At 28.5% G+C, this 57,671-nt stretch carries 67 protein-coding genes and 1 other annotated feature (1 of these 68 running past the window's edge); of the genes, 2 read left to right on the forward strand and 65 right to left on the reverse strand.

The genetic code is table 11. The annotated features are described in order from the left end of the window. Positions 1 to 250: 250 nt before the first annotated feature. The 35 genes from WJW32_RS05160 to WJW32_RS05325 all read right to left on the reverse strand — a co-directional run bounded on the left by WJW32_RS05160 (position 251) and on the right by WJW32_RS05325 (position 25,380). Complete coding sequence (locus WJW32_RS05160; protein ID WP_340255976.1) at positions 251 to 1,045, reverse strand: hypothetical protein; 795 nt, start codon at positions 1,043 to 1,045, stop codon at positions 251 to 253. A 146-nt stretch (positions 1,046 to 1,191) separates the two neighbouring features. Further along, positions 1,192 to 1,410 carry a recombinase family protein gene (locus WJW32_RS14900; protein WP_445330214.1) on the reverse strand — a complete coding sequence of 73 codons (219 nt, stop codon included), beginning with the start codon at positions 1,408 to 1,410 and terminating at the stop codon, positions 1,192 to 1,194. Between the two features lie 44 nt (positions 1,411 to 1,454). Further along, positions 1,455 to 1,598, reverse strand: a complete 144-nt coding sequence (locus tag WJW32_RS05165) for a hypothetical protein (protein ID WP_340255979.1) — start codon at positions 1,596 to 1,598, stop codon at positions 1,455 to 1,457. 272 nt (positions 1,599 to 1,870) lie between these two features. After that, on the reverse strand, positions 1,871 to 2,026 hold the full coding sequence (locus WJW32_RS05170; protein WP_340255982.1) for a hypothetical protein: 156 nt from the start codon (positions 2,024 to 2,026) through the stop codon (positions 1,871 to 1,873). A gap of 311 nt (positions 2,027 to 2,337) precedes the next feature. Beyond that, a complete protein-coding gene (locus WJW32_RS05175; RefSeq protein WP_340255985.1) occupies positions 2,338 to 2,769 on the reverse strand; it encodes a hypothetical protein in 432 nt (143 codons plus the stop codon). Next, positions 2,759 to 3,196 (reverse strand): YbjN domain-containing protein, encoded by a 438-nt coding sequence (locus tag WJW32_RS05180; protein ID WP_340255988.1) that lies wholly within the window; start codon positions 3,194 to 3,196, stop codon positions 2,759 to 2,761. The genes WJW32_RS05175 and WJW32_RS05180 overlap by 11 nt, the downstream gene beginning before the upstream one ends. Before the next feature lie 19 nt (positions 3,197 to 3,215). Next, the gene (locus WJW32_RS05185; RefSeq protein ID WP_340255991.1) at positions 3,216 to 3,449 is read right to left on the reverse strand and encodes a hypothetical protein; all 234 of its coding nucleotides are present in this window, start codon (positions 3,447 to 3,449) and stop codon (positions 3,216 to 3,218) included. 71 nt (positions 3,450 to 3,520) lie between these two features. Beyond that, entirely contained in the window at positions 3,521 to 3,868 is a 348-nt protein-coding gene (locus WJW32_RS05190) for a hypothetical protein (protein ID WP_340255994.1), read from the reverse strand. Positions 3,869 to 4,222: 354 nt separating this feature from the next. Next, positions 4,223 to 4,879: a magnesium chelatase domain-containing protein gene (locus WJW32_RS05195; RefSeq protein ID WP_340255997.1), complete on the reverse strand. Its 657-nt coding sequence runs from the start codon at positions 4,877 to 4,879 to the stop codon at positions 4,223 to 4,225. 13 nt (positions 4,880 to 4,892) lie between these two features. Next, the gene (locus tag WJW32_RS05200; RefSeq protein WP_340256000.1) at positions 4,893 to 5,246 is read right to left on the reverse strand and encodes a YraN family protein; all 354 of its coding nucleotides are present in this window, start codon (positions 5,244 to 5,246) and stop codon (positions 4,893 to 4,895) included. Between the two features lie 68 nt (positions 5,247 to 5,314). After that, entirely contained in the window at positions 5,315 to 5,587 is a 273-nt protein-coding gene (locus WJW32_RS05205; RefSeq protein ID WP_340256003.1) for an EscU/YscU/HrcU family type III secretion system export apparatus switch protein, read from the reverse strand. A 4-nt stretch (positions 5,588 to 5,591) separates the two neighbouring features. Further along, positions 5,592 to 7,037: a hypothetical protein gene (locus tag WJW32_RS05210; RefSeq protein ID WP_340256006.1), complete on the reverse strand. Its 1,446-nt coding sequence runs from the start codon at positions 7,035 to 7,037 to the stop codon at positions 5,592 to 5,594. Between the two features lie 12 nt (positions 7,038 to 7,049). Next, positions 7,050 to 7,808, reverse strand: coding sequence for a ribonuclease HII (locus tag WJW32_RS05215; RefSeq protein ID WP_340256362.1), 759 nt, complete (start codon positions 7,806 to 7,808; stop codon positions 7,050 to 7,052). Positions 7,809 to 7,936: 128 nt separating this feature from the next. After that, positions 7,937 to 8,815, reverse strand: coding sequence for a ribosome biogenesis GTPase YlqF (gene ylqF, locus WJW32_RS05220; RefSeq protein WP_445330211.1), 879 nt, complete (start codon positions 8,813 to 8,815; stop codon positions 7,937 to 7,939). Positions 8,816 to 8,885: 70 nt separating this feature from the next. After that, positions 8,886 to 9,227, reverse strand: coding sequence for a 50S ribosomal protein L19 (gene rplS / locus WJW32_RS05225; protein ID WP_340256009.1), 342 nt, complete (start codon positions 9,225 to 9,227; stop codon positions 8,886 to 8,888). A gap of 110 nt (positions 9,228 to 9,337) precedes the next feature. Then, positions 9,338 to 10,063 (reverse strand): tRNA (guanosine(37)-N1)-methyltransferase TrmD, encoded by a 726-nt coding sequence (trmD, locus tag WJW32_RS05230; RefSeq protein ID WP_340256012.1) that lies wholly within the window; start codon positions 10,061 to 10,063, stop codon positions 9,338 to 9,340. Next, positions 10,063 to 10,566: a ribosome maturation factor RimM gene (gene rimM, locus WJW32_RS05235; protein WP_340256015.1), complete on the reverse strand. Its 504-nt coding sequence runs from the start codon at positions 10,564 to 10,566 to the stop codon at positions 10,063 to 10,065. The genes trmD and rimM overlap by 1 nt, the downstream gene beginning before the upstream one ends. Positions 10,567 to 10,775: 209 nt before the next feature. Continuing rightward, the gene (locus WJW32_RS05240; protein ID WP_248483677.1) at positions 10,776 to 11,006 is read right to left on the reverse strand and encodes a KH domain-containing protein; all 231 of its coding nucleotides are present in this window, start codon (positions 11,004 to 11,006) and stop codon (positions 10,776 to 10,778) included. Between the two features lie 27 nt (positions 11,007 to 11,033). Next, on the reverse strand, positions 11,034 to 11,279 hold the full coding sequence (rpsP, locus tag WJW32_RS05245; RefSeq protein ID WP_340256025.1) for a 30S ribosomal protein S16: 246 nt from the start codon (positions 11,277 to 11,279) through the stop codon (positions 11,034 to 11,036). Between the two features lie 21 nt (positions 11,280 to 11,300). Further along, complete coding sequence (gene ffh, locus WJW32_RS05250; RefSeq protein WP_340256028.1) at positions 11,301 to 12,656, reverse strand: signal recognition particle protein; 1,356 nt, start codon at positions 12,654 to 12,656, stop codon at positions 11,301 to 11,303. Further along, positions 12,653 to 13,021, reverse strand: a complete 369-nt coding sequence (ylxM, locus tag WJW32_RS05255; RefSeq protein ID WP_277730890.1) for a YlxM family DNA-binding protein — start codon at positions 13,019 to 13,021, stop codon at positions 12,653 to 12,655. The genes ffh and ylxM overlap by 4 nt, the downstream gene beginning before the upstream one ends. Positions 13,022 to 13,111: 90 nt before the next feature. Then, positions 13,112 to 14,323, reverse strand: a complete 1,212-nt coding sequence (ftsY, locus tag WJW32_RS05260) for a signal recognition particle-docking protein FtsY (protein WP_340256032.1) — start codon at positions 14,321 to 14,323, stop codon at positions 13,112 to 13,114. Between the two features lie 10 nt (positions 14,324 to 14,333). Next, complete coding sequence (gene smc / locus WJW32_RS05265; RefSeq protein WP_340256035.1) at positions 14,334 to 17,894, reverse strand: chromosome segregation protein SMC; 3,561 nt, start codon at positions 17,892 to 17,894, stop codon at positions 14,334 to 14,336. Between the two features lie 14 nt (positions 17,895 to 17,908). Then, a complete protein-coding gene (locus WJW32_RS05270; protein ID WP_340256038.1) occupies positions 17,909 to 18,976 on the reverse strand; it encodes an elongator complex protein 3 in 1,068 nt (355 codons plus the stop codon). Beyond that, positions 18,976 to 19,686 (reverse strand): ribonuclease III, encoded by a 711-nt coding sequence (gene rnc, locus WJW32_RS05275; protein WP_340256041.1) that lies wholly within the window; start codon positions 19,684 to 19,686, stop codon positions 18,976 to 18,978. Before rnc ends, WJW32_RS05270 begins: the two co-directional genes overlap by 1 nt. 131 nt (positions 19,687 to 19,817) lie before the next feature. Then, a complete protein-coding gene (locus WJW32_RS05280) occupies positions 19,818 to 20,252 on the reverse strand; it encodes a CD1247 N-terminal domain-containing protein (RefSeq protein ID WP_277730895.1) in 435 nt (144 codons plus the stop codon). 66 nt (positions 20,253 to 20,318) lie between these two features. Further along, entirely contained in the window at positions 20,319 to 20,876 is a 558-nt protein-coding gene (efp, locus tag WJW32_RS05285; RefSeq protein ID WP_340256045.1) for an elongation factor P, read from the reverse strand. A gap of 25 nt (positions 20,877 to 20,901) precedes the next feature. After that, positions 20,902 to 21,966 carry a M24 family metallopeptidase gene (locus WJW32_RS05290; RefSeq protein WP_340256048.1) on the reverse strand — a complete coding sequence of 355 codons (1,065 nt, stop codon included), beginning with the start codon at positions 21,964 to 21,966 and terminating at the stop codon, positions 20,902 to 20,904. Next, positions 21,966 to 22,409 carry a type II 3-dehydroquinate dehydratase gene (aroQ, locus tag WJW32_RS05295; protein WP_340256051.1) on the reverse strand — a complete coding sequence of 148 codons (444 nt, stop codon included), beginning with the start codon at positions 22,407 to 22,409 and terminating at the stop codon, positions 21,966 to 21,968. Before aroQ ends, WJW32_RS05290 begins: the two co-directional genes overlap by 1 nt. Positions 22,410 to 22,585: 176 nt before the next feature. After that, complete coding sequence (locus tag WJW32_RS05300) at positions 22,586 to 23,098, reverse strand: shikimate kinase (protein ID WP_340256054.1); 513 nt, start codon at positions 23,096 to 23,098, stop codon at positions 22,586 to 22,588. A 1-nt stretch (position 23,099) separates the two neighbouring features. After that, positions 23,100 to 23,375 carry a late competence development ComFB family protein gene (locus WJW32_RS05305; protein ID WP_340256057.1) on the reverse strand — a complete coding sequence of 92 codons (276 nt, stop codon included), beginning with the start codon at positions 23,373 to 23,375 and terminating at the stop codon, positions 23,100 to 23,102. A gap of 15 nt (positions 23,376 to 23,390) precedes the next feature. Next, positions 23,391 to 23,894: a PilW family protein gene (locus WJW32_RS05310; RefSeq protein WP_340256060.1), complete on the reverse strand. Its 504-nt coding sequence runs from the start codon at positions 23,892 to 23,894 to the stop codon at positions 23,391 to 23,393. Continuing rightward, entirely contained in the window at positions 23,884 to 24,309 is a 426-nt protein-coding gene (locus WJW32_RS05315) for a hypothetical protein (protein ID WP_340256063.1), read from the reverse strand. Before WJW32_RS05315 ends, WJW32_RS05310 begins: the two co-directional genes overlap by 11 nt. Positions 24,310 to 24,333: 24 nt before the next feature. Then, entirely contained in the window at positions 24,334 to 25,020 is a 687-nt protein-coding gene (locus WJW32_RS05320) for a hypothetical protein (RefSeq protein WP_340256065.1), read from the reverse strand. A gap of 3 nt (positions 25,021 to 25,023) precedes the next feature. Continuing rightward, positions 25,024 to 25,380: a type II secretion system protein gene (locus WJW32_RS05325; RefSeq protein ID WP_340256068.1), complete on the reverse strand. Its 357-nt coding sequence runs from the start codon at positions 25,378 to 25,380 to the stop codon at positions 25,024 to 25,026. A gap of 214 nt (positions 25,381 to 25,594) precedes the next feature. Here WJW32_RS05325 and WJW32_RS05330 point away from each other — a divergent pair, with 214 nt between their 5' ends. Then, on the forward strand, positions 25,595 to 25,999 hold the full coding sequence (locus WJW32_RS05330) for a VOC family protein (RefSeq protein WP_340256071.1): 405 nt from the start codon (positions 25,595 to 25,597) through the stop codon (positions 25,997 to 25,999). A gap of 219 nt (positions 26,000 to 26,218) precedes the next feature. Here the strand turns inward: WJW32_RS05330 and aroE are convergent, their stop codons facing one another. From aroE to WJW32_RS05405, 15 genes are all read right to left on the reverse strand, one after another. Further along, a complete protein-coding gene (aroE, locus tag WJW32_RS05335; protein WP_340256074.1) occupies positions 26,219 to 27,064 on the reverse strand; it encodes a shikimate dehydrogenase in 846 nt (281 codons plus the stop codon). Between the two features lie 32 nt (positions 27,065 to 27,096). After that, entirely contained in the window at positions 27,097 to 27,615 is a 519-nt protein-coding gene (locus WJW32_RS05340) for a tryptophan transporter (RefSeq protein ID WP_340256077.1), read from the reverse strand. Between the two features lie 123 nt (positions 27,616 to 27,738). Next, positions 27,739 to 27,998, reverse strand: a binding site (T-box leader). Positions 27,999 to 28,075: 77 nt separating this feature from the next. Continuing rightward, the gene (locus WJW32_RS05345) at positions 28,076 to 29,251 is read right to left on the reverse strand and encodes an NAD(P)-dependent malic enzyme (RefSeq protein ID WP_340256080.1); all 1,176 of its coding nucleotides are present in this window, start codon (positions 29,249 to 29,251) and stop codon (positions 28,076 to 28,078) included. Positions 29,252 to 29,260: 9 nt separating this feature from the next. Next, positions 29,261 to 29,821 (reverse strand): Fe-S-containing hydro-lyase, encoded by a 561-nt coding sequence (locus tag WJW32_RS05350; protein WP_445330212.1) that lies wholly within the window; start codon positions 29,819 to 29,821, stop codon positions 29,261 to 29,263. Between the two features lie 9 nt (positions 29,822 to 29,830). After that, on the reverse strand, positions 29,831 to 30,673 hold the full coding sequence (locus WJW32_RS05355; protein ID WP_340256083.1) for a fumarate hydratase: 843 nt from the start codon (positions 30,671 to 30,673) through the stop codon (positions 29,831 to 29,833). Between the two features lie 124 nt (positions 30,674 to 30,797). Next, complete coding sequence (locus WJW32_RS05360; RefSeq protein WP_340256085.1) at positions 30,798 to 31,013, reverse strand: hypothetical protein; 216 nt, start codon at positions 31,011 to 31,013, stop codon at positions 30,798 to 30,800. Between the two features lies 1 nt (position 31,014). Then, on the reverse strand, positions 31,015 to 32,169 hold the full coding sequence (locus tag WJW32_RS05365; RefSeq protein ID WP_340256088.1) for a Ger(x)C family spore germination protein: 1,155 nt from the start codon (positions 32,167 to 32,169) through the stop codon (positions 31,015 to 31,017). Between the two features lie 18 nt (positions 32,170 to 32,187). Further along, complete coding sequence (locus WJW32_RS05370; protein WP_340256091.1) at positions 32,188 to 33,696, reverse strand: spore germination protein; 1,509 nt, start codon at positions 33,694 to 33,696, stop codon at positions 32,188 to 32,190. A 121-nt stretch (positions 33,697 to 33,817) separates the two neighbouring features. Next, positions 33,818 to 34,453, reverse strand: a complete 636-nt coding sequence (locus WJW32_RS05375) for a nitroreductase family protein (protein ID WP_340256094.1) — start codon at positions 34,451 to 34,453, stop codon at positions 33,818 to 33,820. A 93-nt stretch (positions 34,454 to 34,546) separates the two neighbouring features. Continuing rightward, a complete protein-coding gene (locus WJW32_RS05380) occupies positions 34,547 to 34,987 on the reverse strand; it encodes a MarR family winged helix-turn-helix transcriptional regulator (RefSeq protein WP_340256097.1) in 441 nt (146 codons plus the stop codon). 123 nt (positions 34,988 to 35,110) lie between these two features. Then, complete coding sequence (locus WJW32_RS05385; RefSeq protein ID WP_340256099.1) at positions 35,111 to 35,359, reverse strand: sigma-70 family RNA polymerase sigma factor; 249 nt, start codon at positions 35,357 to 35,359, stop codon at positions 35,111 to 35,113. A gap of 118 nt (positions 35,360 to 35,477) precedes the next feature. Then, the gene (locus WJW32_RS05390; RefSeq protein WP_340256102.1) at positions 35,478 to 39,686 is read right to left on the reverse strand and encodes an acyl-CoA dehydratase activase-related protein; all 4,209 of its coding nucleotides are present in this window, start codon (positions 39,684 to 39,686) and stop codon (positions 35,478 to 35,480) included. Between the two features lie 79 nt (positions 39,687 to 39,765). Continuing rightward, positions 39,766 to 39,933 carry a hypothetical protein gene (locus tag WJW32_RS05395; RefSeq protein ID WP_340256105.1) on the reverse strand — a complete coding sequence of 56 codons (168 nt, stop codon included), beginning with the start codon at positions 39,931 to 39,933 and terminating at the stop codon, positions 39,766 to 39,768. Between the two features lie 93 nt (positions 39,934 to 40,026). Next, a complete protein-coding gene (locus WJW32_RS05400; protein WP_340256108.1) occupies positions 40,027 to 40,863 on the reverse strand; it encodes a YjjW family glycine radical enzyme activase in 837 nt (278 codons plus the stop codon). Continuing rightward, positions 40,856 to 42,349: a YjjI family glycine radical enzyme gene (locus WJW32_RS05405; RefSeq protein ID WP_340256111.1), complete on the reverse strand. Its 1,494-nt coding sequence runs from the start codon at positions 42,347 to 42,349 to the stop codon at positions 40,856 to 40,858. The genes WJW32_RS05400 and WJW32_RS05405 overlap by 8 nt, the downstream gene beginning before the upstream one ends. 316 nt (positions 42,350 to 42,665) lie before the next feature. Between WJW32_RS05405 and WJW32_RS05410 the strand changes: the two genes are divergently transcribed. Continuing rightward, positions 42,666 to 44,192, forward strand: a complete 1,527-nt coding sequence (locus WJW32_RS05410; protein WP_340256114.1) for a recombinase family protein — start codon at positions 42,666 to 42,668, stop codon at positions 44,190 to 44,192. 29 nt (positions 44,193 to 44,221) lie between these two features. Here the strand turns inward: WJW32_RS05410 and WJW32_RS05415 are convergent, their stop codons facing one another. The 15 genes from WJW32_RS05415 to WJW32_RS05485 form a co-directional block, all read right to left on the reverse strand. Further along, entirely contained in the window at positions 44,222 to 44,479 is a 258-nt protein-coding gene (locus tag WJW32_RS05415; RefSeq protein WP_340256117.1) for a YkuS family protein, read from the reverse strand. Between the two features lie 18 nt (positions 44,480 to 44,497). Next, entirely contained in the window at positions 44,498 to 44,899 is a 402-nt protein-coding gene (locus WJW32_RS05420; RefSeq protein WP_445330213.1) for a sigma-70 family RNA polymerase sigma factor, read from the reverse strand. A 44-nt stretch (positions 44,900 to 44,943) separates the two neighbouring features. Next, on the reverse strand, positions 44,944 to 46,614 hold the full coding sequence (locus tag WJW32_RS05425) for a peptidoglycan D,D-transpeptidase FtsI family protein (protein ID WP_340256123.1): 1,671 nt from the start codon (positions 46,612 to 46,614) through the stop codon (positions 44,944 to 44,946). A 57-nt stretch (positions 46,615 to 46,671) separates the two neighbouring features. Next, the gene (gene udk, locus WJW32_RS05430; RefSeq protein ID WP_340256125.1) at positions 46,672 to 47,316 is read right to left on the reverse strand and encodes a uridine kinase; all 645 of its coding nucleotides are present in this window, start codon (positions 47,314 to 47,316) and stop codon (positions 46,672 to 46,674) included. Beyond that, positions 47,306 to 48,541, reverse strand: coding sequence for a peptidase U32 family protein (locus WJW32_RS05435; RefSeq protein WP_340256128.1), 1,236 nt, complete (start codon positions 48,539 to 48,541; stop codon positions 47,306 to 47,308). The genes udk and WJW32_RS05435 overlap by 11 nt, the downstream gene beginning before the upstream one ends. 114 nt (positions 48,542 to 48,655) lie before the next feature. Next, positions 48,656 to 49,309: an O-methyltransferase gene (locus WJW32_RS05440; protein WP_340256131.1), complete on the reverse strand. Its 654-nt coding sequence runs from the start codon at positions 49,307 to 49,309 to the stop codon at positions 48,656 to 48,658. A 45-nt stretch (positions 49,310 to 49,354) separates the two neighbouring features. Further along, entirely contained in the window at positions 49,355 to 50,365 is a 1,011-nt protein-coding gene (gene mltG / locus WJW32_RS05445; RefSeq protein ID WP_340256134.1) for an endolytic transglycosylase MltG, read from the reverse strand. A gap of 222 nt (positions 50,366 to 50,587) precedes the next feature. Next, a complete protein-coding gene (locus tag WJW32_RS05450) occupies positions 50,588 to 51,913 on the reverse strand; it encodes a pyrimidine-nucleoside phosphorylase (protein WP_340256137.1) in 1,326 nt (441 codons plus the stop codon). A gap of 130 nt (positions 51,914 to 52,043) precedes the next feature. After that, positions 52,044 to 52,865, reverse strand: coding sequence for a purine-nucleoside phosphorylase (locus WJW32_RS05455; RefSeq protein ID WP_340256140.1), 822 nt, complete (start codon positions 52,863 to 52,865; stop codon positions 52,044 to 52,046). A 14-nt stretch (positions 52,866 to 52,879) separates the two neighbouring features. Then, positions 52,880 to 54,052 carry a phosphopentomutase gene (locus tag WJW32_RS05460; RefSeq protein WP_340256143.1) on the reverse strand — a complete coding sequence of 391 codons (1,173 nt, stop codon included), beginning with the start codon at positions 54,050 to 54,052 and terminating at the stop codon, positions 52,880 to 52,882. Between the two features lie 114 nt (positions 54,053 to 54,166). After that, the gene (locus WJW32_RS05465) at positions 54,167 to 55,048 is read right to left on the reverse strand and encodes a tyrosine-type recombinase/integrase (protein WP_340256146.1); all 882 of its coding nucleotides are present in this window, start codon (positions 55,046 to 55,048) and stop codon (positions 54,167 to 54,169) included. Between the two features lie 15 nt (positions 55,049 to 55,063). After that, on the reverse strand, positions 55,064 to 55,681 hold the full coding sequence (locus tag WJW32_RS05470; protein ID WP_340256149.1) for a hypothetical protein: 618 nt from the start codon (positions 55,679 to 55,681) through the stop codon (positions 55,064 to 55,066). A 67-nt stretch (positions 55,682 to 55,748) separates the two neighbouring features. Continuing rightward, on the reverse strand, positions 55,749 to 56,279 hold the full coding sequence (locus WJW32_RS05475) for an NUDIX hydrolase (RefSeq protein ID WP_340256152.1): 531 nt from the start codon (positions 56,277 to 56,279) through the stop codon (positions 55,749 to 55,751). A 3-nt stretch (positions 56,280 to 56,282) separates the two neighbouring features. Then, on the reverse strand, positions 56,283 to 57,350 hold the full coding sequence (locus WJW32_RS05480) for a DUF3866 family protein (protein ID WP_340256155.1): 1,068 nt from the start codon (positions 57,348 to 57,350) through the stop codon (positions 56,283 to 56,285). 12 nt (positions 57,351 to 57,362) lie between these two features. Continuing rightward, positions 57,363 to 57,671, reverse strand: the end of a protein-coding gene (locus tag WJW32_RS05485; RefSeq protein ID WP_340256158.1) for a glycosyl transferase. 492 nt of this gene lie beyond the right edge of the window; only the last 309 of its 801 coding nucleotides appear in the window; its start codon lies beyond the right edge, outside the window; it ends in the stop codon at positions 57,363 to 57,365.

Here is a 57,671-nt window from a genome sequence, read left to right on the forward strand (position 1 = left end):
TAATCATAATTACCTCCTTGGTCTTAGAGATAATTATATCTTATTGCTCTGAATTATACATTCTTAAAAGATCAAGTTCTTACATACCTATTGTATCGTTTATAACTCTATACGATTTAGATTTAATATATTAATAATTTACACTGTATAGTTTCTATATATACCAATAAATACCTTGTTATTAATATATATTTATAAAAAAATAATAGATATAACTATCTACTATTTTTAGTGATTTTAAAATATTCAATTATAACTCAATAAGGGCAAATAAATTATCATATTTAGCAATTAATCTTCTTATATCTTGTTTATCATTAATATCATGATTATCTAAATCTTTAATCATTTTTTCTATGGATACATCTATAAAATTATAATCGATAAATATAGTTTTCATGTAATTATTACTTTTTAAATTCTTGGTTTTACAAGTCTTTATTGTAATCCTACTAAATATTTTTTTCAATTTACTATTTGTTAATCCATCTAAATTAATCTCATTTATATAGCATATCCATTGTTTGTATTTTTGTTTTATTTCTTCTACCTTCTTCTCATAATGAATTATTTTATCTAATTCGTTTCTTATATCATCTAATTGCTCTTTATGTTTTTCATTCAATCTATGATATTGTTCTTCATGCATTTTCCCTTCAATATATATACTAAAACATTTATCCACGGTATCGTCTAATTCAAGTTCTTGTTTTTTTATCGTATTTACTCTTTCCTCACTAATATCATAACTATGATAAATACTCAAATAAATTTCTAATAAGCATTTCATATCAGTATTTTTAAGTTTTAAAATCATTTCCTTTATTTTATCTATCATATTATCTTTAATTACCATATTTCTATGCTCACATCTATTTACACCATACATATCATTTATAGCACAAGCCCATTCATATCCTAATTGATTTGATGTACCATCTTTTCTCACATAAGCTTTTCTTTTTCTTCTTTTTAATGAATTTTCACAATACAATAAGGTGGATAATAAGTGTTTGTTACTATGTATTGTGGAATTTTTACTCATTTTTCTTCTTTTAATCTTCTCTAATTGTACATTATTAATGATTTTTAATTTTTCATTTTCATATATATTCCATTCTTCTTTAGGCTTTGCTTTTACTGTACCTCTATTAATATCATCGCTTTCTTTTTTATGTGTTATTATTTTTCCTATATATATTTTTTATTTTCTAATATTCTTGATATTTGTGCTCGACTCCATTTAATCCCTTTTTTTGTTGGAATTTCCTTATCATTTAAATATCTTGCAATTTTTCCGATTCCGCAACCTTCATTATAGTACAATCTATAGATTAACTGTACAATTTTTGCCTCTTTTTCATTGATTTTTAAATACTTATTCTCTACATCATAACCATAAGGTGCAATTGTAGTCCAACCCCCATATTTATGAAGGCTTCTTAAGCAACGCTTTACTGCCTGTGATTTACAATAATAAGTCTTTCTTTTATATGTTCTTTATTCATCAAATCAAAATATTGAAATTTCTCCTTCTCACTTTCTATATCTTCTAGATTTAATTCATCCTTTCTGTACTTGGTTATTTGATCTATCATATATTTTAATGAACCTTTATAATAGGTAATACGTTTAGGATAGGCTGTACCTATTTTCTTTTCCCAATCTTTTTTTATAAATTTATTAATTGTATCTCCTGGTTTTGCTGTAATTATTAAATGTGTATGAGCTTCTACTTTTATATTTAAATTAATAGCATTTGAATTTTTTGTAAATATATTTCTAAATATAGGTTTTGGTCTCCCTCCTTTAGATTTTGTAGTATATTGTTTTATACATAAATTACCACCACGCTCTGATATACCAATTTTTAAGTTATATGACCAGCTATTTTTTCTCCCCCTGCTTTTTTCAATCTCTTTATAAATAAGTTAACTTGCTTAATCATCTCTTCTAAAGTTATTCTTTTATGACCTTTCAATGTAATAAAATAATCCTTACATTCTCTTTTACTGATATCAACCACTCCTTAGTTCTTTAAAATTATTTCTATCATTTGGTTTATCTATTATATTTTTACTTCTTTTATTGCTTTCTGTTTTTCCTTATATGTCATATTTTCAAATCTTAAATTAAACCCTAATCATCCCTCACGGTCTTCTGTTAAATTCATATCTACGTTTTTATACCTCATTCCTCTAATGAATTTATTTATTAACATATAATGAAATTTATCGATTATTTAAGTAATTTTTTTAAATTCTATAAATATAAAAGCCAACCGCAGGAATATTCCTTACAGTTGGCTTTAACTTAATGTATTTTTTACATTTTTATTTAAAAATAATTATAATTCTTTTTAGCTAGAATATAAACGAACCCCTCATCCTCTATAGACAAAACTAACGCTATTGTTGTTAAAATATCATTCATAAATGTATTGCCTATAAAGATTATATATATAGCTCCTATAAAAATTAAGATAACTATAACTATATTAAAACGTTTCTTAAACTTTATCATATGTTTATTAGCTTTGATATGATGTCCATTTCTTTGTTTTCCAATTTTATTATGTACTTTTTCCATCTTTTTATATGCTTTTATATATATATTTATTATTACAAACACTAGAGCAATAACATTTATAGATGATAGAACTTTATTAGTTATATCTGTATTCTTCGTTATGAATTCTAAATATATTCTAATAATAATTAACGCAACCATAATCAGCATCGCAAGACATACTCTCTTTTTATTCTCCAACCATTTCACCTACGTTTACAACATTCTCTTCAATACACTTTTCAACTAATTCTCGTACAGAAGATAGCATGTTTGATATATAATCATGCATTTGGTTGATATTTAAGTTAAAAGTCTCTCCTTCAAGAGAAATTCCATTATAATAATATAATTCGTTGTCTTCATCTATATAAAAAGTTCCATATACATTATCTGTATTTAATTCATTTATAATCTCCAGTAATTTTACCTTTATATCTGCTTTAATACCCATTATGCAATAAGTATATATTCCCATAACTTCATCATTATTATCAATGTTTATTCTAAATGGAAAATTAACTTCATCATCAAATGTTAGATTACATAAGTAATTTATATGATGATTATTATGTTTTTTCTCATATTTAATTTTTAGCTCATCAAGTATATTTTCAATGAAATACATTTATTACACCCCTATATAATTACGAATTTAAGAATCCTTTTAAATTTTGTATGTTTTCTATATTTTTATCATCAAATACAACTATTTCAGCCATTCTAGGCTGAATTTTTATTAGCATATCATCATTTTTTAAAAAATATAATTTCGCTGCTGCTTTCTTTTTGCTTAGTCCAAATGTCAAAGCAAGATTTTCTATAAATTTATCATAAAATCCAAATCTAAATTTTGGTTTTATACATATTGATCTATACATAATATTATTCCTCCAACAGCAACTGTATTTTTTAATCTATTATTTTTATACCTAAAATTTATTTAATAAATTTAATCTTCTTGTGAAAAATAATCTTCCTTTAATTGATATTCAGGCATGAGATCTCTATAATACTCATCTATATTATAAAATGACTGCACATTATTACCAGTTAAACAACCCTTCTTATGATTTTCACAAAACTCTTTATAATCATCCTTTTCTTTTTCATTTCCTTCAATATCAATAATTTTCCCTAAACTTTCAATATATCCTTTTGGAACTGTTCTATTAAATTCCTCAACAAGTTCTTCTCCAACAGCATCACGTTTATCTTGTAGAGACCCAATTTTAGCTTCATACTTTACAAACTTTTTTCTTTTTTTCTCATAGCTTTTACTAAATAATCCACCAGACATATCATACCTCACATTATTTAAAGTGTTAGTACTTATTTTTGTCTTAATTATACATAAATTTTCTTCATATGTCAACTTTTGTATAATAATGTAAAGTTTATAAGTTCATTGGAATTTAGTATTTTCTATAATAGATTTTATATTGTAAGTCACATATAATTACCTTTTATATAAGTATATTATTAATGTTATTCTTTAAATGACACAAATACAAAAAAGTAAATAAATATTTTTACTTTATAATTCTATTTTTATTATAAAACTCCTTTTTATACTCTAATTATTTACTTTTATTTAAGTTTTTATCTACAATATGTTTAATTATAATATATGAAAACAAAGCTTGATTATGTATTATAATTTAAACATGTTATGATTTCCTGCTGCTGCTATTTCCATGGCTCTTTTAACAAAATAGTTTCCTTTTATATCTGAAAAATCCAATCTATACTTCTCCTTTTTAATCAGGTTTCCTTCCTTAACATATCTTTTAATCTCTGTATTGCCAATCAAAAAATCTATAACCTGTCTCAGATTATCTACAGGATATATCTCAACTCCATCTATATAAGATGCTTCCTTTAAATTCTGAGATGGCAAAAACACTCTCTTAATATTGTTAGATTTTGCATTTATTATTATAGGTAATATGCCTCTAACTTTTTTCAATTTTCCATCAAGAGCTAGTTCTCCTAAAAATAAAGTTTGGCTCATATAATCTTCATTTGATTCATATAAGCTGTTTAGTATTCCAACTGCCATAGCAAGATCAAAATAAGGTCCTTCCTTTCTTATATCCGCAGGTGATAGATTAATAACTATCCTAGAATTCAAAAAATCATATCCCGAATTAAGTATTGCAGACTTTATTCTCTCCTTAGCCTCCTTAATAGATGTATCAGGAAGACCTATTATATTAAATACCGGTAACCCCTTGGTTATATCCACCTCAACATCTACTATAAATCCATCTATTCCTATTAAACAAGCACTCTTTATCTTACAAAACACATAAACACCACCCTTAGTTAGCACAAAACGCATTCTCTATATGATTGATATTATTGTTTCTTAAATACACCTCTATAACATCAAAACCTATATCCATATTACTTATATTCTTATACTTAATATATTGAGTCGCAGTAGATATTATCTTCTTCTGCTTTTTATAATTTACAGCCTCACATGGATATCCATATCTAATAGAATTTCTTGATTTAACCTCTACAAACAAAAGCTTATTACCTTTAAAAGCTATCAAATCTATCTCACCAATTTTCGTTCTATAGTTTTTCTCAAGTATATGAAAGTTATTTTTTATCAAATAATTGCAGGCGATCTTTTCTCCTAAACTTCCTTTTTCCTTGTTATTCATAATTTCCTCCACATAAAAATACCCATAATCTTTTATTTAGATTATGGGTATTAAAAGTTAAATTTATACTATTTAATTTTAGAATCTATGTCAGATATGAATATCAAAATTTCTGCAACAGCCTCATAAAGCTCTTGTGGTATTTCTTGTCCTAATTCTAAGTATTCCAGCTGTTTTGCAAGTTTTTCATCCTTGTATATAGGTATATTATTTTCTTTAGCGGTTTCTAATATCTTATCTGCAACCTTACCCTTTCCCTTACCTATAAGTTTTGGAGCATCATCTTTATCTATATTATATTTTAATGCTGTAGCTATTTTTATTCCCTTATTTAAATTCATATCATCACACCCACATATTAAAATTAGAAAACTTATTGTTGATATACTCAATATTGTTTAATATTGGCTCGTTCTCAGTTTTTATCTTGTAGTTTATATTTATATTATTTATTCCTATACTCTTTAGTACACCTATTAACTTTTTCTCATTTTTCACAAACATATCCTTTGTTTTTTCATCTTTCAATCCAAAGACTATATTCAAATCCTCATTATAGTAGTTTAACATAGTATCTATTCTGTTTAAATTATGAGTATCTAAGGATATAAGTATGCTTATAGATTTTTTATTATTTTTTTTATCCTTTGTTTGTTCAGATAAAAGTATTTCAGCTAAGTTTTTGTACTCTTTGTATTCAAAAGGAATTTGAAAATACATGTATTCATTTGATATATCATTTAAAAGTTCAAGCTTTTGATTTACCTCATGAAATTCTCCCTTAAGACTCTTTCCTATATTTATTTCATTTTGAATATTTAAAGTTTTAACCAGAGAGTCCATATTCTCCTTTATTTTCTCAACATCAACTTTTTTGTCTGTATTTAAATTCTGTACTATACTTTTTATTATCTTCTTTATATCTTCTTTAGGTGAATCTTCAGTTTTAATCACTTCTTTTTCCGTATCTAGTTTAGGCATTTCTTCTTTTACATTTTGAAGTTTGTTTTCTTGGGTATTTTCTTGAGTATTTTTAACTACTTCGTTATCCGAACTTACATTTTCATCCAATATATTTTTTATTTCCTTTAATATATTATCTAAGTTTTCTCCTTTTAAAAGAGAATCTAATGTCTTCATATTATCTATATTTATTTCAAACTTGTTTTTAAATAAAAAAAGTATATTTTTCTCTTTAGAGCCTATATTCTTTAAATCTTTTAAAAAATCAAGTATATTCTTACCCTCTTTATTTATATATATATCTTTTACTATTTCTTTCATTTCTTTGCTTTCTATATTCTCTATATTCTTGTTTAATATCTCAACTTCTTCTTTTGTAAGTCTTGATAATATATTAAATGAACCTATATTGTCTTTTATAATCTTTAGATTGTTAACATTAACAGGAATATTTTGCTTTATCATCTCTTTTATAAGCGATTTGTTTTCTTCGTTATTAGGTAGCTTAAGATCACTTATCAAATTATTTATCTTAGCATCTAGCTCTTTTTCAAGAGCTGTTCCCTCTATTTGTGGCTGAAGAACTATATTTTTATCACTATTTAAAACTTTAAAGTTAATCTGTTCTCCAAGCAAATTTTCAAGAGGAATATTACTATTTGCCATGAACTCTTTACCATTTTGGAGAAGGATTTTTACTGCATTAGATTTAACATCTAATATTTTTCCTGTTACTGATTCATTATTTTTCACAGCATCATTTATCTGTTTGTTTCCCTTAGCACCTATAGTTCTTAAATTAAAATCACTATATCCCGAAATTCTCATATTAGTCTCCGTTTATAAAATAGATTTAAGAAAGGATCTTCTATGAATAGGCGTTATCCCATGAGTTTCTATAGCCTCATAATGTTGTTTTGTTCCATATCCTTTATGCTTTGAAAATCCATACTCACTATATTTATCGTCATATTCATACATAAGTTTATCCCTAGTTACTTTAGCTAAAATACTAGCTGCTGCTATTGATATAGATTTACTATCCCCTTTTATTATACCTTTTTGATGTATATCTATATTAGGTATAGTAACTGCATCTATTAATAAGCAGTCTGGTTTATTCTTTAAATTATTTATAGCTTTTTTCATAGCAAGATATGTAGCATTTAATATATTAATATCATCTATCTTATCATTATCAACTATTCCTATACCATAATCTAATGCTTCATTTTTTATTGTTTCAAATAATTCATTTCTCTTTTCTTCACTAAGTTTTTTAGAATCATCTATATACTTTATATCTACATCCTTATCAAATACAACAACAGCTGCAACAACAGGTCCAGCCAAAGGTCCTCTTCCAGCTTCATCTATTCCCCCTATATAAGTATATCCCTTTTCATAAAAAGATCTTTCAAATTCCTGTATTCTATATATTCGCTCTTCTTCTTTTCTTAAAGCATCTAGTTTTTTAGATAATTTAATCGCTATCTTTTGAACAGATTTTCTCTCGTCCTTACTCAAAATATCTACATACTTCATATACTCATTTTCATCTATATTATTTACAAACTCATTTATATCCTTTACTTTCATATTCTCAAACACATTTTTTCCCCCTTTTTATTCTTAATAAAATTTAAGTTTATATTGCTTATCAATCTATGAATAATTAATTTTAATCATTGTATAAAAATAGAGAAAGAATTAATTCTTTCTCTAGCTTATTTTTCAAAATCCGAAGGCACTTCTAAAGTCATTTTTCCTGTTTTACCTTCTCTGAATTCATTTAGAACTATCTTTGCAACTCTTGTATAATCTATTTCTTTACGTGCCATTAAACATCCTCTTTTAACTCCTATCATCTCCATAGTTTCAAGAGGGGTTTGACCTAATTCTTCTAGCTTATATCTTTCTTTTAAGTTCTCAGGATATATATGTTCAAGCTTTTCTATAAATCTTAAAGCCAAGGTCTCTATATCTAGTATCTCATCCTTTATAGCTCTAGTAAATGCTAGATTCATAGCTACATTTTCATCTTCAAATCTTGGCCAAAGTATTCCAGGTGTATCTAAAAGTTCTAAATCTCCCTTTAATTTAACCCATTGATTACCTTTTGTAACTCCAGGTCTATCTCCAGTTTGAGTACTTTTTCTTTTGGCAAGCTTGTTTATAAGTGTTGATTTACCTACATTTGGAACTCCAACTATCATAAGTCTAATAGCTCTTTCTTTTCTTCCTTTTTTGACTAAAGCTTCCATCTTTTCTCTCATTACTTCTCTACATTCTTGTATTATCTTATCTACACCTTTTCCAGATATTGTATTTACAGGTATAGCTTTAATACCTTTTGATTCATAATATTCTTGCCATATTTTTATCTTACTCGGATCTGCCATATCAAACTTGTTTAAGACTACAACCTTAGGCTTACCCTTTATTATATTATCTACATCTGGATTTTTACTACTAAATGGAATTCTACTATCTAATAACTCTACTACTACATCTATTAGTTTCAAATTCTTTTGTAATGACTCTTTAGTTTTTTTCATATGTCCAGGATACCAGTTTATATTCATTCTATTATCCATATTTTCCATATTATCACATCCATCTTATTATTATAATCTCTGTATATATTAAAAGGGACTGCAAAACAGTCCCATTAAATTACTTAGCTTCTTTAATTTTAGCTTTCTTTCCAACTCTTTCACGAATGTAGTAGATCTTAGATCTTCTAACTTTACCTTTTCTAACTACTTCAATTTTTTCGATTTTTGGAGAGTGAACAGGTAATACCTTTTCAACTCCTACACCAAAAGATATTTTTCTTACAGTGAAAGTTTCTCTAGCTCCTCCACCTTGTCTTTTGATAACTACTCCTTCAAACATTTGAACTCTTTCTCTTTTACCCTCTTTGATCTTGATGTGTACTTTTACAGTATCACCAGTTCCAAATGCAGGTATTTCTTTCTTAAGTTGTTCTTGCTCAATAGCTCTTAATATATCCATCTTTCTTCCTCCTAATCATAGACGTTCTTAATATTCTTTATAACAGAGGACCGCCCGTTGTTTTCAACCATTAAATTTTATCATTTTTTTTTATTATTTACAATAGTTTTTTATTTTTTTCGTATATATTTCTTATCTTTATCTGTTAATACAGCTTTTTTCATCAAATCAGGCCTTTTTTGTATCGTTATATCTATAGATTGCTCTCTTCTCCACTGATCTATATTTTTATGATTTCCCGATAATAATACTTTAGGAACTCTTAGATCCATAAATTCTCTAGGTCTTGTGTAGTGAGGGTATTCAAGTAAATTGTCTTTGAACGATTCTTCTTCAAAAGATTCATCCTGTCCTAAAACACCAGATATTAGTCTCGATATAGAGTCTATTAGTATGAGTGCTGGAAGCTCTCCTCCTGTTAAAACATAATCCCCTATAGATATCTCATGAGTTACTATAAGATCTATTATTCTTTGATCTACGCCCTCATAATGTCCACATAAAAGTATTATATCATTGTCAACAGAAAACTTCTCAGCCATTTCTTGCTTATATACCTTTCCTTTCGGAGTTAAGTATATAACCTTTGGATTTTTTATATTAAATTTTTCTATTATATGCATATAAGTATCGTATATAGGCTGAGGTGTCATGACCATACCTGCTCCTCCACCAAATGGATAATCATCTACTTTTTTATGCTTATTATTCGAAAAATCCCTTATATTATAAAGATTTATTTCTATTAAGCCTTTTTCACTAGCTCTTTTCATTATACTCTCATTTATATAAGACTCAAATATTTGAGGGAATAATGTCATTACATGAATTCTCATTATAACATTCCTTCGATTGGGTCTATTATCATTTTTTTATCTTCAATACTAAGTTCAGGAACGAATTTTTTAATAGCTGGAATTAATATTTCTTTGTTTTCATCATTCTTTATTAGATAAACATCATTAGCTCCAGTTTGTAATACTTCATCTAAAACTCCAACGTACTCTCCATCTACTGTATATGCTTTTATACCTATTAAATCAGATATAAAGTATTCATCCTCTTCAAGTTCTCTAGCATTCTCTCTTGGTATTTTAAGATATTTTTTTACAAGCTTTTCAGCATCATTAATACTATCTATTCCTTTTATCTTTAAAATCACTACATTTCCTTTATATCTTACCTTTTCTATTTCATACTTAGTTTTAGTATCGTCCGAAATATATACCCAATCTATTTCCTCAAATCTCTCTTTGTAATCAGTTAATGGATATACTCTCATATCACCTTTTAAACCTTGAACTTTTACTATTTGTCCAATATTAAAGTATTCTATCATTATTTTTACCTACCTTTTTTTTATAATGAGTAGGAAATTATATTCCTATTTAAATTATGGATAAGTATAATTTCTGTTACGAATTTTAAGCAACAGAGTCTGTAAAGAATCGTTGGCGCCATGCAATTTAAAAAAAGTATACCTTTAAAATCTTCAAAGAAGGACTTTTTTATTATGCACAAAAAGGACTAGGGTTAACCCTAATCCTTTTATTGAACAATTTCAACACTAACTTGTTTATTCTGCTTAATAGCTGCAGATTTAACTAAGGTTCTAATAGCTTTAGCTATTCTACCTTGTTTCCCTATAACCTTACCCATGTCTTCTTGGGCAACTCTAAGTTCTATGATTATAGAGTGTGTTCCTTCTGTCTCTTTAACAACAACTTCATCAGGGTTATCAACTAGAGATTTAGCTATCTTCTCGACCAATTCTCTCATGATACCACCTCCTATTTAGAAGGATATCTATTCCATAATTCCGTTTTTCTTAAATAAAGACTTAACAGTATCAGTTGGTTGAGCACCATCGTTTAACCATTTAGAAGCTCTCTCATCATTTATTTTGATTTGCTTTGGTTGAGAAATTGGATTGTAGTATCCGATTTCTTCGATGAACTTACCATCTCTCGGAGAACGAGAATCAGCAACAACTATTCTATAAAAAGGTTTCTTGTTAGCACCCATTCTTTTTAATCTTATCTTAACTGCCATGTATTTCACCTCCCTTAAAATTTATAATTTATTTCCAAAGAAAGGAAGTTTCATTTTTCCTCCCTTTTTCATACTCTTTTCTAAATTTCCAAATTGCTTCATCATTTTTTTAGTCTGCTCAAACTGTTTTACCAGTCTGTTAACCTCATGTACCTTAGTTCCGCTACCATTTGCAATCCTTCTTCTTCTACTTGCATTTAAAATTGATGGATCTTTTCTTTCTTTTTTGGTCATCGACTTTATGATAGCTTCTATTCTACGAATTTCTTTATCATCAAAGCTTATGTTCTTTAGCTCTTTTGATCCACTCATTCCAGGAATCATTTCCATTATCTTATTCAAAGGCCCTAACTTCTTTACTTGTTCCATTTGAGTTAAAAAATCTTCAAAATCAAATTCCTGATTCTTAATCTTAGCTTCTAATTCCTTAGCTTTTTTTACATCTATAGCTTGTTCAGCTTTTTCTATTAATGATAGGACATCTCCCATTCCAAGAATTCTAGATGCCATTCTATCAGGATGAAACGCTTCTAAATCATCAAGTTTTTCTCCCATACCTATAAATTTTATAGGCTTTCTCGTAACAGATCTTACCGAAAGCGCTGCTCCACCTCTAGTATCTCCATCTAGTTTAGTAAGAACAACTCCATCTATGCCTAATGCTTCATTGAAGTTTTCTGCAACATTTACAGCATCTTGGCCTGTCATAGAATCTATAACCAATAGTATCTCATGAGGTTTGACCTCAGCTTTTATATTCTTCAATTCATCCATTAAAAGTTCATCTATGTGAAGTCTACCAGCAGTATCTATAATAACAACATCATTATTATGACTTAGTGCATGGTTAATTCCTTCTTTTGCTATATTAACAGGACTTTCTTTATCTCCCATTGAAAACACAGGTATTTCAAGTTGATTACCTACAACTTGTAGCTGTTTAATAGCTGCTGGTCTATATACGTCACAAGCTACTAATAAAGGCTTTTTACCTTGTTTCTTAAGTAATCCTCCTAGTTTTCCTCCAGTAGTAGTTTTACCTGCTCCTTGAAGTCCAACTAACATTATTACAGTAGGAGGCTTTGATGCAAAGCTTATTTTACTTTGAACATTTCCCATTAAATCTGTAAGTTCTTCATTAACTATCTTTATTACATGCTGCCCTGGAGTTAAGCTTTCCATTACCTCTTGACCTACGGCTCTTTCTTTAACTTTATTTACAAACTCTTTTACAACCTTAAAGTTAACATCGGCCTCAAGAAGTGCAAGTTTTACCTCTCTCATAGCATCTTTAACATCTTTTTCATTCAATTTACCCTTGCTTTTTAATTTCCCAAGAGTATTTTGAAGTTTCTCTGCTAATCCTTCAAAAATCATCTCAACAACTCCCTACAAATTTCTTCTAAATTTTCAATCTTAGGGACTAAACCATTAAAATTATTATCAACTTTAATTTCTTCTTTTATATCAACAACTTTTTCATACAAGCTTTCCATTAGCTTATTTCTTTTATTGAATTTTTCTACGAGATTTAATTTTTTTTCGTAATCCTGTAAAATTTTTTCAGCTCTTTTTAAAGTGTCATAAACCCCTTGTCTTGAAATTTCAAGATTTTCGCTAATCTCACCTAATGAATAATCCTCATAGTAGTATAGATTGACTGCTTCTCTTTGTTTTTCAGTTAAAAGTTCTTTATAAAAATCGAATAAAATACCCATCTCTATGACTTTATTTAATTCCATATCAACACTTCCTAAAGAATTATAAGTGTAAAGCTTGTCGCCTTTACAGATGTATTTTATATCAGATAATCTATCTTGTCAATAATTTTATTAATTTTCGTCACCAAATAATGCTTTTACAAAATCTTTTGAGTTAAAATCTTGAAGATCTTCCATTTGTTCTCCAACTCCTATAAGTTTAACAGGTACATTAAGTTCTGATTTAACTGCAAGTACAACTCCACCTTTTGCAGTTCCATCAAGTTTTGTAAGTACTATACCAGTTATGTTAGCAGCCTCTTTAAACACCTTTGCCTGAGAGATTGCATTTTGACCAGTTGTAGCATCTACTACAAGTAAAACTTCTTTACTAGCTTGAGGATATTCTCTATCTACAATTTTAAATACCTTTCCTAATTCATTCATAAGATTTTTCTTATTGTGAAGTCTACCAGCTGTATCACAAATTAACACATCTGCCTTTCTAGATTTTGCTGCAGCTATTGCATCAAATATTACAGCTCCAGGATCTGATCCCTCTGAGTGCTTTATCATATCCACTCCAACTCTATTCGCCCAAACTTCTAATTGGTCAATGGCTGCTGCTCTAAATGTATCTCCTGCTGCTAATAATACATTTTTTCCTTCTTTCTTAAATCTATTAGCCATTTTCCCTATAGTAGTAGTCTTTCCTACTCCATTAACGCCTACAACTAATATAATAGCTGGAGATGGTTCTATGTTAAGAACTGATTGTTCATCACCTAACATATCAGAAAGTATTTCCTTAAGTTCTTCTCTAACATGTATTGCCTCAGTTATTTTTTTACTTTTAACTCTATCTTTAAGCTGCTCTACAATATCCATTGTAGTATTAACACCTACATCTGATGTTATAAGTATTTCTTCTAAATCTTCAAATAGTTCTTCATCGATCTTTACATATGATTTTAATAGTTGATCCACTCTATCCGTTATACCTTTTTTTGTTTTAGACAACCCATCTTTAAGTCTTGAGAATAAGCTTACCTTAGTTTCTTCCTTAACTTCTTCTTGTTCTTCTTTAACTTCTTCTTTAATTTCTTCTAATTTTTCCTCTATTACTTCTTCTAAATCTTGTTCTACGTATTCGTCAACACTTATTTCATCTACTTGAAGCTCTTCTTTAACTTCCTCTTTAGATTTTTCTATTTCCTGTTCAATTTCTTGAATTTCTTGTTCAATTTCTTGCTCTTCAATTTCTTGTTCTATCTCCTGCTCTTGAATCTCTTGTTCTATTTGCTGATCTTTTTTCTTAAACTTATCAAATATCTTTTTAAACATAATTTACCTCCTAGCTCGCATTTTCATTAGTTAATTCTTGTGCTTGTTCTAGTTTTAAACTTATTACTTTAGATATCGCCTTTTGTTCCATAGTAACACCATATATATAATCTGATACCTGCATAGTTCCTCTTCTATGAGTTATAGCTATAAACTGAGTATCTTTAGCTAAATCTCTTAAAAATTCTCCGTATCTATATATATTAGCATCATCAAGAGGTGCTTCAATCTCATCTAAGACACAAAACGGTGTAGGTCTTGTACTTATTATGCTAAATAATATCGCTATTGCTGTTAATGCTTTTTCTCCTCCAGATAAAAGATTTATATTTTTAAGCTTTTTACCAGGAGGTTGCGCTATTATTTCTATGTCACTTTGTAAAATATTAGATGGATCTACTATCTTAAGTTCTCCATAACCTCCACCGAATAGCTTTTTATAAATAACCATATAGTACTCGTTTATCTTCTCAAAGTTAACACTAAATTCACTTCTCATATTAGCTTCAAGGTCTACTATTAATTTTTCTATTGATTCTATAGATTTTTCGAGATCTTTCTTTTGTTCCTCATAAAAATCATGTCTCTCTTTTACTTCTTTGTACTCCTTTATAGAATCCAAATTTACATTTCCAATTCTCTTTATTTGATTTTTTAGATTTTCTATGTTTTTCTTATCTATTTCTAGTTCCTCATTTTTCAACTGTATAGCATCTTTAAATGTAAGCTCATATTCTTCCCATAATTTGTTAAAATAATTATCTTGGCTAAGTTCAAGCTTGTCTATTTTTGATTCTATCTTATACATACTTTCTTTTAATTGGATATAATTTTCTTCTTTTGTTTTAAAATCTTCTTTTTTATCTTTTATCTCTTTTAGTATATTTAATTTATCATTTTTGTGGTCTTCATACTTTTTATTAATATCTATCATCTGCTCATTTAATTCTTGTTTTTCAACTTTTATTAAAATCTTCTTTTCGCTTACATTTTGCTCTTCTAGTTCTGCAGTTTTTATTTCTTTTTCTTTTATAGATATATTGTTTGTCAAATCACTTATATAATCTTTATTAATTTGAATTTGATTTTGATTATTTTCATATATTTGAGTGTATTTAGCTATTTCAAGCTTTACCTCGTTTAAAATTTTTATATCGGCTTCATATTTTTGCTTGTATTCTTGTTTTTTAATATCTAGATCCTTTATAGTTTGCTCTATTTGAGATGTTTTGATATCGATTTCTTTTATTTCTTCGTTTAATTTATTTATCAATTCATTTGTATACAAAAGATTGTCATTAAAACCAAATTCTTCTTTTTCTAATTTAGTTTTTGTCTGTTCTATTAAGTTTATATCTTCTTTCATATTATTAATATCTGAATTGATTTTAAAGATTATTTTTTCCTTTTCTTGTATAGATACTTCTAACTTCGATATATTATTTCTATTTGTTTCTGATTCTTTTTCTATGTTAGCTTTATTTTCTAATAGATTTTGTGTTTCTACTTTTTCTTTTTCTATATTTGCTTTAAATTCTTCTATTATCCTTTTTCTAGACAATAGGTTATTGACTGATTTCACACTACCACCAGTTAATGATCCTCCTGAATTGAATACATCTCCTTTTAGTGTTACTATCCTATACTTATAGTTAGTAATTTTACCAAGTTTTATAGCACAGTCTATATCATCTACCAATATAGTTCTTCCAAGTATATTTTCTATTATATTCTTGAATTCATCCTCAAACTTTACTATATCACTTGCAATTCCTAGTAATCCATCTATCTTAGGTATTTCATTTAGATTTACCTTTCTAGACTTTATTATATTCATAGGTAAAAATGTTACTCTTCCAAGATTTCCTTGCTTTAAATATGCAATAGCTTGTTTTGCACTGTATTCATCTTTTGTAATTACATTTTGAAGAGATGATCCCATGGCCACTTCAACAGCAACCTCATACTCTTTATCTACCTTTATAACCTCTGCTACTGCACCCTTAATTCCAGGAATATTTTTATTTTTAAGTACCTCTTTTACTCCTCTATAAAAGCCTTCATACCTATTTTCCATATCAACATACACATTTAACTTAGACTTATATTCATTTATTTTAAGTTTTTTATTATTAATACTAGATTCAATATTTTTAAGATTTAAAATAGATGAGTTCAAATTATTTATCGCTTCATTTTTATTCAATTTCAAGTTTTGAACAATATCTTTATTCTCTTTTTCAATTTTTAAATCATTTTGTAATTGAGATTTTTTTTCTTCAATCTGTAAGCTTATCTCATCTATATTTTGTCTAACTTCTACTTTTCTATCTTGTATATTTTCAACATTGGTATTTAAACTTGAAAGTCTTATATTTTTATTGTTTTTTTCATCTAATAAATTTATTGCATTATTTTTTAAATTTTCAGTTTTTTGCTCTATAGAATTTAGTTCAACCATACCTTTATCTGTGCTTCCTTGAACCTCTTCCTTACTTTCATTTAGATTTTCAAGATTTAAAAACAGTTTATCATTATCATCAATTAAAGAGTTTAGCTCTTCTTCTTTTTGAATCTTTTTTAATTTTAATTCCGACAGTTCTTTTTCATTTCTCTTCTTGTTAGTCTGTATATTATTAATTTTTTCATCTATCAAATTCAAGTCTGCTATCTTTTTATCTATACTCACCTGAATTTGATGTATACACTCACTAGATTCTGTTATTTTAATCTCTAATCCAGACAATCTTTTTTCTATATCAACAAGTTCTGCTTCTTTACTTTCCTTTGTTCTTTCTAAATCTTCAAGTTGCTCTAACAGTATCTTGCTATGATTGTTTATTTCTTTTAACTCAACATCTAATGTTTCTATTTCCCTTATATAAGAGTTTACTTGAAGTACTTTAAGCTCATCAGTAAGCTTTATGTATTTTAACGACTTTTCTTTTTGTACCTCTAAAGGTTTCAATTGATTCTCTATTTCATAAAAAACATCATTTATTCTCTCTAAATTTTCTTTTGTATTTTTAAGATTTTTTTCTCCTTCTTGCTTTTTATATCTGTATTTAGATATACCGCAAGCCTCATCAAACACTTTTCTTCTATTATTTATATTATTTCCCAGTATTTCATCAATTTTACCTTGTTCTATTATAGAATATCCTTCTCTCCCTATTCCAGTATCAAGAAGCAATTCTTTGACATCTTTTAACCTACAATTTTTATTATTTATATAAAATTCACTTTCTCCAGATCTATACGCTCTTCTCTTTATGCTAACCTCACTGTAATCAATATTTATTATATTTTCACTATTATCTATAATAAGAGATACCTCACAATAGTTCATAGGCTTTTTATTATCAGCACCTATGAATATTACATCTTCAAGCTTATCTCCTCTTAAACTCTTTATGCTTTGTTCTCCAAGAACCCATCTTATAGCATCTAACACATTACTCTTACCGCTTCCATTCGGTCCTACGATAGATGTTATTCCTTTTTCAAATATTATTTCAGTTTTATTAGGAAAGGATTTAAAGCCCTTTAATTCCAACCTCTTTAAATACAAAAAAATCCCCCCAATTAAATGTTATATATATTGTATAAATTCTTGTATATTTCATTTAAGCTTATCTTGTTTAAAACTCCATTATACTCAAAAGAAAACTTATTTATAGCTAAATTTTCTTCTTTAACAGACATTTTCACATTGTATCTTTCATATAAGTATATTATATTACTTTTTTTATTTCCAACTATTTTTGATATATTCTTTTTATTTACATAAACAGTGATAGATTTTTTTATATCCTCACTTTTTATTACATTCTCTATATAGTCTCTATATATTCTAGCTTCAATAAGTTCTCTAAGAGATGGATGATGAGGTCCGCATACAACATCTTTTCCAAGCGATATATCCTCTGTAGTTTGAAGACCTACTCTTATTACCTTTATATTTTCTAATTGAAACTTTATTAAAAGCTTTTTAGATATTTCTATAGTATTATCTAAATCAAATGGACTATATTTATTTTCCTTGTATAACTTTTCAAGACCTGTATCCTTTACTACAAGTGTTGGATATATTCTTACAAAACTAGGTCTTAAATATATAAATTTATCAGCAGTTTGGATGCATTTTTGCTCAGTATCACTAGGAAGTCCTAACATCATTTGAAGTCCAAGTTCAAACCCATATTTTTTTATAAGTTTTACAGCATTTAATACATCTTCTTGACTATGACCCCTTATACTTTGTTCTAATACATCATCATCCATAGATTGAACTCCAAGCTCTATAATACTTACTTTATGTTCTTTTAAGTTATCAAGTATAGCTTCATCTATGCAATCCGGTCTTGTTGAAAGTCTTATATCTTTTATTATCCCTTTATCTACATATTCTCTAGCTACAGACAGTAATTCCTTTTGAATATTCATATCTATAGCAGTAAAGCTTCCTCCAAAAAATGCAACCTCTATATGTAAATCTCCATTCATAGTCTCTAGATATTGTTCTATTATATTTTTAACGTCATTTGCACTAACATCAGTTGATACCCCTGTTATTTTCTTTTGATTACAAAAAATACAATCATGAGGACATCCCTTATGAGGTACAAATACTGGTATTATTCTTCTCTTCATTAACAACCAACTCTCTTTAATGCTTGTTTTGCAGCCATTTGTTCTGCTTCTTTTTTACTTTTGCCTCCACCTTTTCCTAAAATCTCCTCTCCAAGTCTTACCTGAATAATGAACTTTTTATTATGATCTGGTCCAATCTCCTCCATTACATCATAAGTTATTCTCTCATTAGTCTGACTTTGAAGTACCTCTTGAAGATGTGTTTTATAATCTCTAAATATTTTACCTTTTATAGAATCTTGTATTATATCTTGCATATGATTTATTACAAAATTACTAGCAGCTTCAAGTCCACCATCTAAATAAATCGCTCCTATTATTGCCTCAGTAGCATCTGCTAGTATTGATATACGTTCTCTACCGCCTGTTACCTCTTCACCCTTACCTAGTAACAGATATTTTCCAAGTCCAATTCTTTTTGCAAGCTCACTTAAAGATTCCTCACAAACTATATTTGCTCTAATCTTTGTAAGCTCTCCCTCAGGTAAATTCTTATTGTTTTCAAACAAATAATGACTAACTACTATTCCAAGCGCTGAATCGCCTAAAAACTCTATTCTCTCATTATATTGTATATTTCCTTTTTTATTTTCATTTGCATAAGAACTATGTGTTAAAGCCTCTAATAAATATTTTTTGTTTTTAAATGTATATTCAATTTTTTCCTCTAATTCTCTTTCATACTTTCTCATTTGTTTATTAATTATCATCCTATTTATACCTCCTAATTTTGAAGGAACTCTTATCAAATTATAGTTTACTATTTCTCAAGCTATCTTGTAAAGAAATTTAAATAAAAAACGACTGCTAAAAGCAGTCATTTTTTATACAAACTTCTATATTATTCACCACAGTTACAATCGTGATCTTCTCCTGAATGGCAATGACCATCACAACAGTCATCTTCAGCAAATAATATTACTTCTTTGCAGTTAGGGCAAAGAATATCTACATCTTCATCGTATAACAATTCTTCATCTATTTCTACATCTTCTTTACAAGTCGGACACTGGAATTGAACATAACTAAATTCTTCATCCTCATCTAATTCATCTTCATAGATTTCATCTTCTAAATCTTCTAAGTCTTCGTCTATAGTCTCTATGTATTCAGATATTTCATTTTGTTCTTCTTCAATTTCAACTATAGCGTCTGCAAAATCATCTAAAATATCAACGATACTTATCAATAATTTTCCTTCTTTAGTATTTTCGTCAACACCTAATCCATCTGCTAGTCCTTTTAAATAAGCTACTTTCTCATATAAATGTTGCATAATATATACCTCCTTAGAAATTTGTATTTTATTCTATATATGAATTATACCCAACAAGCAAGTATATTAAACCCTTGATAAATATTCTCCAGTTCTAGTATCTATTTTTATTTTATCTCCCATGTTTATAAACATAGGAACTTGAACTATAGCTCCAGTTTCAACTGTTGCATTTTTAGTTACGTTAGTAGCTGTATCTCCTTTTACTCCTGGCTCTGTTTCAATTATTTCTAACTCAACAAAGTTTGGCGCTTCAACTTGGAAAGCTTGTCCTTCATGGAATCTTATAGTTGCTGAATCATTCTCTTTTAAGAACTTTATAGCATCTTCAACTTGAACGTAGTTAAGTGGAACTTGGTCGAAAGTTTCATTATCCATGAAGTAGTATAATTCTCCATCGTTGTATAAGTATTGCATTTGCTTAGTTTCTATATTAGCCTTAGGGAACTTATCGTTTGGATTAAAAGTTTCTTCTCTTATAGATCCTGTCTTTAAGTTTCTATACTTAGTTCTAACGAAAGCTGCTCCTTTACCTGGTTTAACGTGTTGAAAATCTAATACTAAACACAGTTCTCCATCCTTTATAAAAGTAACTCCTTTTCTAAAATCACCTGCTGAAACCATTGTTATCCCTCCATAATTTAAATTTCTAGTAAGATAGTTCTATTAATTCTTTAGTCGAGCTAGATAATACTTCATATCCATTGATTGTAATTACAATCAAATCTTCTATTCTAACTCCTCCAAAATCCGGAATATATATACCAGGTTCATCTGTTATTATCATTCCAGGCAAAAGAGTGTTTTGTGCGTTTGGGTTCACATTAGGCATCTCATGTACTTCAAGTCCTACGCCATGGCCTAAACCATGCCCAAAATATTCTCCATAACCTTCATCTGTTATGACATCTCTAGCAATCTTATCTAGTTCAAAACCAGTCATACCTGGTTTTATATTTTCTAAAGCTCTCATTTGAGCATTTAAAACTGTATTATATACTTCTTTTTGTCTCTCACTTGCCTTTCCTACAACTATTGTTCTAGTCATATCTGAGCAATATCCATTATATACGCAACCAAAATCTAATGTCAAGAAGTCGCCTTCCTCTATTATTTTGTCGCTTGCAACCCCATGAGGAAGAGAAGATCTCTTTCCAGATGCAACTATAGAATCAAACGATAACCCAGTTGCTCCTTTTTTCTTCATAAAGTACTCAAGTTCAAGCGCAACATCCATTTCAGATACTCCTGGCTTTATAAAAGTTAGTATATAAGAAAAAGCTTCATCTGCAATACTTGCAGCTTTTCTTATAATATCTATCTCTTTGTCATCCTTTATAGCTCTTAATGCAAGCATATAGCCTTTTAAAGGAACAAATTTTATATTTTCAAGTTCTTTGCTAAATCTAGAATAAGTTGCAAAGTCCATATAATCATCTTCAAAACCTAAGCTATTTATATTCATATCCTTCAAAAACCCTGTTACAGGCTTTTCTCTTGATATTTCTATTATTTCAAAGTCTTTACATTGATTAGTAGCCTGTTGTATATATCTAAAATCTGTGAAGAATAAGTTTTTATCTTGTGTTATAAGAGCATATCCTGTAGTTCCTGTGAAATTTGATACATATCTTCTATTTTCAGCTTTATAAATTAACACAGCATCTAAATCAGTATTTTTCATATGTTCTCTTAATCGATTTATTCTATCCATTATTTTTCACCCCTTATGTAGTTTATTATACTATATAAGCCTAGTATATAACTATAAAATCCAAATCCTGTTATTTGTCCTATACATGCTTTTGCTGTAACACTTTTTTGTCTAAATTCTTCTCGTTTATGAATATTTGAGATATGAACCTCTACAAAAGGCTTGTCTACAGATTTTATAGCATCATAAATAGCATAACTATAGTGTGTATAAGCTCCTGGATTTATCACTATTCCATCATATGTATTTATACTACTTTGAATCTTATCTATTATTTCCCCTTCATGATTACTTTGAAAAAATTCTACTCTTATATTCATATCCTTTGATTCTTCTAATATTAATTTATGTAAATCTTGTATAGTATCATTCCCATATATATCTGTTTCTCTTTTCCCTATTAAATTTAAATTAGGACCATTTAATATGAGTATATTTTTCATTAAAACACCTCTAGTATTAAAATTCGTTTTATCCTACGCATAGTTCATGTGCTCAACTAGTCTTAACCCACTACGTTACTTAAAAATAATTGATACTTTTGCTTTCTTATCTATATTATTAATAAATCGAAAACATCATATTTACCTAAAATATGAAATTATACTACTATATAATATCATATTTTAGGTAAATTTAGTAGTATATTAGACACTACTTCATCTATATTTTTACCATCTGTATCTATTTCAAAATGAGAACATCTTGAGTATTTATCTAATCTAGACTTTAGCAAAGATTCTATTTTTTGTTCTTTGTTTTTAACCTTTAGCAAAGGTCTTTCTATTTTAGATTTCTCTAAGTTTCTCATTATAGTATCAGTACTCGCCTTTAGCCACACAACCATTCCTATTTTTCTAAGTAATTCTATATTTTGATCATTACTTATTATGCCTCCACCAGTTGACAATATTATATTTTTTTTATTTGAAAGTATTTCCAAACTCTGTTTTTCCAAATTTCTAAAGTACTTCTCTCCCTTTTTATTAAATATTTCGTTTATACTCATTTTTTTCTTTTGTTCAATATATATATCTGTATCTATTAATTCCATATTTAATTTTTTAGAAAGTAATCTTGAAACACTGCTCTTACCAGTCCCCATAAATCCTATTATCACTATATTTTCCACTTTACTTATCTCCATTGTGAGGATTTTTAGACACCGTTTCTATAGCTTTTATAATTTCACTTATTATTTTTACATTTGACTCATTTGTACTCTCATCTATTCTTATAAATACATTCCCTCTTTGGGTGGCTCCATATCTAGGCTTTAAATTATTAAGTGCCATAGCCTTTATATCTAGAATGCATTTATGACACTTACATATATCTTTATATTCTTCTAACAATTTTTTTAGATGTATATCCACCAAATCTTCCATATAATTCTTTAATTCGTTCAAAGCAAATCCCCCTAATTAATTATAATAATTTCTAAAATAAATTAAAAAGCTAGTATTTATAGCCTCTTTATCCTTTTGTAATTTCAATGAAATTTTCGCACCACTTCCATTATCTACATTTTTTATGTTTATATTTTCTACATAATCGCCGACCTCATATCCATTATACTTTATATTTTTTTTGAAAAAAACCTTTTTTTTACTATATATATAATATATGCTATATATCTGTCCATCTACATTAAATCTTACTTCTTTTATATCCGCTTCATCAAATTTATTTAGGTCGATTTTTTTACCATTTTTATCTATCACACGGTCTATCCCAGATGATGAGTACAAATTATTTTCTATGAAGTTTTGTATCATTTGAGCTTGTTCTTGTATTTCAATATTTGAATACGAACTATTGTATACTTTAGTGCTGAACATAAATATATTAAATATAATCATAAGTAAAACACTTATAAAACCTAAAGATATTATAAGTTCTATAAGTGTTATTCCCCTATTCTTCATATAATCCCTCTTTTATTAAAACTCTACCACTAAACGGAACTATGGTTATTATTTTAATTTTATTATTAATTTTGTCCTTTATTTTTATAGTTTCTCCTTTACGTCTAAGAACTCCCCTTAATCCAAAATTTATTACTTCAACACCACGAATCATCTCTGTATTTTGTGGAAGTTCCACTTTTTTCTTTATTTTCTCAGACTCTTTCAACAAATATGCAATAGTACCTTCCTCTGATTCTTCATAACATATTTTAACCGACTCATCATAGTTCATATTTTTCATTCTAGTATATCGTATATCACTGCATAGTTGTCTTGCAAATGAATCTATTTTATAATCTCTTATACTTATTTTGTATATCGCTATTGATGAAATAATAATGATTAAGCTTATAGTTATTAATAATTCTATCAAAGTCACACTCCTTTATTATCCATTCTATTCCCTCCCATCCTTCCTAAACCATTTTTCAAGATGAATTAATTTTCCTATATTATTTTCATTATATATATCATCCTTATTAGGTACATCGATGTAATAACCTTGCACTAATTCATTAGTCATTTTGTCCTTTGTATAAAGGGCTATTATTTCAAAACAGGGTTTATCCCCTTTAAAATTAAAACGTTCATCTAAAGCTTTCAACTTTATATTCTCCATGTCTAAATTTCTCAAATTTTTTTGCAATATACAATGTCTATCTATTCTTGAAAAACATTTTCTATATTCTTCTTTGAATATAAGATTTAATTTTTCATCTATTTTTTCTTTATTTATCACAAAGTGTATTCCAAATTCATCCTCTATCAAATCTATATATTCGCTGTCTATTCCTTGCATTTCTTTGTTTTTTTCTTCATTCAAAAATTTATCATACTCATTTTTCAAAAAATCTTCAACTTTATTATTTGCTCTTTCTATACTTAACTCAACGTGCTTTACAACTTCTAAATATGCTGTATCAAGGCCTCCTTCACTTTTATAAAAAGCCACTTTCGATTTAACATATATATCTTGTATCTCGTAATTAGTTATACAAATATTTATTAAAGTTATGCTAATTAGCATAACTAACATAAAAAGTAAAAGTGAGCTTATCAATATATATCCTTTTTCATTTTTCATATATCAATTCCTTATAACCTTTAATGTTTTTAAGTTTACAATTTCTTTTTCATCTTTTTTAACTTTAACAGATAGTTCAAAAAGATAATCACTATCATCATTCTTTTTATTTATATCTGTATCCACCTCATATTTACCATACAGTTCTTTTGAATCGTTGTATTTTATAAAACCTTCATAGTCTTCATTCCTTATTTTTTCAATATATTCTTGCGCTATATTTAGAGCCTCTAATTTTTCTTTTGACTTTATATTAAGCATGACACAACTTGTAATTATAGTTAAGAATACAGCTACAGTTATTTGAATAAGAGCCAATGATATTATGATTTCTACCAAAGTTAATCCTTTATTATTCATATATCACCTACCTTTAATTGGATTATTGACTTTTGATTGGTAAGTAATACATGCAAAATAAAAAATAGAATTAATTCTTAAACTGAATTTACGTTTTACTTATTTGAGATTATTTAATATAATTTCATGGATATATATAACTATAGTTTAATTCATAATTATAAAATAATACGAACTAGTATTTTGCAACTATATTATTCAAGGAGGTTATATTATGAGTATAAAAATGATGCACCATGTCTGTATTCAAACAGAAAAGTATAAAGAATCACTTGAATTTTACACTAAAATCTTAGGCTTTGAGTTAGTTCAAGAAACAGCAAATTTTCATAAACGAGATTTCAATACATGGTTAAAATTAGGAACATTTATGATTGAATTGCAAACTGGTAAAAAAGGAGATAAATTAAATGATTGGAGTTCATTAAATAAAGGAATAGTGCATATGTGTTTTTTAGTAGATAATGTTCAAGAAGAATTCGATAGAATAAAAAAATTAGGTTATACCAACTTCAAAATTAAAAATGGTGAAGAAATATATAAAGTTGAAGATGGATATTTATTCAAAGTCAAAGCACCAGAAGGTACCGAAATTGAAATAAGAGACATGCTAATATAAAAACCTACATATTATATTATCTTATGTAGGAGAAACCAAAGGAGCTTTTAGAGCTCCTTTATTTTGTATTCAAAATATCGTCGTATTCACGGTATTTTCATAGAAAGTTTTTTGATAACCCATATAAAATCAAAAGTAGCTACCTACATTTCCTTTGTAGGAAATCTAGGTAGCTACTAAATAAAATCATTTCAATAAGCTTTATTTTCTTATTAATTATTAAAATCTAAGTTCTTCAACCTCAAATAAATCTTCTCTATCTGGTCTTACTCCAGTCCATATATAAAAAGCTTCAAGTGCTTGATTTATAAGCATGTCTATTCCACCTAAAGTATCTAAATTATTCTCTTTTGCCCACTTTAGAAATCTTGTTTCCTTTGGATTATATACTATATCACACACTAAAATATCTTTATCAACCTTTATTGTCTCATCTATTGGAATTTGATCTACCTTAGGAGACAATCCCAATGATGTTGTATTTATCAATATATCTATATTTTCTAAATCTTCTTTAGTTATATTGATATTCCCTGTTTTTACACTTGATTTAAAGTTTTCCTTTATAGTATTTGATATATTATTAGCTTTATCTATACTTCTATTTCTAATTTCAATAGACTTTGCTCTATTATTGGCTATTTCTACAGCTATACTTCTAGCTGCACCTCCTGCACCTAATATCATTACATTTTTACCTTCTATTTTATACCCCTTACCAAGTACTGAATTTACAAATCCCATTCCATCTGTATTGTATCCTATCAATCTTCCATTATCATTTTTTATAGTATTAACTGCTCCTATTAACTTAGCATTAATATCTATCTCATCTAAGTAGTTCATAATCTCTACCTTATGAGGTACAGTAACATTAGCACCCTTTATTTTTAGTACTTTCATAGCATTAACTGCTTCTTTTAGAGATTTTTTATCTACATCAAAACACATATACTTTGAATTTATATCGTATTTTTCAAATAAACAGTTATGAATACTCGGTGAAAAACTGTGTTCAACGGGTTGCCCTATAAGACATATTAGTTTCGTACTGCCATTTATCATATTATCATCTCCTATAGGTACATTATACATTATTAGCTTACAAATTTTGCACCAGATATTCTAATAGCAGTATTTACACAATTGTATATAAGTGCAGTTGCAAATATATTTGCAAAAGATGTAGGTAGAACTATAGTTAAAAAGAGAGTCTTAAATGGTACTGGAAGACCTACCATAAATAATGCTGTTATTAAGAATACACTTCCACTTACTATAGTTGCTAAAAATGCTACACCAGCTATACTTATTTGTTTTTCTTTATACTTACCTATTAATTTAATCATAAGGTATACCACTATACAAGTTACAATTTTATCTATGAAATTAGGTATTTGCCCACCTGGAAATGTAGTAGTCATAGCTGTTATAAATCCACCTATAACTCCTGTTAAAAGAGCATTTTTAAGTTCACTATTTATTAAAATGGCTACAACCATAATAGAAAGCATTAAATCAAATTTCATACCAGCTACAACACCCGGTATTATTTGGTGTAGTATAAATCCTATTGCAAGTAATAAAGCTGTTAATATATTTTTTCTTAAATTCATAATAAATCTCTCCTTTTTTATTTTTTTTAATTAATCAATCAAAATACCAGTCTCCTTCAGTTCATAACATATCTATCAACCCCTTATGGTTTTTTTGTATAAAAAAAAGCCTATCATCCCTATAAAAGGGACGAAAGACTTATAGTTTCCGCGGTACCACCCAGATTAAATAGCTTACAGCTATTTCACTTTAACAGATACGAAGATTTCTCTTGATATCCTGTTTCTATAACGGGAAACACCCGGCCTTGGCTAATTTCATTCGATTTCACCTAGCTTCTCACAGGTCCATTCATTAAAAGGCTAACAATGGGACTTTCACCAATCTCCCACTCGCTGAGTATTAAACAGTTTAACTACTTACTCCTGATCTTAGAATTTATTCTTGCTTTTTTATAATTATATTAAACATACAATAAAATTGCAACTAATTTTTATAATTTTTTATATATTAAAAAAACTATATTCTATTTACACCTGTTCTTATAGCCGCCTCTTTCACTGCATTTGCAACATTTGTACCTACATTTTTATCAAATGCCTTAGGAAGTATATTATCAACCGAAATTTCTTCATCAGGTATAGTATTTGCTATTGCTAAAGCTGCTGCAATTTTCATTTCTTCATTTATTTCACTAGCTCTAACATCTAGTGCTCCTCTAAATATACCTGGAAAAGCTAATACATTGTTTACTTGATTATCAAAATCCGATCTTCCTGTTCCTATTATAAATACGCCTGCTTCTTTTGCTTTGTCTGGCATTATCTCTGGTATTGGATTTGCCATGGCAAATACTATAGACTTATCATTCATACTCGCAACCATCTCTTTTGTTAGAATATTAGGTGCAGATACCCCAATAAATACATCTTTTTTACATATAATATCCTTTAAAATTCCTCTTTCATCATTCTTATTAGTGATTTTAGCCATTTCTTGTTGAGCCCAGTTGATATTTTCTTTTCCTTCAAATATAGCTCCATCCTTATCACATAAAACAATGTTTTTAACTCCCATACTTATAAGAAGCTTCGATATTGCTATTCCAGCAGATCCAGGACCATTAACTACTACTTCTAGTTCCTTTATATCTTTATTTGCAAGCTTTAAGCTATTTATAATTCCAGCTGCAACTACTATCGCAGTTCCATGTTGATCATCGTGAAATACCGGTATATCTAAAACTTCTTTCAACTTGTTCTCTATTTCAAAACATCTAGGAGCAGATATATCCTCTAAGTTGACTCCTCCAAATACAGGCTCCATAAGCTTCACAGTTTTTACTATCTCATCTACATCATTGGTATTAAGACAAATCGGAAATGCATCTACATCTGCAAATTCTTTAAAAAGTATAGCCTTTCCCTCCATAACTGGTATAGATGCCTTTGCACCTATATTACCAAGACCTAACACTGCACTACCATCACTTACTACAGCAACTAAATTAGATTTCGACGTATAATCATATACCTTATTTTCATCATCATATATTTCTCTACATGGCATTGCAACTCCTGGAGTATAAGCTATTGATAAATCATCTTTATCTTTTACTGCAACCTTACTCTTAACAGATATTTTACCCTTATTTTCCTTATGTAATTTTAAAGCTAACTCATTGTAATCCTTCATCTAAAATACCTACTTTCTTTCGTATTTTTTTCTTTCTATATCGTATAAATTATTACCTTCACTATCTATAACTACAACTACAGGAAAGTTTTCAACCTTAAGTTTTCTAACAGCCTCTGCTCCTAAATCCTCATATAGTATAACTTCACTTTCCTTAATACAACTAGATATTATAGCACCTGCTCCACCAGTTGCAGCAAAATAGACACAATTATTATCCTTTATACCTTGAATTACCTCTTCTTTTCTATATCCTTTTCCTATCATTCCTTTAAGCCCTCTTTCAAGTAAAGGAATTGTCATATCATCCATTCTATAGCTTGTAGTAGGTCCTGCTGAACCGATGACTTCACCCGGCTTATTAGGAGACGGTCCTACATAATATATTACGTTTCCCTTCAAATCAAAAGGTGTTTCGTTATTATTTTTAATATATTCTATAATTCTCTTATGAGCCATATCTCTTGCTGTGTATATAGTTCCACTAATATGTACTATATCTCCAGCTTTTAAATCATTCACTATTTTATCATCAAGTGGTGTGCTTATTAACTTAATATCTTTTTTCATAAAATCCCCCTATAATATAATTTCTTCATGTCTTGATGCATGACAATTTATATTAACAGCAACAGGAAGGCCTGCTATATGAGTTGCAAATGTTTCTATATTAACACTAAGAGCTGTAGTTCTTCCTCCAAGTCCTTGAGGTCCTATACCTAAATCATTTATTTTTTTTAAAAGTCTTTTTTCCATATCCTTTATATGATCCAAATCATTATGATTTCCTATTTCTCTAATCAAAGCTTTTTTAGACATATAAGCTGCCTTATCCATAGTTCCTCCTATTCCTACCCCAACAACTATAGGAGGACAAGGATTTGCACCTGCATTTGATACAGTCTCTATTACAAAATCTTCTACACCCTTAACTCCATCAGAAGGCTTTAACATTTTTATTCTACTCATATTCTCACTGCCAAACCCTTTTGGTGCAAAAGTTATTTTAACTTTATCACCTTCTACTATTTCGTAATATATTATAGCAGGTGTATTATCTTTAGTATTATTTCTAATTAAGGGATCTTCAACTACTGATTTTCTCAAGTATCCCTCTTTATATCCCTGTCTTACCCCTTCATTTATAGCATCAGTTATGTTTTGACCTTCAAATAAAACCTCTTGTCCAACCTCTAAAAAAACTACAGCCATTCCAGTATCTTGACATATAGGCATACTATTTTTTTTGGCGATTTCTGCATTTTCAATCAACGTATCTAATATATGTCTTCCTATATCAGACTCTTCTTTTTCTATATTTTCCTTAAAAGAATTCATTACATCCTTACATAAATTTATATTAGAACTTATACTCATTTTCTTTACAGCCTCTAATACATCACTCGTATTTATTCTTCTCAATAATACCCCTCCTAAATTATACTATCCTACTTTATACTATTTTATTTTTAATCTTAACATTTTTCAAGTTTTTTATTTTAATGTTCGCATATTTTTCAAAAAAAATAAAGGTATAAGACTACCTTTATTTTTTCCCTATAACCATCAAAACTACTTTTTCTATATATTTAGCAGGACTTGGTATTTCAACGCCAAACCCCAAAAGTATACTTATTACCAATGATATTGAAAATATGGAACAATAAAGAACTAACTCCTTCTTTTTATGCATTTTGACTAAAGGTACTATTTCTAAAAAACCTATTATTACATAAGCTACTATTATCATAAATACTACCATATTAATCACCCACCTTAATAGGCTTTGATGTTAAAGCACTTCCCTTTATATTTACTTCAACATTTATATCGACCTTCAAATGTTCAAATATTTCATCCCAATCATCCTTGATTTTTTTCCATTCATTAGGCATCTTTCTATAAATAGCATTTCCAAATCCAAATATATCGCTATTGTAATCTTTTTGAGCCCTTTTTATAGTTTTTAACATTTCTTTTTTTACGGTTTCTTCAGCTTCAACTTTTAATTTGTTTCTTCCTGGTTCACTTATTAAATCTTCACTTCCTATTATTTCTGATATTCCTACATCTAATTTTGAATCTATATTCATAATTATATTTCCATCTTTCATAATAGGTTTAACCTTTGTTTTGGTTTTAAATATTTCAAGCGTACAATCCGTGTTAGCATTATCCACATTCTTTACTATAACCAAACCTGATTTTAATTCGTCCTTTATAAGCATCATACTCATTGTCTCTATTCCATTTATACTTCCTACAAGTTTATCTTTTTTAAATACACCCATTCCAAATATTTCTGGAACCACCTCATCCTTTTGTATACTTCTATTAACTATTGGAATTGTACACGAAATTCCCTCGGCTGCTAAATCCTTTAGAAATTGATGTAGTTCTACAGCTTCAAATTTAGAAACCGAGTCCTTATTTTTAAGTTTATCCTCTAAATGCGCAGATATGGTAGAATGTAATTTAGTCTCACACTCCAATATCTCTTTTGCAGTTTTTTCCTTAGATATTAAAAGCCATATATCAGACCTTACCTCTGCATCTCTATTTATAAAGTCTATAATATCAACGATACCTTTTTTAGCTATATCTTCGCTTATTATAAATACCTTAGCATGAGGCCAATACCCTCTTTTACCAGAATGAACTATCATATTTCTTGCTGCATCGAATATAGATTTTCCTTTTTCAGATATAAGATTTGCATCCAGTTTAAAGTCCTGACCCGCAAGGGGCTTTACAATTTCAACAGTCAAAATATACTTCTCTTTTTCTTCAGATAAGTCTACTGCTGCTCCATTTATTATATTCACATCATTGATTTCTCTATAATTCCAACATCCAGAAAGTATAAGCATAAAAATTGGTATTATGAAAAATACAATTTGCTTTTTTAATTTAATCATAATTTTATACCTTCTTTCTTATCTAGTGGAATCTTTCTTTCTTATTCTATTTTTATTACTTATAAACTTTGGTCTATATTCCATACACCACCATGGAGCTCTTATAGCCGTATCCTTTATATCTTGATATTTTGTACTTACTAAATCCATCATATAAGGTACTCCAAATGATCTCATAGACATTAAATGTATGAACAAACCTATAACCCCAAATATATATCCATATAGTCCTAAAAATGAGGCTAATAATAAAAATACAACTCTAATAATTATAATTGCACCTATCATTTTAGGTACTAAAAAACTCGAAATACCCGTTAAGCCTACAATGATTACTATAGGAGCACTTACAAACCTCGCCTTAACTGCTGCATCCCCTAGAACTAAAGCTCCAACTATACTTATTGTAGCTCCAATTGGCTTTGGAAGTCTTACCCCCGCTTCTCTTAATACTTCAAATATAAATGTCATGGCAATAGCTTCAAATATAGTTGGAAACGGAACCCCTTCTCTTGCAGCTGATATACTTATAAGAAGTGGAGTTGGTATCATTTCTTGATGATACGTAACAAGAGCTAAGTAAATAGCAGGTGTACTAGTAGCTAAAAAGAATCCTACATATCTTAATATTCTATTTATAGATGAATATATAAAGTTATTATAATAATCCTCACTCGCCTGAAAATACTCTATAAATAAGAACGGAAGTGTAAGTACAACCGGTGTTCCATCGCATATCAAAGCTATTTTTCCCTCTAATAAATTACCCGCAACAACATCTGGTCTTTCTGTATAACCTATTGTAATAAATGGCGACAATGGCTCATCCCTTATTAACTCCTCTATATATCCAGATTCTATTATTCCATCTATATCTATATCATCAAGTCTTTTTTCTACTTCTTGAACTATTTTATCTGATGCTATATTTTCCATATAACATATACATATTTTAGTTTTTGTTTGTTTTCCTAAAATCTTATATTTATATTTTAAATCTTTACTCAGTATTTTTCTTCTTATCAATGTCAAATTTATGTTTATAGATTCTGTAAACCCTTCTCTAGGTCCTCTTACTACAACTTCTGATTGAGGCTCACTTATACTTCTTGTTTGCCATCCCTTAGTATCAAGTATAGCTGCTTTATTGTTATTATTCTCTAAAAGAATAGTGTCTCCATAGAGGATAGCATCTATTAATTGATCTAAAGTATCCATTGTTTTTATACCCGAATAACATATAGTATTACTTAACAAATCATCCATACTACTTTCTGATTCTTCATTTTTCATTATAGGGTCTATTATGTACTCATTAATAGAATTCTTATCAGCCATACCATCGCAAAATATTACACAGTACTTTGTTTTATTTGAAGTTTGATCTGTAAACATTCTATATATTATAGAATCATTATTTTTTAATACTTCTTTAAATGTGTTTATGTTTTTTTCAAGCGATTTTGTAAGTTTAGTAGTTTTATTTTCATCTTTATTTAAAATCTTATTTTTAATTTTTTTTAGCACAAAAACACCTCTTTTAAGTTTTACTCTATTGTATAATTATTTCCATATTACAATTATGTATTCAAATTTATTACGTAAAAAAGCCTATGGCATGAAAATTCATACCATAGGCTTCTTTTAACTAATCTATAATTGTCATAACTTCTTCTATATCTTTTCTAGGAGGACTCATTACATCTCCATCAGGTATTCCTATAGGAGTCATAGCTGCAAAAGTATATCCTTCTTTTTCAAATCCTATAAACTCAGACAGTTCTTCTTTAGCATAATTTGGTCCTGTCATCCAACAACCACCATATCCCATATTAGCAGCAGCTAATAATAGGTTTTCCATAGCTGCACCTATATTTTGTATTCCAGGAGCTGGTTTTAAGAGAGAATGTATTTCTTCTTTTGACGCTCCACCTTCTTTTAATAAATCCAGCGCTGTAACAGGATATTCTCCTGCATATACTATAACAACAGATGGAGCATTTTTGAATATAGTAAAGTACTTTAGAAATTTCATGAATTTTTCACGTTTTTTCTCATCCTTTGTATAAGATGCTACTTTTTCGTGTTTTTTCTCTATTATTCTAGCCATTTCTTGTATCTTTTCTTTATCTCTAACGATTACAAAATGCCAGTTTTGAACATTCTTTCCTGACGGGGCATGCGTTGCAGCCTTTATCATCTCTTTTATATCTTGCATCGGTACTTGTTCTTCCTTAAATTTTCTAACACTATGTCTTTTGTAAATAAAATCTAAATTACTCATAAAATCCTCCTCGTAAATATCTCAGATTGTATACAATATAATTATAGTTTGATATAAAACTATTGTCAATCAAATTTTCTATTATTATATTAATTATTCTACATCAAAATTCTTATTGATTTTATTGAGTAAATAAAAAAACATATCTTCTTCTTCTTTAGTAAATCCTTTATATACTGTATCTATTAGTTTTTTAGATATTTCTTCAAATTTGGGTCTTATATCTATTCCCTTTTGGGTTAAAACTATATAAGTTACCCTTTTATCTTGTTCACATTTTTCTTTTTTAATATAACCAAAAGAAACTAATTTATTACATAAAGATGTAACTGTTGATTTGTCTCTTCTTATAAGCTTAGCTATTTCCTTCATAGTTAGCTTTCCGTTGTTTTTATATAAAACTGAAAGTATAGAACCATGAGATGGCACTATATTTTCTATATTATGTTCTTTTAATTCTTTTTCCAAAAATTTTTGATATTTTTTTCTTGTAGTGCTTATATACCCTATAATATAGTTTCTATATTTATTCATCGTTTATCCCTCTTTTATAATTTATTATCCCTACTAGCCAAAGTTATTTGAAAAGATATAGATATTATAAACAATTTTGAATTTATTTACAAATAGAAATATTATAAATCAAAAAGAGTCATATTAATGACCCTTTTGTAGATTAAATTCTTTTTTTAGTTTTTTCAAAGCTCTTTTTTCTATTCTAGATACATATGACCTTGATATACCTAGTCTTTGAGCTATTTCTCTTTGAGTTTTATAACCACTTTTAGTAAGTCCGTACCTCAATTGTATTATTTCCTTTTCTCTTAATGTCAATGCTTCGTCTATTTTTTTATATAATTTTTTAACCTGTATTTTAAGTTCCACCTCATCAATAACATGGTCCACATCCGTTCCAAGTATGTCTATTAAAGATATTTCATTATCTTATATATATTATCAACAAAAACCTTAATCAAGTTATTATATAATTTCATTAAACATAAAATAAGAGACTAATAGTCTCTTATTTTATGTTTTCAAATGCAGTTGATAGCATAAGCTTTATTCTATTTATTTGATTAATTTCACTTGCGCCAGGATCATAATCTACAGCTACTATATTTGATTTTGGATATCTACTTTTTATTTCTTTTATTACTCCTTTACCAGTTATATGATTTGGAAGACAAGCAAAAGGTTGCATACATACTATATTTTCAACTCCCTCTTCTATAAGCTCTATCATCTCTGCAGTTAAAAGCCATCCTTCTCCTGTCTGATTGCCAAGCGATACAACAGAACTTGCCTTATCAGCCAGTTCATATATCTTCTTTGGAGAATTGAAATTTTTACTTTTATTTAAGTGTTTTCTTATATAATTTCTTGTATATTCTATGAAATCTATTATTATTTTACTCAAGTCCTTATTTATCTTTTTACCTGACAAGTATTCATATCTGTATATATTACCATAAATACTGTACAAGAAAAAATCTATAAGGTCTAAAACCACAGCCTCAGCTCCTTCTAATTCTAACATTTCAACTATATTGTTGTTCGCTAAAGGATGATACTTGACTAATATTTCTCCTACCAGCCCAACTTTAGGCTTTGGTTCATGTGATATTTCTAAATTATCAAAATCACGTATTATATTCTTTATATTTTTTTTGAATTCTCCTATTTTTCCATTTTTTATATTTTCAAAACACTTTAAAGTCCAATCATCGTATAGTTTGTTTGAAGAACCTACAACCTTCTCATAAGGTCTTGTTTTGTACAATACCCTCATGAATAAATCACCATATATGCAACCCATGGCAGCCTTTTTCATAAGAGATATACTTATCTTAAATCCAGGATTTTTCTCAATCCCAGATAAGTTTGCTGAAATTACAGGAATATTATTAAATCCTGAATCTTTTAAAGCTTTTCTCAAAAAACCTATATAATTACTAGCTCTACACCCTCCACCTGTTTGGGATATTATTATTGATGTGTTATCTACATCGTATTTATTAGATTTTAAAGCGTTTATTATCTGACCTATAACTATTATAGATGGGTAGCATGCATCGTTGTTTACGTATTTGAGCCCTTCATCTATACATTTTCTATCCATAGACTCTATTACTTCTAGATTATATCCTTCGCTTTTAAATGCCTCTTGTATAAACTTAAAATGTATCGGAGACATTTGAGGACATAATATAGTGTGATTTTGCTTCATATCCTTAGTAAAGACTACTTTTGTATCATCATTTGACTTAATTTTTTTCATATTTATATTTTTTTCTTTAATTGCAGATATTAACGATCTTATTCTTATATTAGCAGCACCTAGATTATTTACTTCGTCTATCTTAATTAAAGTATATATCTTTCCATCAAGTATTTCCTTGACTTGATCACTAGTTACTGCATCAAGACCACAGCCAAACGAATTAAGTTGTATGAGCTCTAAATTATCATTCTCTTTAACATAACTTGCAGCTGAGTAAAGTCTTGAATGATACATCCATTGATCAAGTGCCCTTAAAGGCTTATTTATTTTTCCTAGATGAGATACACTATCCTCTGTTAAAACAGCTATAGAATTAGAGGTTATTATATTTTGTATTCCATGATTTATTTGAGGATCTATATGATACGGTCTACCAGCTAAAACTATACCTATCTTAGAATTCTCTTGTAAGTACTTTACAATTTCTTCCCCTTTTTTTCTTATATCATTTTTAACTTTAACATCTTCATTCCAGGCCTTATTTATAGCCTTATCTATTTCTTTCTTTGGTATATTAAAACTACTTAATATCTCATACATCCTCTTTATAAGCCGTTTTTTATTATTATACGGTATAAATGGATTCATAAATTTCACATTGTTGCCCTTTATTACTTCCATATTATTCTTTATAACTTCTGAATAAGATGTAACTATAGGACAATTGAAATTATTGTTTGCACTTTCGAATTCTTTTTTTTCATGAGCTATACAGGGGTAGAATATAAAATTTACTCCTTTTTTAATAAGATATGTTATATGGCCATGAACCATTTTAGCTGGATAACAAGTTGATTCAGATGGTATACTATCCATTCCAAGCTCATAAATTTTATTTGATGAACAAGGTGATATCTCTACTCTAAATTCCAATTCATTAAAGAAAGTAAACCAAAATGGATAGTTTTCATATATATTAAGAACTCTAGGTATACCCACAATTCCCCTTTTCGCCTTGTCTTTATCAATAGGAATATAATTGAATATTTTATTGTATTTATACTCATACATATTAAATTCATATTGAGATCTCATTTGATTAGTGCCCTTTTCACATCTATTTCCAGATATGAATTTCTGCCCATTTTGAAACTTATTTATAGTGATTGAACAGTTATTAGAGCATTTTTTACATCTTGTAGATATAGTTTCAAATGAAAATTCTTTTAATTCCTCTTCTTTTAAAAGAGTTGTCTTATATCCTTTGCAGTATCTATTCTTAGATATTATAGCAGCACCATATGCCCCCATAAGACCTGATATATCAGGTCTTATAACTTCTTTTTGTAGTATTTTCTCAATACATCTAAGTATAGCATCATTGTGAAAAGTACCACCTTGAACTACTATATTATCTCCTAAATCATTTATATCTTTTATCTTTATAACTTTATAAAGAGCATTTTTTATTACAGAGTATGAAAGTCCAGCTGATATATCAGATATATCATACCCTTCTTTTTGAGCCTGTTTAACTTTTGAATTCATAAATACAGTACATCTTGAACCTAAATCAACTGGCGTTCTTGCCATTAAAGCTTTATTAGAAAATGTTTCAACGTCCATATTAAGAGATTTTGCAAACGTCTCTATAAAAGACCCACACCCAGATGAGCAAGCTTCATTTAACATTATATCGTCTATTATGCCATCTTTTATTTTTAGGCATTTCATATCTTGTCCACCAATATCTAAAATAAAATCTACGTCAGGCAAAAAGTACTTAGCTGCATTATAATGTGCAACCGTCTCAACTTCTCCATAGTCCATAGATAAAGCTGATTTTAATAGTTCTTCTCCATATCCTGTTGAAGTTGAATACACTATATTAGCTTCTTTTGGTAGTTTAGAGTACATATCTTTCAATATTTCAACTGCAAAATCAAGAGGTCTTCCTTCATTTAGTCCATAGAAAGAATATAATAAATTTTTACTATCATCGATAAGTACAACCTTAGTTGTTGTAGACCCCCCATCTATTCCCAAATAGCAATTTCCTTTATATGTTGTAATGTCATTTGTTTTTATTTTATTTTTATTGTGTCTTTTTCTAAATTCCTCTAGTTCATATTTATTATTAAATAAAGGTTTTATATTTGACTCTTTTATAATTTTCAAATCATCTAATCTATGTAAATTGTTTTTCAAGTTCTCAATTTTTATTATGTTCTTGTTTTTAGATTCTATCGCAGCTCCCAGCGCTACATAAAACTGAGCATTTTCAGGAAATATAACTTCATTATCACTTAAGCTTAGGGTTTCTTTAAATCTTTTTCTAAGCTCTGATAAAAAGTGAAGAGGCCCTCCTAAAAACATTACTCTTCCTTTTATAGTTTTCCCACAAGAAAGTCCTGTTATAGTCTGATTAACAACAGCTTGGAATATAGAAACTGCTATATCTTCCTTGCAAACACCCTGATTTATAAGAGGTTGTATATCACTCTTTGCAAATACGCCACATCTAGCTGCAACCGGATATATATTTTTATAGTTTCTTGCAAGTTCATTAAGACCTTTAGTATCTGTATTTATTAAAGATGACATTTGATCTATAAAGGCTCCAGTACCTCCCGCACATGTTCCATTCATTCTTTGTTCTATTGAGTCTTCAAAAAAAGTTATCTTTGCATCTTCTCCTCCAAGCTCTATACAAACATCTACATCATCCGAACTATATTGAATTGCTTTTGTACATGCTACAACTTCTTGAATAAACTCTAAATTTAGAATCTTAGATATACTAAGACCTCCAGAACCAGTTATCATACTAGTTATACTAAAACCTTTAAATTCATCAAAAATATTATTTATAAGTTCTTTAATAGTTTTTGTTATATCTGAATAGTGTCTTGTATATTTTTTAAAAACTATATTATCATATTCATCTATTAAAATTAGCTTAACTGTAGTAGACCCTATATCCAACCCCATATGCAATAAATTATTCATATAACCTACAGCTTAATAGCTGAAACTCACCCCCTATGCCTTATGTGAATTGTATTTTTAATTATATGATTATCATTGATTACTTATCTCTATTTTTCAATATATTTTCAACAATTTCTCTGCTAATATCGTGAAATTCTTCTAATATACAATCTATATCTTCTTTTGATTCTATAACCGGTTCTACTATGCATACAGTTGTATTTCCTATTATATGTATTTCATCGTATTTCATATTTTCGCTCATGTTATTCCCTCCTATTTGATTATATGAGGGTTAAATGTTGTCCTATTCACAGATTAAAAACAAAAAAGTATGGTAGATTATCTACCATACTTTTTAAAGTAAAATTATATTTTTACATCCGTTATTAGATGCTATTTGATGTAGTTCATTCATCATATCATCACTTGGTGTATAGCTGTTTATAATATCTGTTCTAACACCGTGATTTCTATATCTTATTATCTTATATCTTATATTTGGATTTAAAGATGCTATAAGTTTACTTATTTTGTCTACATTGTAATGATTATTTAAAACATTTGGAACTATAACAGTTCTAACCTCATATAATTTATCTATACTGGCTAAATATTTTATATTCTCAATTACATTTTTATTAGACATTCCCGTAAGCATTTTATGTTCATCTTCATCGTATGATTTTAAGTCTATCATACTCATATCCATTATATCTACAAAATCCTTTTTATATTTTAAAGGTATAGATCCATTAGTATCAACATAACATGTCAGTCCAAGTTCTTTAACCTTAATAAATAACTTTGTTAAAAATTCATGTTGAAGAGTACATTCTCCTCCCGAAACTGTTATCCCAGATATAAATGATTTAACTTTATATATTTGTTCATAAACTTCATCAACACTCATATAAATACTTTTTGGATTTGAATCATTCGGACATGACTTTAAGCAAATATCGCACTGCTTACAGTTTTTTAAATTCCAAATAACTTCTTTTCCTTTATTAGATAAGCTTTCGTATTTACAAGACTTAACGCATACTCCACAGTTATTACATATATTTATAGTCTCTGGATTATGACAATACAAGCAATTAAAATTACATCCTTGCATAAATATAGCACTTCTATTTCCAGGTCCATCCACAGAGCTAAATGGTAGTATTCTATTTACTAAGCCCTTACACATCTTTTCTTATCTTTCTTTCTAGTACATTGTTGTTATTTACAGCTCCCATTCCAAAAGCTACAGTATCTTGTAATACTTGTTCACCTTTTTGAAGCTTTTCTATTTCTGATCTTTTAACTAGATATCCAGTGATTCTTATAACATCACAATCAGTAGAATATAAAGAGAAATATCTCATTTCTTCTTTAAATGCACCTTTTATTATATCCAATATATATTCAGGATTTTTCTTCGCCATAGAATCAAAGTTGAATATATCACCTATTCCTGATGGGAAGTACTTGTGGAATTTTGCTGATTGAATTAAATGTTGATGTATCTCTGGTTCATCTCCTATTGGAATTCTACATCCAGGACTTATTCCTTCATCTGTATCTATTCCAACTTGTGCATGAAGAACGTATCTATTATTTGAAGCATTACAGTAAGGTGCTTCATGTTTATTTACTTCATCTTCTAATTTTTGAATTATTCTAAGCCCTAATTCATTCGCTCTCTCACTATGACCAAATCTATCTTCTTTAACATCTGAATTTATAAAGTGGTTTACACTCTCAGCAAGTCCAAACATACCGAACATAGCTGTAAAATTATCTTTTTTTACTAGATTCTCTCTAACTAAGAAGCTTGACTCAAAGAATCCACTTTCTTCTATTAAAAACTTTACTCTCTCATCCATATATCCAGCCATTACTTTAACTGCCTCAGGAAGCTTGTTTTCTATAAAATCATTTTCATCCTTTGATATTTTGCTAAGTCCTGCAAGGTTTAATCTAACTAATGTATGACTTCCTCCAGCTATATTAAGTCCATTATAGCAACTTACTATTGCATAGTTTTCACCAAGGTCATTTGAAAACATTCTGTGATTTGCAAAACTAGGTTTAGCAGTAACAAGAGCTGTATTTATAGCTTCAATTGCAAATTCATCTGAAGTTTCATCAGAATACTTAATGGTAATATTAGGTATTGCATTTTCAAGCTCTCTTTCCGCCTTTAATATAAGTCTTCCAGCTTTAGTATCCTTAGGACCTATATTAGCATGACAAAATGAGTCTGTAATAGTTCTATCAATATGAGTTAAGAATAATTTTATAGCTTTGTAAGCTTCATCCTCATCCTCTATAAATCTATCAAGTAATATATCTATATTTCCTATATACACCGGAAAAGATGTTATTGATGGAACGTGCTTGTATAAAATCAACAAACTATTTACTGCTTCCCAAATATCATTAGGAGGCTTTATACCTAAAAATTCACTTCCATTTGTAATAAATCTTTCATAATCAGGAACTATATATCTAGGTCTATACGGAGCATGCCCTTCATTAAGGTCACATATTATTCCTTCTTCTCTGTACTTTTGTGCCATTTCACTTATGTTTAGCACATTTAAAGTTTCTTCTGCAGCCCTAGCAAGACTCATAACCTTCTGTTCATAAGTCATAGTAGTATCCTTTATTATGTTTAAAATATTAGTCATGGTTATTCACTCTCCATTTAAAATATTTTAACCACTTTTAAATGGTTGTTTAACATACTAATTTTTCTTAAAATTCAGTTGATATAAACACTATACATTAATTAAGTTTCTCTTTATAGTATGCTGTTATATATATTTTATACCCTTTTGATATTTTTAGCAAACGTTATTCTTGACTATACATATATTTCAGTTTTTGCAAATATAATTTGGATATATACATATATCCAAAGGGGCACTTACACAACTATAAATTCAACTGGAATAAAAACTCCATCTGAATTAAGTTTCACTTTATTAAGAAAGGACGATGTTAATGAACAACACTTGTATTTATCTTAGAAAGTCAAGAGCAGATGAAGAAGCTGAAAAAAGAGGTGATAAGGAAACTCTGCTAAAACATAAAAAGGCCTTGCTTAAATATGCAAAAGAAAATAATTTAAATATATTAAAAATTAGAGAAGAAATAGTCTCTGGAGAAAGCTTGATGCACAGACCTCAAATGCTGGAGCTTTTAAAGGATGTTGAAAATAATCTGTATGACTCTATTTTGTGTATGGACATAGATAGACTTGGTAGAGGTAATATGAAAGAACAAGGTGTTATTCTTGAAACATTTAAAAATTCTAATACAAAGATTATAACACCTAGAAAAATATACGATTTAGATAACGAATTTGATGAAGAGTATTCAGAGTTCGAAGCGTTTATGGCTAGAAAAGAGCTTAAAATAATAAATAGACGCCTTCAAAATGGTAGAATCAGAAGTGTTGAAGATGGTAATTATTTAGGAACTCTTCCTCCGTATGGATATGAAATTTGTTATAAGGATAATTATAGAACATTGACTCCTCACCCAGAACAGTCAGTAGTTGTAAAGATTATATTCGATTTATATACAAATCATTATTTGGGAGGTAAAAAAATAGCAGATAAACTAAATAATATGAACTACAAAAGCTACACAGGTTCAAATTGGTCATCACCATCAGTTCTTTCAATAATAAAAAATAACGTCTATACAGGAAGAATACAATGGAGAAAAACTATTAATAAAAAATCAAGCGAAATAGGGAAAAACAAAGAGACTAAAATAAGACCTAAAAAAGAATGGATAGATGTTAAGGGAAAGCATGAAGCTATTATTTCTTCAAAAATGTATGAAAAAGCTCAAAAAATTTTATCAAGCCGCTCTCATACACCATTTAATTCAAAAACTAAAATTTCAAATCCTTTAGCAGGAGTTGTTAAATGCTTTTATTGCAATTCATCTATGGTACTTAGACCATATAAAAATAGAGATTCTCAAATTATGTGCCCTAAAAATTGTTCAAATAAAAGTAGTAAATTTATACATATAGAAAATAAGTTAATATTATCTTTGAGATATTGGTTGAAAAAGTACCAGTTTGATTTAAATAGATATTGTTGTAATGATACAAATAAGAATAATTCATTGTACAAAAATGTACTTTATGGATTAAAAAAAGAACTGAGTAATTTAAATGTTCAAAAAAACAACTTACACAATCTACTAGAACGAAATATATACGATGAGTCTACATATATATCTAGGTTAAATTTGATTACTAAAAAAATAAAAAATATTCAAGACTCTATAGATGATACTAATAATAAATTAACAAATGAATGTAACAAATTCAATGCAAGTTGTGTACCAAAATTCGCACACCTTTTGGATATATACGAAAGTACAAATAGTAATGCGTTAAAGAATAGATTACTAAAATCAATCCTAAATAATGTTGTATATAAAAAAGAAAAACATAAAAGAAACGATGAATTCACATTAATAATTTATCCCAAATTACCAAAAGAGTAGCTTATATTTCTAAGCTACTCTTTTTGATGCTAATGAAATATTTTATTTAATTCACTTTTTATATCTTCAATACTCTTTCCACTAGCCTTTATCACTGGTATTTTACTCGATGATGTCTCAATTCCTATAAAGTTTGATTGTAATCCGGATACTAATAATGCATCAAAATTATTTAAATAATTTGAGTTGTTTTTTTCGTCACTGTCTATTATATCAATTTGATATCCTTCTCTTTTTAAGTCATTCTTTACAAATGACATAGTTCTTTCAACCGCTATATTTTTCAATATAAAATCCTCCTAAATTTAAAGTTGATATAATACGTAAGATATTTCATTCCCTTCTTTATCTACGCCTATAGGATCTTGAAGAGATACCTCTCCTTTATTTTTTTTCCCCGCTCTTATACTCATAAGTATCTCATTATCTATACACCTTGCAGCATAAGTTGCAAGCCTTGTGCCTTTGTCGATATTAAATGTCTCTATTGCCTTTATAAGCCCAATAGTTCCAATAGATATTAAGTCTTCTATATCTTCTTGATAATTGGTATATTTTTTCACAATATGAGCTACTAATCTTAGATTTCTTTCTACTAGAATAGATTTTACACTTAAGTCTCCTTGTTTAAACTTTTTTAAATATTCTAGTTCTTCTTTAGGGGTTAGTGGATTTGGAAATGATTTTGTAGTTGTCAATATATTCACCCCCCATATAATAAGTCACTTTATATTATATGAATGCCTTTATATTATTGTGCCTGTACTTGTTTAATATTATTTATGTTTTCAATTATATCTTTAAATACAGGAGCTGCAGCTCCTCCTCCTGATTTTCCATCATATATAAATACCGTTACTGCATATTTAGGTATTTTTGCTGGATAGTATCCAGTAAACCACCCATGTACAAATTTTTTACCATTGATATAATATTCTGCCGAACCAGTTTTTCCTGCACTATTTTCTTGTGTTCCTTTTATATTGCTAGCTGTACCACTTTCAACAACGCCTTCCATTAATTTCTTTGTTCTATTTATTATAAAAGGAGAAATGACTACCTTATCTTTTTCTGTTTTATGTTTTTCAACCTCATTCATGTTTTGATCTAGTATAGAATCAAATAGATACAATTTTTTATATACTCCGTTATTAGCTATTATCTGAGTCATCTGATTTATTTGCAAAGGAGTTACTTCTATATCTCCTTGTCCTATCGATATATTACCTATAGCATTTCCTTTGATAGTATCTCCCTTTGGAAGCGAAGTCTCTTTTTCTTCTTCTATACCTATATCTATTTTGTCTGACAGTCCCATTCTTTTTGCTGTTTCTAATATTTTTTTGCTTCCTAGTCTTTTTCCTACTTCAACAAATACGGGATTGCACGAATTGTAAAAAGCCTCTTTAAATGTCTCTTCTCCATGTCCATCTCTTTTCCAGCACTTTATCTTTATTCCATCAAATTCTATATATCCGTTGCAATTAAATTTTTCTTCTTCATCTACTACATTTTCTTCAAATGCTGCAAGTGTTACTATTATTTTAAATATCGATCCAGGTGGGTATTTACATTGAATAGCTTTATTTAATAGTTCTTGATTTTTGCTATTTATATAATCTTCTATCTTATTTGGGTTGAAATTTGGTCTTGATGCCATGGCCAGTATCTCGCCTGTATTTACATCAGATACTACAACAGCCCCATTTTTATGTTTTTTATCTAATGCTTTTTCAACTATCTTTTGTATATTATAGTCTATAGTCAATTTTATGTTTTTATGATTTGTATTCTGACTTTTATATTTTTTGAAACTTCCAGGAACTACATTCTTCCTAGCATCTACAAATGCCTCTACATATTCTCTATTTTGATTTTTCAGTAAATCATTTTTAGCTTTTTCAATTCCACTTACACCTTTATTTTCATTCTCATTCACATATCCTAAAACATGTGTTAATATATTTTCACTTCTATATCTATATGTTTTATTAACTATTAAAATTGCTTTTTTGCTTTCTATTTGTTTTCTTAAATTATCATTTAAATATTTTATTTTAAGCTCTACAAGATTATTTTTAGTCTCAAATTCATTGTATATTTCTTTTTCAGAGAGTTTTGTAACTTTTTTTAATATATCTATTTTTTCCTTATCTAATTTAAAATTTCGCTTTAATATTACAACTATATCTTCCTTCTCATTGTCTGTAAGTAGAACATTATTTCTATCATATATAGTTCCTCTGTTGCTAGTCAAATCTATTTTTATTTCACTTTGTCTTATAGCTCTTTCATAATATTCTTTACCTTTATAACACTGTATGTACATAAGCCTTGCAAATAAAGATACAAATGCAAATGAAAAAGTAACTAAAAGTATTGAAAATCTTTTATTATGCTGTATATTACTTTTTTTTCTCAAAAAAACACCCCCTGATAAGGATTATTTTTTCCAATTATCAAGGGGTTAATACTTTAATTAATTATCTTTTTTAACTTTTGACTCTATTATAGACTTTATCTTAGCTACAACTATATCTATAGCAACACTATTATATCCACCTTCCGGCATTATAATATCTGCATATTTCTTATACGGCTCTATAAACTGCATATGAGCTGGTCTTACAGTAGAAAGATATTGATCTATTACCGAATCCACTGTTCTTCCTCTTTCTTCTATATCTCTTTGTATTCTTCTAAGTATTCTAATATCGTTATCTGTATCTACAAATATCTTTATATCCAACATATTTCTTAAATTTTCATCTTCTAATATCATTATACCCTCAACCACTATTATATCCTTAGAAAAAACCTCTGTATATTTATCTAAATCTCTAGTATGTTTTTCAAAGTCATACACTGGTTTTTTAATACTTTTTCCATCTAATAAATCATTTAAGTGACCTATTAAAAGTTCATTATCAAAGGCAAATGGATGATCATAATTCGTCTTTAACCTATCTTTAAATTCAAGATGACTTTGGTCTTTATAGTAAGCATCTTGCTCTATAATAGATAAATTTTCCTCAGGTATACTCTCTATTATAGCCTTACTTACTGTACTTTTTCCTGAACCTGTTCCACCAGTTATTCCTATTATCAGGGGCCTATTTTTCATCTTCTATCACCTTTCTCAATATATAATTTTCTTTAACAAAAGCATTAAACTTAATTTTGATTAACTGTCTAGGATGAGGAGCTACTTCTATCTCTTCGCCTTTTTCATTCCATATTTTATCTATCTTAGTGTAAATAGTTTCCCTATGTGGACCTATTATTTCTATTTTATCTCCTACAAACATTCTGTTTCTTTGTTCAACTGTTGCTATTCCTTCTTTCTCATCATAAGATTTAACAAGTCCTATAAAATCATAATCTCTTATGTATGAACTAGACCCATAATGTTGCTCATCTGATTTTGGCTTATCAAAATAGAAACCAGTTGTAAAATCTCTATGACTAGCTTTTTTTATTTCATCAAGCCACATAGGATTAAACTTCCACGCTTCAGGTTTTTTATAATACTCATCTATAGCCATTCTATATGCTCTAACAACAGATGCTACATAATAAGAAGTCTTCATTCTACCCTCTATTTTAAGACTTTTGATTCCAGATTCTATTATTTGAGGTATATACTCTATCATACATAGATCTTTTGAATTAAAGAAAAATGTACCTCTTTCATCTTCATATACTGGAAAATACTCTCCAGGTCGTTTTTCTTCAACTAACGAATACTCCCATCTGCAAGGATGAGCACAAGCTCCCCTATTTGCATCCCTTCCAGCCATATAATTACTTATAAGGCATCTTCCTGAATATGATATACACATAGCTCCATGTACAAATGCTTCTATTTCCATATCCTCAGGTATGTTATCTCTAATTTCTTTTATTTCTTTAAACGAAAGCTCTCTAGCAGTTACTATTCTATTAACCCCTTGGTTATACCAAAACTTAGCACTCATATAGTTAGTGTTATTAGCTTGAGTACTTAAATGTACTTCCATATCAGGTATAACAGTTTTTACAACTGAAAGAACTCCTGGGTCTGATACTATTACAGCATCAACTCCTACTTCTTCAAGTTGCTTTAAGTACTCACTTAACCCTTTAAAGTCTTCATTATGAGGTATTACATTGACCGTTACATATAACTTCTTATCTCTATCATGAACGAACTTCACACCTTCTTTCATTTGTTCATAAGTGAAATTCTTAGCACCTGCTCTTAGTCCAAAAAACTCTCCTCCAACATATACAGCATCTGCACCATATTCAATGGCCATCTTTAACTTTTCTAAATCTCCAGCTGGAGCCAGTAATTCTACCTTTTGCATATTAACACCTCTTTAATATTTTTTATAACGAATAGGAAATTATATTCCTCTTTAAATTGTGGACAAATATAAATTCCGTTATGAGTTTCATAAAAGTTTACATTTAAGATTCTTTTAAAGAAGAACTTTTTTATAACTTAAAGCCACACCATCTCCAATTGGTATTAGGCTAGTATCTAAATAATCACAATTGCATATATAGTCTAAATAATTTCTCATCCTCTTAACTATTGTCTTTTTTCTTCTGATAACATACTTATCACTGGCAACCATTCCCTTATACAATATATTATCGGATATTAAAACTCCACCAGGCTTTAATTTATCTATAACTAAATCATAAAATAATTTATATTGACCTTTAGCCGCATCAATAAAAATCATATCAAACTCCCCATCTACTTCTTTTAACCTTTCCTCAGCATCTCCCTCAAGTATAGTTATATTATCATCAAATCCATACTTTTTAATGTTTTCTGATGCCTTTTCTATCATTTTTTCATTTCTCTCTACTGTTATTATTTCACAATTCTTATTTAAAGTATTCGCAAACAGCATAGAAGAATATCCAATTGCACATCCAACCTCTAATATTCTCTTAGGCTTGTTCATCTTTAAAACCACTTTTAAAAGTTCTGCAACTTCTTTATGAACTATAGGAACTAAGTTTTCACTCGCATAATCCTCTAATTCCTTTAAAAAAGCTTCGCTTTCTTTTAATGTATTTCTTATATATTCTTCTACAAATTCATCTACTATATTGCTCAAAAGTATCATCCTTTCTATGACACAAATAAATAGGTGGATTCCCACCTATTCACTCTCATTTTCTCCTTTTCTTTTCAGATGCTCATTATACGTCTTTGAAAAACTGTGACTTCCATCCTTCTTCGCTACAAAATACAAATAATCCACATCTTCTGGATAAAGTGCTGCTTCTATTGATTTTTTTCCCGGTGATGCTATTGGTCCAGGAGGTAGACCTGCATTTTTGTATGTATTATACGGAGAATCTATTTTTATATCCTCAAAGCTTAAATTCGGCTTTCTTTCTCCTAATATATATTGAACCGTCGCACAAGATTGAAGAGGCATATTTATATTCATTCTATTGTAAAATACACCCGCTATTATACTTCTTTCTTTATCTAACCTAGCTTCTCTTTCTACAATAGATGCAAGAGTTATTACTTGGTTAAGTGTAAGATTTTTTTCATTTTGAATTTTTTTATATTCATCAGTATACATTTGATCAAATCTATTCAACAACATATTTATGATATCTTTTTCTGAATAGTTTTTATTGACAAAATAAGTATCAGGAAATAAATATCCTTCAAGAGATACTATATACTCTTGATTTAAAAATGAATACTTGTCTCTAAATACAGACGGAGTATTTACTAAATCCATAAACTTCTCTTTATCAACAAGTCCCAAATTTGAAAGTCTATCTGCAATTTGATGTGCTTCAAAACCTTCTGGAATAGTAACCTTAACTAAATCCTTATATACACTCCCTGAATTTAACATATCCAATATTTCTTTATTTGAATACGATTGATTTAAATTATAAAGTCCAGCCTTTATTCCAGTATCCATCTTATTGATTTTAGCAATTATTTTGAAAAATAATTTATTCTTTATGAGTTGTTTTTCAAACAATGTATCACTAACACTGTTGAGTGAAGATCCTTTTTTTATATCCACTAGCACTTGCTTATCCTTACTCGAATCATAAGGACCTGTTTGTATATTAAAATAGACTAACCCCGATGATATAATAATTACTGTAAAAATACACATAATAAATACTTTTTTCATATTATTACCTCTTTTTTCTTAAATTCAATATATTTTATGGTGTTATGAATCAAATGCTAAACAATATAGACTTTTGAATTTTTAATCTTTTTATACATCTATACTATTATATAATTTTAGAGTATTTTTTACAATATGTAACTTATTAATTCAAAAAATTGTATAAAGAAAAGATGTACCTATGTCGGCACATCTTTTCTTTATATCATATATAAGTTTTTACTAGAATCTTTCTATTCCATTCTTAGTAACTACTCCATGAATAAGCTTTCTTGAAGCAGGCTTATCATCAGATATAGTATAAGCTGATAAAAGTCTTTCTTTAGCTGAATCAAGCTTTTTCATATCATTAACATACATAAAAGCTAAAGTTTCACCTTCTTCTACCATATCTCCAACTTTTTTCTTAAGTATTATACCAGTTCCAAGATCTAATTCATCTTCTTTCGTCTCTCTACCTGCTCCTAACATCATGGCACTAAGACCAACAGTTTCTGCTTCAATCTTACTTACATAACCTTTTTTAATAGATTTAACTTCTATTATGTTAGTAGCTCCTGGTAATAAGTCATAATTATCAACTACAGCCTTATTTCCACCTTGAATCTCTATAAATTCTCTTAGTTTATCAAGAGCTTTTCCAGAAGATATAGACTCTTCTAACATTTTTCTTCCTTCTTCATATGTGTTTGCAACCTTAGATAGCATTAACATATATGAACCTAAATTAAGGCAAAGCTCTGTGAAATCCTTTGGCCCATTTCCTTTTAACGTTTCAATAGCTTCAATTACTTCAAGTGAATTACCCACTGCAAGTCCCAGCGGTTGGTCCATATCAGTAATAACACCTATAGTCTCTCTGTTCATTCCATTCCCAATATCAACCATTTCTTTGGCTAAATCAAATGAATCTTCTAATTTTTTCATAAAAGCTCCGCTACCAGTTTTAACATCAAGAACTATGGCATCAGCTCCCGAAGCTAACTTCTTACTCATTATACTACTAGCTATTAAAGATATATTATCTACAGTAGCAGTAACATCTCTTAAAGCATAAAGTTTTTTATCAGCAGGAACTATTTTTGCAGTTTGACCGCACACAGCTATCTTATGAGCATTTACATTATCTGTGAACTTATCTTGATTCATTTCTATAGAAAGTCCAGGTATAGCCTCAAGCTTATCCAGAGTTCCTCCTGTATGTCCAAGACCTCTTCCTGACATTTTTGCAACAGGTGCTCCACAAGATGCTACAAGAGGTGCTAAAGTTATAGTAGTTTTGTCTCCAACTCCACCTGTACTATGTTTATCAACTTTTATTCCATCTATTTTTGCTAAATCTATAACATCCCCAGATTTCATCATCGCATCTGTTAGATACACAGTTTCTTGTTTAGTCATTTTTTGCAAAAATATCGCCATTATAAGAGCTGAAGCTTGATAGTCAGGTATTTCTGATTTTGCATATCCATCTATAAAAAAGTTTATTTCTTCTTTTGACAACTCAAGTCCATCTCTTTTTTTCTTTATAATATCATACATTCTCATATCTACTACACCTCTCTCACTATTCCTTTTACTAATGATATAAATGAAAACTTAATTCATATGAAGTTTTTACTCCAGCTGAATTTTTAGCTTTCGGATAAATCTTGGTCTAGCTTTACTTGCATAGCTATTACATTTTATGTAATATATTTTTTACTAATGATATAAATTGTGTTTTAACTCTTTGAGTAGTCTCTATAACTTCCTCATGATTTAAAGGTTGATCTAATATTCCAGCAGCCATATTAGTTATACAAGATATACCTAAAACCTTAAGGCTTGAATGTCTAGCAACTATAACTTCTGGAACTGTAGACATTCCAACTGCATCTCCCCCTATAGTTTGAACCATTCTTATTTCTGCTGGTGTTTCATAAGTAGGGCCTGTAAAGTATGTATAAACACCTTCTTTAACATCTATATTTAATTCTTTAGCTACATCTTTAGCAAGAGATATAAGTTCTGGAGTGTACGCAGTTGACATATCTGGGAATCTAACTCCTAGATCTTTATTATTAGGACCCATAAGCGGGTTATTTCCACCAAGATTTATGTGATCATTTATGATCATTAAATCTCCTGGTACATAAGTCTTGTTAGATCCACCAGCAGCATTTGTTACAACTATTGTCTCTACGCCTAAAGCCTTCATTACTCTTACAGGGAATGTAGCCTCTTCCATAGTATATCCTTCATAAAAATGGAATCTTCCTTGCATTGCAGCAACATCTTTTCCTTGTAATTTACCTATTACAAGCTGTCCTGCATGGCCTTCTACTGTTGAAACTGGAAAATTAGGTATTTCTTCATATTTTATCTTAACAGCATCTTCTATTTCGTCTGCTAATACTCCAAGTCCTGATCCTAATATTAACCCTACTTTTGGCTCAACTCTCGCCTTTGACTTTATAAATTCTGCACTTTCTTTTATTTTAGTAATTAAATCCTTCATTATTGTTCCTCCTATTATTTTAGAATTAAATTTTTGAAGCTTTCACCATTACTTGGAAGCTTAGCTCCTAATATATCTGCAACAGTAGCTCCTATATCTGAAAATGTACTTCTAATGCCTATATTCACTCCACTTTTAACATTATTTCCATATACTAAAACTGGGATATATTCACGTGTGTGATCGGTTCCCTTATATGTGGGATCGTTACCATGATCGGCAGTTAATATTAATATATCTTCATCTTTAAGGTTCTCTATAACTTCTGGAATTCTTGAATCAAATTCCTCTATAGCCTCTTTATATCCTTCAACATTTCTTCTATGTCCATATTTTGAATCAAAATCTACTAGGTTAGTGAATATAAGACCTTTATTGTCTTTTTTCATATATTCTATAGTTTGATCAACACCATCCATATTGCTCTTTGTATGAACAGCTTCAGTAATACCTTTTCCATTGAATATATCTTCTATTTTTCCAACTGCTATTACATCTTGACCTGCTTTTTTTATATTATCAAGTATTGTATCACTATAAGGATCTAGTGAGAAATCTCTTCTATTAGTAGTTCTTGTGAAGTTTCCTGGTTCTCCTACAAATGGTCTTGCTATTATTCTCGCAAGAGCATTATCTCCCATCATCATCTCTCTTGCAATTTTGCACATTTTGTATAATTCATCAAGGGATACAATTTCTTCATGAGCTGCAATTTGGAATACACTGTCTGCAGATGTGTAAACGATTACTTCTCCTGTTTTCATATGTTGTTCTCCAAGTTCATCAAGGATTGCAGTTCCCGATGCAGGCTTATTTCCTATAACTTTTCTTCCTGTTTTACTTTCAAATTCCGCTATTACCTCTTTAGGAAATCCATCTGGAAAAGTCTTAAATGGCTCATCAACTCTAAGTCCTACCATTTCCCAGTGACCTGTTGTAGTATCCTTTCCTTGAGATACCTCAGCACACTTACCAAATGCTCCTATAGGAGAATCAATCTCTTTAACTTGTTCAAATCCATCAATATTACCTATACCTAGTTTAGTTAGATTAGGTATTGCTATATCATCATATACTTTTATTATGTTTCCTAATGTGTTAACCCCTTCATCTCCAAACTTCTGGGCATCTGGAAGCTGTCCTATACCCACACTGTCCATTACCATCAACACTACTCTTTTACTCATTCGTATCAACTCCTCTTTTCAGGATAAATTAATATTTTTATATTTAACTTATATTTAGATTTTAACATTGATTCAACGTGATTTCAATTATAACTTTAAATTATATTTTATCATTTATAGTCTTGGATGATTTTCTTTTAACTCTTTTCTTATATTCTTATCTATATGATTTAAATATATTTGAAGACTTGTTAAATTATTATTACCCAATATTTTCCCAACCACACTCAAGTTTGCTCCTTTTTTAAGCAAATGTATAGCAAATGAATGTCTCAACATAGTTGGAGTTACATTTTTATCTAAGTTTATATTTTGAGTATACTTTTTAATTATCTTCCAAAGCCCTTGTCTTGTAAATCTCTGACCCTTTGAATTTACAAACAAAGCTTTTTCATCTTTATTTTTTACTATCTTTATTCTAGAATCATCTAAATACTTTTGTATATATTTTTTCGCTGTATTACTAAGAGGTATCGTTCTAGTATTTTTTTTATTTACACAGTTTATATAATCCATATTTAAGTTAGCATCATCTATATCAAGATCAATCAATTCAGAAACCTTAATTCCAGTTGCATAAAACAGTTCCAAAATAGCCTTATCTCTTATCCCTTTTATATTTTCTAAGTTAGGTGCATTAAGCAAAAGCTCTACGTCTTCTTGTGTTAGTATATCCATCTTAGGTCTTTCTACCTTTGGTTTTTTAATTTTTCTAGCTGGATTATCATCCGATATCCTAGTATTAAATAAAAATTCGTGAAATGATTTTATTGACGATATTATTCTAGATATGGTAGATACAGATGTATTAGATTTTTGAAGCTGTATCAAAAAACTAAATATATCATTTTCGCTAACACTAATATAATCTGTGTTATTACACTTTAAATGATTCATATATTTTTTTAAGTCCGATTTATATGATAGTATAGTATTTTGAGAAAGATTCTTATCCTTTATTATGTAATCTATATACTCATCTATTATGTTATCCATATTAAACTCCTCTGACTAAAATATTTTTTGCATTATCAATATAGATACTAAATTTACTATTCCTTGTATTGTTACTATTACTGCAAATAATCCTATTAAATTAATACTATATTTTAACATTAACTTTTTAATATGATTATAGTTTTTAAATCTATTAGATATTCTCAAAGCATGTATTGCTTCAAAAAAATAATTAAAAGAAAAAGACATCACAAGAAATGTAAAAGGAATTATAACTATATTTTTCATAAGTATTAAAAATATCATTTTGATTGAACCCGTCTTCAATACTAACATTAATGTATTTACTGTATATCCTACTGATAACCCCTTTAAAAATACTATAACCAATATCAATGGACTTGTAATTATAAACAAAGATGACAAGTACATTGATATTAAATATACAAAATCATTCTTAAGATTAAGCAAAGTCTCGTTAATCAGATTAAAATTTTGATTATAATCACTGGTTGTCCTAGAAATAAACTCATTCATAGAAGTATTTGAAATTGAATATACCTTGTTTAAATAGGCTCCACTTGTAACTCCTAAGCTAAATAAAAATATAAATATTATCATAATTATTTTATAGTTAAGATTCGAGCTTGAAAATTTAAATATTTTTTTCAAATTAAAACCCCCTTGTTTTTAACTTTACATAATTCTATGTCAAAAATAAGGGGTGTATTACATTTTTTTATATTAAATCTTTTGATAACAGTATTCCTATTATAGTTTTAGAATCCTTTATTTCATTGTTTGTAACCATATCAAAAGCTTTTTTTACGTCTACACTTATAACATCTACGTATTCATCTTCATCAGGACAGCACTCACCTTCTTGCAGGTCAGTAGCTAAATACAAGTACATTTTTTCATTAGAAAACCCAGCTGATGTATAAAATTCATTTAAAAATTTTATATTTTTAGCCTCATATCCAGTTTCTTCTTTCAATTCTCTTATAGCACATTCCTTAGGATTTTCTCCTTCTTCAAGTTTTCCAGCAGGAATTTCCAATAAAACCTCTTCAATTGGTTTTCTAAACTGTCTTACAAATATTATTTCTTTTTTATCATTTATAGCTAATATAGCTACAGCCCCTGGATGCTCTACAATTTCTCTTTTTTGGTATTTATGCTCTGGAAGTTCAACTGTATCCACTCTTAAGTTGATAATTTTTCCATTATATATCATTTCTGAACTCATAGTTTCTTCTTTAAAAATCATAACCTATCCCTCCAATAGATAATAAGCAGCAGAGCTTGCGGAATTGAAAAATTCTTTATCTTCTTCATAAGACCTACCCATACTCTTTACCCTTAAGTTGAAATATTCTAAGTCCGATTTTGTTTTGTGATTATCTATATACACTACATTGTGTATTTTATCTATATTATTTTCTTTTACTTGATTGATTACATACTCTTTATTCTTATTACATCCTATGCCAATTGGGACTACAACCTTTGTATTAACTATATCTTTTAATATAGTTATAGAATGATGACTAAGACCAAAGTGTCTATCTCTTTTATCTGCAAAGCTTATTCTAGGTATAGCTATTGGTTTTCCTTTTAATGTTTTTACAGCATCAAGTATATTAGCTTGTTCTATACCAGTAAATCCATATTTAGTAGATGTTCCTACTATACCAGGTCCCATACATACAAATACAGCATCTGCATTTAAAACTTCTTTAGCAAGTATTAATGCTGTGTATATATTTATACATTCATAGTCTCCTCCAAATGCATTTCCAATAGTTATTGTGTGATCTATTAATTTATTTTTCTTTAAGTTTTGTACATTCTTACTTAAATATATAGGTAGTGCTGCTCCATCAGTCATTATGTATACTAACTTTTTTTGCTTATCAATTCTTTTGTATGATGCAGCAAATGGAACTAGCATACTATGAAGAGTTCCAACTACAACTGGCATATTATCAAGTGATTTAAAATTTTTAATTTTATCGTGATATTCACTCTCTTGTTCTTCTGCAGAAAATGTTTTTACTTGAAGCGGAGTATATCTAAGTTTCATTATATGTCCGCCTTCACTCATTTTACTCTCTAAATTATTTAAATTCGCTATTACAAAGTGAAATCCTCCTGTTCCAAGATTAAGTTCCACAGCACTTGTATTTAATAGAACCTCATCATTAATGTTCACAGAAGAATTAATTTTAGGATAGTTTATAGCCTTATATATATATTCATCTATCTTAACCTTAAGTTCTTCCATTTCTTCAGTTTTAGATATTATCTCTTGTACTATTCCAATTCTTTTGCTTATCATAATTACCCCTCTTTATCTACCTAACATGTCTATATAATTTAGTAATTTATTATTCTCAATTATTTTTGTTAAAGAATACTTTTCTGTAATTATATGAATAAATATTAATAATATTAACGCACAAAGTCTAACCATAAATGAAAAGTTATAAGCTATGATTATCCCTATTGATATTCCAAGAACATTAGATCCTGTATCTCCCATCATAGCATTTGCTTTTAAATCTTCTTTGAAATACGCAAGTACATTTGACATTAGAATAACTATCATTACTTTGTCATAGTACATAGGTACAGTAAAAAGAAGTATTATCGAAATAAA

The organism is Tepidibacter sp. Z1-5, from assembly GCF_037844525.1.
GTDB lineage: Bacteria > Bacillota > Clostridia > Peptostreptococcales > Peptostreptococcaceae > Tepidibacter_A.

Coding starts and splice junctions, on each gene's coding strand:
- WJW32_RS05160 (WP_340255976.1), bottom strand. CDS start 1,045: ATGAGTAAAAATTCCACAATACATAGTAACAAACACTTATTATCCACC.
- WJW32_RS05165 (WP_340255979.1), bottom strand. CDS start 1,598: ATGATAGATCAAATAACCAAGTACAGAAAGGATGAATTAAATCTAGAA.
- WJW32_RS05180 (WP_340255988.1), bottom strand. CDS start 3,196: ATGTATTTCATTGAAAATATACTTGATGAGCTAAAAATTAAATATGAG.
- WJW32_RS05185 (WP_340255991.1), bottom strand. CDS start 3,449: ATGTATAGATCAATATGTATAAAACCAAAATTTAGATTTGGATTTTAT.
- WJW32_RS05190 (WP_340255994.1), bottom strand. CDS start 3,868: ATGTCTGGTGGATTATTTAGTAAAAGCTATGAGAAAAAAAGAAAAAAG.
- WJW32_RS05200 (WP_340256000.1), bottom strand. CDS start 5,246: ATGAATAACAAGGAAAAAGGAAGTTTAGGAGAAAAGATCGCCTGCAAT.
- WJW32_RS05205 (WP_340256003.1), bottom strand. CDS start 5,587: ATGAATTTAAATAAGGGAATAAAAATAGCTACAGCATTAAAATATAAT.
- WJW32_RS05210 (WP_340256006.1), bottom strand. CDS start 7,037: ATGAGAATTTCGGGATATAGTGATTTTAATTTAAGAACTATAGGTGCT.
- WJW32_RS05215 (WP_340256362.1), bottom strand. CDS start 7,808: ATGAAAGTAAAGGATATAAATGAGTTTGTAAATAATATAGATGAAAAT.
- ylqF (WP_445330211.1), bottom strand. CDS start 8,815: ATGGAAAATATGGATAATAGAATGAATATAAACTGGTATCCTGGACAT.
- rplS (WP_340256009.1), bottom strand. CDS start 9,227: ATGGATATATTAAGAGCTATTGAGCAAGAACAACTTAAGAAAGAAATA.
- trmD (WP_340256012.1), bottom strand. CDS start 10,063: ATGAGAATTCATGTAATGACATTATTCCCTCAAATATTTGAGTCTTAT.
- rimM (WP_340256015.1), bottom strand. CDS start 10,566: ATGATAGAATACTTTAATATTGGACAAATAGTAAAAGTTCAAGGTTTA.
- WJW32_RS05240 (WP_248483677.1), bottom strand. CDS start 11,006: ATGAGAGAATTGGTCGAGAAGATAGCTAAATCTCTAGTTGATAACCCT.
- rpsP (WP_340256025.1), bottom strand. CDS start 11,279: ATGGCAGTTAAGATAAGATTAAAAAGAATGGGTGCTAACAAGAAACCT.
- ffh (WP_340256028.1), bottom strand. CDS start 12,656: ATGATTTTTGAAGGATTAGCAGAGAAACTTCAAAATACTCTTGGGAAA.
- ylxM (WP_277730890.1), bottom strand. CDS start 13,021: ATGGAATTAAATAAAGTCATAGAGATGGGTATTTTATTCGATTTTTAT.
- ftsY (WP_340256032.1), bottom strand. CDS start 14,323: ATGTTTAAAAAGATATTTGATAAGTTTAAGAAAAAAGATCAGCAAATA.
- WJW32_RS05270 (WP_340256038.1), bottom strand. CDS start 18,976: ATGAAGAGAAGAATAATACCAGTATTTGTACCTCATAAGGGATGTCCT.
- rnc (WP_340256041.1), bottom strand. CDS start 19,686: ATGATAATTAATAAACAAATGAGAAAGTATGAAAGAGAATTAGAGGAA.
- WJW32_RS05280 (WP_277730895.1), bottom strand. CDS start 20,252: ATGCAACATTTATATGAGAAAGTAGCTTATTTAAAAGGACTAGCAGAT.
- efp (WP_340256045.1), bottom strand. CDS start 20,876: ATGGTTTCAGCAGGTGATTTTAGAAAAGGAGTTACTTTTATAAAGGAT.
- WJW32_RS05290 (WP_340256048.1), bottom strand. CDS start 21,966: ATGGATAGAATAAATCGATTAAGAGAACATATGAAAAATACTGATTTA.
- aroQ (WP_340256051.1), bottom strand. CDS start 22,409: ATGAAAAATATACTCATATTAAATGGTCCTAATTTAAATTTAATAGGG.
- WJW32_RS05310 (WP_340256060.1), bottom strand. CDS start 23,894: ATGAAGAATAGGGGAATAACACTTATAGAACTTATAATATCTTTAGGT.
- WJW32_RS05320 (WP_340256065.1), bottom strand. CDS start 25,020: ATGAAAAATGAAAAAGGATATATATTGATAAGCTCACTTTTACTTTTT.
- WJW32_RS05325 (WP_340256068.1), bottom strand. CDS start 25,380: ATGAATAATAAAGGATTAACTTTGGTAGAAATCATAATATCATTGGCT.
- WJW32_RS05330 (WP_340256071.1), top strand. CDS start 25,595: ATGAGTATAAAAATGATGCACCATGTCTGTATTCAAACAGAAAAGTAT.
- aroE (WP_340256074.1), bottom strand. CDS start 27,064: ATGATAAATGGCAGTACGAAACTAATATGTCTTATAGGGCAACCCGTT.
- WJW32_RS05340 (WP_340256077.1), bottom strand. CDS start 27,615: ATGAATTTAAGAAAAAATATATTAACAGCTTTATTACTTGCAATAGGA.
- WJW32_RS05345 (WP_340256080.1), bottom strand. CDS start 29,251: ATGAAGGATTACAATGAGTTAGCTTTAAAATTACATAAGGAAAATAAG.
- WJW32_RS05350 (WP_445330212.1), bottom strand. CDS start 29,821: ATGAAAAAAGATATTAAGTTAATAAGCACACCACTTGATGATAAAATA.
- WJW32_RS05360 (WP_340256085.1), bottom strand. CDS start 31,013: ATGGTAGTATTTATGATAATAGTAGCTTATGTAATAATAGGTTTTTTA.
- WJW32_RS05365 (WP_340256088.1), bottom strand. CDS start 32,169: ATGATTAAATTAAAAAAGCAAATTGTATTTTTCATAATACCAATTTTT.
- WJW32_RS05375 (WP_340256094.1), bottom strand. CDS start 34,453: ATGAGTAATTTAGATTTTATTTACAAAAGACATAGTGTTAGAAAATTT.
- WJW32_RS05380 (WP_340256097.1), bottom strand. CDS start 34,987: ATGAATAAATATAGAAACTATATTATAGGGTATATAAGCACTACAAGA.
- WJW32_RS05390 (WP_340256102.1), bottom strand. CDS start 39,686: ATGAATAATTTATTGCATATGGGGTTGGATATAGGGTCTACTACAGTT.
- WJW32_RS05395 (WP_340256105.1), bottom strand. CDS start 39,933: ATGAGCGAAAATATGAAATACGATGAAATACATATAATAGGAAATACA.
- WJW32_RS05400 (WP_340256108.1), bottom strand. CDS start 40,863: ATGTGTAAGGGCTTAGTAAATAGAATACTACCATTTAGCTCTGTGGAT.
- WJW32_RS05405 (WP_340256111.1), bottom strand. CDS start 42,349: ATGACTAATATTTTAAACATAATAAAGGATACTACTATGACTTATGAA.
- WJW32_RS05410 (WP_340256114.1), top strand. CDS start 42,666: ATGAACAACACTTGTATTTATCTTAGAAAGTCAAGAGCAGATGAAGAA.
- udk (WP_340256125.1), bottom strand. CDS start 47,316: ATGAAAAATAGGCCCCTGATAATAGGAATAACTGGTGGAACAGGTTCA.
- WJW32_RS05435 (WP_340256128.1), bottom strand. CDS start 48,541: ATGCAAAAGGTAGAATTACTGGCTCCAGCTGGAGATTTAGAAAAGTTA.
- mltG (WP_340256134.1), bottom strand. CDS start 50,365: ATGAAAAAAGTATTTATTATGTGTATTTTTACAGTAATTATTATATCA.
- WJW32_RS05450 (WP_340256137.1), bottom strand. CDS start 51,913: ATGAGAATGTATGATATTATAAAGAAAAAAAGAGATGGACTTGAGTTG.
- WJW32_RS05455 (WP_340256140.1), bottom strand. CDS start 52,865: ATGAAGGATTTAATTACTAAAATAAAAGAAAGTGCAGAATTTATAAAG.
- WJW32_RS05460 (WP_340256143.1), bottom strand. CDS start 54,052: ATGAGTAAAAGAGTAGTGTTGATGGTAATGGACAGTGTGGGTATAGGA.
- WJW32_RS05465 (WP_340256146.1), bottom strand. CDS start 55,048: ATGGATAACATAATAGATGAGTATATAGATTACATAATAAAGGATAAG.
- WJW32_RS05475 (WP_340256152.1), bottom strand. CDS start 56,279: ATGATTTTTAAAGAAGAAACTATGAGTTCAGAAATGATATATAATGGA.
- WJW32_RS05480 (WP_340256155.1), bottom strand. CDS start 57,350: ATGATAAGCAAAAGAATTGGAATAGTACAAGAGATAATATCTAAAACT.